A 50633-nucleotide genomic window follows, 5' to 3' on the forward strand; every position below is an offset into this window, starting at 1 on the left:
CCTTTCCCCTTTCCCCTTTCCCCTTTCCCCCGCCAAGTGAACTTGGCCAACGACTAGTCGGTTCTTCTCCCGTACAAGATACTATAGCTACCTCAATCGAGATGGAAATATGGAATCCCTAACCTCTCGTATGCAGGCGATACAATCGCCGATTATTCCGGTGGTTGGGGAACTCATTAAAAATTCTCCGGGAACTATTTCTTTAGGTCAAGGTGTTGTTTATTACAGCCCTCCCCCTGAAGCAATAGAATTTTTGCCAAAATTCCTCGCCGAAGAGAATAATCATTTATACAAATCAGTGGAAGGAATTCCGCCATTGGTAAGGGCACTTGCAGGAAAATTGCAAGCCTTTAATGGGATTGAAATCAATGGGGAAAATTGCATCGTTGTCACAGCGGGAAGCAACATGGGATTTATGAATGCCATTCTTGCTATTACCAATCCAGGCGACGAAATTATTTTAAACACACCATACTATTTCAATCATGAAATGGCGATCGCAATGGCTGGTTGTCATGCGATATTAGTAGCAACGGATGAAAATTATCAATTGCGAACAGAAGCAATATCTCAAGCAATCACACCCAAAACACGTGCTATAGTCACCATTTCACCAAATAATCCCACTGGGGTTGTTTATAGTGAAGCTACATTGCATCAGGTTAATGAAATCTGTAGAATTCATGGCATTTATCACATTAGTGATGAAGCCTATGAATACTTTACCTACGATGGGGTAAAACATTTTTCACCTGGTGCATTTGCTGGTAGTAGCAAATACACCATTTCTCTCTATAGTCTTTCCAAAGCCTATGGTTTTGCAAGTTGGCGTATTGGCTACATGGTGATTCCTCAACATTTACTTGCGGCCGTTAAAAAAGTCCAAGACACAATTTTAATTTGTCCGCCAGTAATTTCTCAATATGCAGCCTTAGGAGCATTACAAGCCAAACAAGAGTATTTGCAGGAAAATATTGCAGCGATTTCTCAAGTACGAAAATTAGTTCTAAAATCCCTAAATCGCCTAGAAAATTTATGTACCATTACACCTGCTAATGGGGCTTTTTATTTTTTCTTGAAGGTTCATACTCCAATGGATGCTTTTGAATTAGTTAAAAGACTCATCCAAGAATATAAAGTAGCAGTAATTCCGGGTACAACCTTTGGGGTAGAGAATCAATGTTATCTACGGGTTGCTTATGGGGCACTGCAACAAGAAACGGCAAAAGAAGGTATAGAAAGATTAGTTGAGGGGTTGCAAAATTTAGTAGCAGAATTTTCACCAAATTAAAGATTTAAAATTAAACAACACATGGCAATTATTAATAAATTCATTGAAATTGCAACAGAACCAAAAATTAATATTCATAACATCACACCACAAATTCAAGAATTGATTGCTTCAACATCCATCAAAAATGGACAAGCCTTAGTATTCTCGCGACACACCACAACAGCTTTAGCCATCAACGAAAATGAAGTCAGATTGCTAGAAGATATAAAAGTGTTCTTGGGAAAATTAGCGCCGGAAACAGACAGCTATTTGCATAATGATTTGCACTTAAGAGATGTACCAGAGGATGAACCAATTAACGCTCACTCTCATTTAATGGCAATGATGCTGACCACTAGTGAGATAATACCTATTGTTGATGGTAAATTAGCTTTGGGAACTTGGCAATCTGTGTTATTTTTTGAGTTGGATGGCCCGCGTCAAAGAACAGTATTTGTGCAAATTTCTGGTGAATAATGCAGCGGAAAATATTAGTCACAATTGAGAATCCAGAATTCAGAATGCAGGTAGTGAGGGATTTAAAACCACCATCTAGAAGCACTGCCAAATTTATAATTTGGTGGCTGGCTTAAAGTTGTTTATACTCTGAGGTCGAAGCAAACTAGATTTACCGATCGGACTCAAATTAAATTCCATAATTGTGACTAATGGCTCCGGTATGATTTGTTGTTAACATTCAAAATGCCGCCAGAATAACCAAAATTTGAGATGTAGTTAGTTATGAAAAATAACGATAACTTTTTCTTGCGTAACATTTGGTATTATGCTTTGCCTAGTAATCATCTCAAGCCTGGTACGATGGTCAGCCGGGTTTTCTTAGGAGAACCGGTGCTGTTGATTCGCGATCGCAATGGCAAAGTGGCTGCAATGCAAGACATTTGCCCCCATCGTGGCGTACCTCTTAGCTGTGGTAGATTTGATGGGCAAGAAGTGGAATGTTGCTACCACGGTTGGCGGTTTAACTCTGGTGGGCGGTGTACTGCGATACCGTCTCTTGTGGAAGAACAACAAATGGATTTAAGTCGCTTTGACGTACAATCTTATACAGTTAGGGAAGCCCAAGGAAATATTTGGATATATATACCCGATAGCCATCGTCCTCAGCCTCCTGATTTTGAGATGCAAATTCCAGTGATTCCAGGATTTGAAGGGCGATCGCCGCAGTTTATAGAGATTATGCGCTTCCCCTGTTTCGTGGATCATGCAGTGGTGGGTCTGATGGATCCCGCCCATTCACCTTATGTCCATCGCGCTTGGTGGTGGCGAAACGAACAATTGCATGAAGAAGTCAAGCAATTTGATGCTTCTCCCCACGGCTTCACAATGCGGCGACATCGATTACCAGCCAATGGCGGCCGATTGTACTGGCTAATTGGTGGCGGCGTACCGGAAACAGAGATTTCTTTTCGTTTACCCGGAGTCAGAGTCGAAGAAACCACAATTGGCAAACATCGAGTTGTGAATTTAACCACAGTTACACCGATTTCCGACACAGAAACCGAGGTAACTTTTTCTCTTTACTGGACACTTCCTTGGGTGGGATTTTTCCAACCGCTACTGCATGTTTTGGCGCGGACTTTCCTTGGTCAAGACCGGAGTGTGGTGGAAAAACAGCAAATTGGACTCAAATATAATCCCGTGCTGCGATTAATTAAAGACTCAGATGTACAGGCCCAATGGTATTACCAATTGAAACGGGAATATGCCCGGTCAATTGCAGAAGAAAGACAATTTGTCAACCCTGTTAAAGGTCAAATACTTCGTTGGCGTGCTTGATGATTGAAGGCAAGGGGCAAGGGGCAAAGAAAGTCTATTGTTCTTGGAATTTTACGATCTGGTAAAAAATTAATCCGGGGTAAATTCTGCAAATTCTGTGGGCTTAAATAACATATTTCGGTCTACAGCTGACAAGATTTTATTATGAGCGCGTTGGCTATTTAAACAGCGACAAACTAACTGGGCTACATCTTGGCGATTGATACTACCAATAATTTGGCGATCTTCAGTTAAAACACCATTGCCGGTTGCTGGTTCGGACTTCAGTCCACCAGGACGAATGATGGTGTAGGTGAGTCCGCTAGCAATTAAGTGTTGTTCAGCTTTGTTTTTCTCAGTTAAAACTGTCCCCAATGCTGCTAAAACTTGTGGGGATAAAGCACCAACACTATCGCCGACACCAATGGAAGTCACAAGAATAAAATTTTTGACTCCAGCTTTCACTGCTGCATCAATGAGATTTTTATTACCAGGGTAGTCTGGTCTTTCTGCGTCTCCTGGTGAACCACCAATTGTACTGATAACAGTATCAATCGGTTCATCTGCGATGATTGCACGTTCTACGTCGCTAATATTAAGCGCATCTCCTTGAACTATTTCAATGCCGATTTTTTCCAATTCACTGGCAACTGTTAGTGTTCTCAGGAGTGCTTTTACTTTTAGTTCTTGTGTCCTCAAGTATTGGGCAATTTCTCGGCCGACACCGCGACTCGCCCCAGCGAGGAAAATGTAAGATGCACTAGTCATAGTTAGTTTAGCTATTTATTTCCACAGGATTCTAGCAAAAGATTGGCATTGATTAATAATTGCTTGGGTATTACTCCCCATTTCAGCACTAAAGTGCTTACTACAAACTTTTTTTAACTTCAGTCGATCGGACTTGCTAGACTACTAGAACTGTTTCCCCAGAGACAGTATCTTGTTTTCCTTGTCCGTTAGAATTAATTGATATCATCTAAATTCTATGTAGCTCGGCTACATCTGTTCATAAAATATCTAGGTGCTATACAGATGCTTATGCTTGTGTTCTATTAGACTAATAAAATTACTGAATTTTTAATTAACTAAAGATTATAAACTTGAGTAATTCCATTGGTATGGCTTACCTTAGGTATGCAATAGTGCGCCCTTCTAATGCAGATGGATTGGATTAGCTTACTCAAAGCTCAACAAACTGACTTCCTCCAACGTGTGAAAAAACCCAAAACTTACGATTTGTCTTTGCTCGAAAGTCAAGTCAAAGGTTGCCACACAGAGATTATGGCATTTTGGGGCGAAGCATTGGCAAAACTCCAAGAGCTTTCCCGCGAACAAGCAGAAGTTCTCGCCAAAAATCCGCCGCCTATGCCCCCTGAATATCCGGAACCACCGGATTGGACGATACCTTTTCCTACATATTTTCAGCAACAAGCCCAAGATTATCTTTTACGGGAAAAAATTGTCGATCGCATAATTAGCGAACGTCTAGGCAAATTACTCAAGAAAACCCCCCAAGACACCCTAGAAAACATCTCTTTAGATGATGAGGGAAATTTATCTAGTCAAAGCAAATTTATTTATGTAGTCAAAGATAATCCCCAACTCAGTGTGCAAGTTTACGTCGCTGATGGTGAAAGTTTTAATGGTATTAAGAAAGACAAAATCAAATGGACGGTGACTCAAGAAGATTTGAAAAGTCACCAAGTCTTGATTTTTTTGTGTTTATTTTATCCCTATACAGGTAAACTAGGTTACGAAAAGCAAAGCATAATCACAGGGTTTTTACCGGCAAGTCAACTAGAATTTTCGGAACCAAAACTACAAGTTACTCCGAGCAATTTGTTATATGCTGGAGGATTAAGTTGGTATTTAGAATCACTCATTGGCAAAAAAGAGACATTGCCAATAATTCCTGAAAAGACGATAGAAACAATCCAAACTGTACCATCAGAGCATTCCCTGAAAAAGGTAGTAGGGGACTGGGAATGCTGGCAAACTTTACAAGGGCATACCAGAGGAATTAATTGCTTGGCTTTTAGTTCTGGGTGTAATAATGGTAACTCCTTACCCATATTGGCAAGTGGTAGCCGTGGCGAGACGAAGCTATGGGATTTAAGCAAAGGCGAATTAATAGATACATTGTCAGAGTATCCTTGGGTGATATCTGGGCTAGTGGATGAAGTGAATTCCCTGGCTTTTAGTTCTGACGGGCAAACTTTAGTCAGTTGTGGTGGAGACTCCACAATTAAAATTTGGCACGTGGGCGCTCTAGACTTAATAGATATCCTGCACAAACATCATGGAGTAGTGCGTTGTGCGGCTTTCACTCCAGATGGCAGAATGTTAGCCACTGGCGGAGATGACAGAAAAATTCTGTTTTGGGATTTAATTCACCGTCAAGTAGCGATCGCTCTTTCTTTAGATGATACAGCTGCTCATTCTCTGGTTTTGAGTCCCGACGGGCAAACTGTGGTTACAGGTAGCTATCGCAAAATCAAGGTGTGGCGCATTTCACCCCAGTCTGGCATTAAAAGTTTAAAAGACACACAACCACTGCACACCCTCATGGGTCATTCTCACATTGTTTGTTCCCTAGCAATCAGTCAAGATGGTAAACTACTCGTCAGTGGTAGCTGGGATCAAACGATTAAAATTTGGCATTTGGAGACTGGAGAATTACTGCATACCCTCAAAGGACATAGAGATAGAGTGTATGCCATTGCTTTGAGTCCCGATGAACAAATCATCGCCAGTGGTAGTGCAGATCAAACCATCAAATTATGGCACGTCCAAACCGGGGAATTGTTGGGTACATTTACAGGTCATGGAAATATAGTTACAGCATTAGCCTTCACAGCTTCCGGTGAAATGTTAGTCAGTGGAAGTTTAGATAAAACAATTAAAATTTGGCAACGCAGTTAGGAGTTATTATTAGGGCGCACAGCTAGCTGCGCCCCTACTATGGAATTATTTTTTTAATTGGAAGTCTTTAGCTGACACCTGCACTATAAATATCAACTGCTGCGGCTGAAAAATACAGCTGCTAAAACAATCAAACTCAAAAGTACTAAAGGAACCCAGAGATTAGGGACATCTGACAAACTCATATTTAATTACGAATGACGAACTTGTACTGAGCGCAGCCGAAGTATTACGAATTATTGTAAGCCTATGCCTCCTTGGGCGAAATCTTCAACAGTTTTTTGTGATAATTCATGAGTAGCGATCGCTTGCAACATTGCTAAAGGTAAAGTTAAATGATGTGCCCCGGCTTGCAATGATGCAGCTGCTTCTTGGGGAGATTTGATACTAGCTGCTAATATTTCTACGTCGCTACCTTGAAGTACGCTAGCCATTTCCCGGACTAAGGCAATACCATCACCTAATAACCGAGTTGCACGATTTACATAAGCAATGGCAATTTTCGCCCCCGCTTCCCGTGCTACTGCTGCTTGTGCTGCACTATAAATTGCTGTCACCGAACAAGTAATTTCTGAAGACAAATCTGCTACTACTTCAAACCCTAAAGGTGTAGCGGGAATCTTCAAAATTGTTGGCGAACCAATAATCTCGAAAGCTTTTCTACCTTCAGCCAACATACCCGCTTTATCAGCTGCCACAAGTTGATAGTATAACGGGCCATTTGTCAAGGTAACTAATTTTTTCAGCGTGGTTGCTGGTGGAGTGTCACTTTGAGCTAAAAGCGTGGGATTAGTAGTAATACCCTTTACCCAACCCCAATGCTTTACGATTTCAGCTTCAGATGCGATCGCCGAGTCTAGATATAATGCCATAATTTCTCTGAATCATTGTCAAAATTAATTCACCAGATGTGCAATTGAGACTTTCCAATATCACAAAATATTCTGCACTATTTCCTAGTCCTTGGCATACCATTGATTCAGGACTGCCATCCTCAGGGAGTTCAGGTTTGGGATATTTTCCGAATCTATATCCTGAAGATATTCCTAATTATATTAGACGCAATCAGCTTTTCTTTGATGGCAATAAGTGGAGATATCAAACACTTCACAAAAAAATATTTACACCTAATGGTGAGTACAACTTTGTAGTACAGGGAGGCCAAATATATATAGCAAGGCAAAAATTTGCCTTGGGAAGTCATATTGATATTGCCAGAGGTAACAACGTTGACTTTGCAGGTCAAATTCGCTTTGGACACAATAAAAATAATAAAGGTCAAATTAAATACTGGAATAATCTTTCTGGCCACTACAAACCATCAGCTAATTTTGCAAGTAACGCAGGTTTGCCATTATATCTTTTCAGAGCGTATCATTTTTGACAAGAAATAAAATTATGAATGATAATATCCAACAGTTAATAAAGGCTAGCATTTATAAATCTTTACCTTCTCATGAAGAAAAGATAATTTTAGAATATTTGAAATCAATACCTGAAATTGAAGCATACGAAATTCTCAAGTTAATGGTCGATGAAAAAAGCCAAATTACTATTGCAATGGCAAAGAAGGTTTTACATACAAGAAATTATGTAACGCAGTTATTTAATTATGGAATTGTAAAATCTAATGCTCAATCTATTAAACTTTGGTTAGAATTTGCAATTCCAAAGTTGGGATTTAAATCGGTAGTAAGATTGATTGAAGATTTGAATGACGATACAAATAGGTTAATAGAAAAAGCAGTATACTGGCTTCCATTGTTTGTCTCCAAGAATGAAACAAGGTCTTGGAATTTACTGGAGAAGTTAAAAGAAAAGCCAAACTGTAAGCCAATCTAAACTATTTTCACGATTGAGAATTGAGAATTTTGAATTCTTGACCAGCTTTCAAGGGATAATTCCTTTGATACGGCAACCTGCACGGAGAACCGGATATGACATCTCCAGAAACGGTTACATGGTTACAAGAGCGCACCACTTTAGGAATTCTCCCACCTGAAGTGTTAAATGCGATCGCCCAAGTTATTGAAGAACAAGTCGTACCAGCACAAGTAAACCTTGTGGAGGAAGGTACTACCCCAGAAGCACTTTACATTCTCAAAGATGGTCAACTGGAATGTGACAATACCAATCATAAGAACTCAGCTTTAGTTCGGGGATTTCTTCCTGGAGCAGTCATTCACCTCCAGGAGTTGGTATTAGAGGAATTAGCGACATTCACAATTGTCACTGTTACAGAATGTCGTTTGTGGGTTGTAGCTGCTGCTAAATTTAGGGAATTAGTCAACCAATACCCAGAAATTGCTCAGGCTTTTTCCCGCCAATTGGCTCAAGAATTAGCTCAAGTTACCTCTGCACTTAGCTACGAACAAGAACGTTCCATCGCTTTGCGACCTTATTTAGTTACCAAAGCACAACGCGGAATTATCGGTACGAGTCGCTATGCTGTGCGTCTGCGGGAGCAAATTCGAGAAGCTGCTAATGACCGCGAGTCAGTTGATATTTTCGGTGAACCAGGGTTAGAAAAAGACAACATCGCAGCTTTAATTCACTTTGGTTCTCCCAAAAGACGAGAACCAATTATTAAAGTGAATTGTGGAATTCTCCAAACCAGCGGTGCAGATTTATTTGGTCGCGTTGGCGGGAAACCAGGACTGTTGGAATGGCTAGGAGAAGGTACGCTAGTTCTCAACAATATCCAAGAATTACCTTCTGAGTTATTACCTGCTGTGACGCAGTTGCTCAAAACAGGTACGTATACCCCTGTGGCTCGTTCGGAAGAAACAGAAGCCGAACCTCGTCCTAGTAAAGCGCGTATTCTCATTGTTTCCGAAAAAACTCTGCCAACAATCGATCGCTCCGTAGGTCATATTATTAAAGTACCACCGCTACGAGTGCGGAAAGCTGATATTCAAGCGCAAGTGGAATATTATGTCAGTCTCTACGTTCGTGCTAGAGGTGTTGCGAAACCGCACATTACCCCAGAAGCTGTGCGCCGCTTACAGTCTTACGATTTTCCTGGAAATCTCAAAGAATTAAAAAATCTGGTAGAAAGAGCAATCGTTCAAGCGGAAAATGCTAGTGAATTAACAGAAGAAATCTTTTGGCCAGCCGAAACAAAGAAAAAGCGATTTCGAGTCAATCTTTTAAATGTTTATCCAGATTTACGCAAATTCTTGCGGAGTTCGTGGTGGCCGGATCGAATTAATTATGGTTTTACTGCAACTGCCTTTGCAATTCTTGTTGCGGTATTATTTATTGGGCCGCAAACCCGCGATCGCAATTTTGTTTTAAATCTCTTTTGGGCTTGGTGGTGGCCTTTTTTCTTATTTTTGTTTCCGTTTTTAGGACGTATTTGGTGTTCCATTTGTCCCTTCATGATTTACGGAGAAATCACCCAAAAACTATCTTTGTGGTTGTGGCCGCGAAAACTCAAGCGCTGGCCGCGAGAGGAAGCTGAAAAATGGGGCGGATGGTTTCTCTTTGGTTTATTTACTCTGATTTTTTTATGGGAAGAACTCTGGCATTTAGAAAACACAGCCTACCTTAGTGCTTGTTTATTATTATTAATTACCGCCGGAGCTATGATTTTTTCGGCTATTTTTGAACGGCGATTTTGGTGTCGATATCTCTGTCCCATCGGTGGTATGAATGGTTTATTTGCCAAATTATCAATGACAGAACTACGGGCACAACAAGGCATTTGTTCTGCAAGTTGTACCACTTATCAATGCTACAAAGGAGGGCCGCAAAAAGGTGAGGGAATGGAAACAAATGGCTGTCCTTTGTATTCTCACCCAGCGCAATTAGAAGATAATAGAGATTGCGTATTGTGTATGACTTGTCTCAAAGCCTGCCCCCATCGTTCTGTAGAATTCAACTTGCGTCCCCCCGGTATTGAATTATGGACAAGCCATGCACCCCGCACTTATGAAGTAGCATTGCTGTTTTTGTTATTAGGAGGAGTATATCTACACCGCTTACCAGAATTCCAATCTTGGTTGGGTTTACAGCTGGATTTAACTGTATTTTGGCAACACTTGGGATTGTCACTGCTAGTGTTAATTGTTCCAGTGGCTTTTGTGTTTGCAGCTTATGGTTTGCTCAAACTATTCAACTTTAACCGGAAACCAAAATCATTTGTAGAGCTTGCCTATGGATATTTACCATTAGTTTTGGGGGGAAACTTGGCTCATTATCTACGTTTGGGCTTGAGTGAAGGCGGACGAATTTTACCTGTGAGTTTTGCTACCCTTGGTTTGAATGGCGAACAGCTGCCAATGTTAGTTGCTCATCCTGCTGTGATTAGTTTTTTGCAAGGTACAACTTTAATATTTTCGGTGTTGTTGACGATATTATTAACGCAAAAAATTGCCAAACAATCTTTGAGTGCGCTTTTTTGCCAACATTTAGCTGCGATCGCTTTGGGTGTTAGTATGTGGGCAATTATTGTGTTGTAACAACAATCAAATAATACTTGATTTATACTTGGTTTAATGATATAGAGTTGTACTACTCTAATGTATTAAACCAGGTTTCTAAATCAGCGATCGCCTGAAAATCTAACAAAGCTTCCCCCAGATTTTCTAATTGTTCTAACGACAGACTTTGAATTCGCTCTATTACTTCTTGAGGTAATTCTCCCACGCGCCGAGTTAGTTGACGGAGAATTAGCATTCGTTCTCTTTGTTCTCCTCTTTGTTCTCCTCGTTGTTCGCCTTCAGCGAGAATTTCTTGATAAATTACTGACTCGCGCATCATACCCTCCCGAAACAGTTGTCTAATCAAGTCTTTTTTGTATTTTAACCCCGCTAAGATTTGGGTGTAGGTGGAAATTTCTGGTCGTTGTGTTGGTTCAATTTGATTCACTTTCGCCACAACTTGTTGCAGCAAAGCTTGGGGTTGGGTGGTTGCGGTCAGTGGTGCTAATGGTAACAAAGCCTGGTCATTGAGGAATAGTTCGGGATTTTCCTCCCACATACAAATCACGCGATATTCGTGACGAGTAGTTTCAAACTCAAAGGCAGTTTCAATTATCGTGTCTGGTGCAGGGGGAAGTAATAACACCACAACTTGGGTTATTGGTAGGCGATACAAACGATATAACCGCACCCAATAATCTAGCATCCGCAATGGTAGTGGCGGTGTAGACTCTAGTTTAGTTTGAAATTCTAGGTGAAGTATGCGTCCTTGTAGTTGTAAAAATGTGACATAATCAGCGCGAATTGGTTCAATGCTCAATTCGGTTTTCAGGACTTTGGCATCAGTTTGTGCTGTACCTAAAACCCAACTAGCAAAACGTTCTGGATATTTTTCTGACAGCAGTTTGCACAGGTTATCAAAGGACATTGACCATTGCCAACAATTGAATTAGGTATAATCATTAGTCATTAGTGTTTTTAAGCACAAATGACAAAGAACAACTCTCACTAGTTAATGTACAATTTCAATGCGTAATAGGTTAATTAAGCTACATAATTTAATCCATTCAAATATTTTGTGTGCTAAATATTTGAATGTCAAATAATTTAAAAAGCAAATTATTTGATAATCTATATGTTATGCTGACATTAAACAAGCTAAAAATAGCAGAAGCATTAACAGGTCTGTCTTCTGAAACACAATATGTGAGAGGAGTTAGCTGTTTGACCTGAAAGTGCTAATCGTTCAGTGACAATTTTTTGTCATTCATTAAGACAAAAAGCCAAAACTATTCATATCAGCCTGCACATCTTAACTGTAAGTTTCACTTTAGGAAGTGGGGAGTGTGGAACAGAGGCGGGAAAGAATTTTTCCCCATCCTCCCACACCTTTCAATGCCCCATGCCCAACTCTGCGTTATCTCTGCACTTTTATAGTCTGATATCAAGTTCGGGTAATCACTTACGATTCAAAATTCTCCGTGTCAGAGCATCTCACAGTCTTTGCGTCATTCTTATCGTAATACCAATTTGAAAAAAGAATGCAACACATAGACAAGACCCCTCCCCTTGCTAAGGGGGGGTGCCGTCAGGCGGGTGGGGTATCTGTCGCAAACATTTTTTGAATCGGTATAAGTATTTAGGCGAACCTGATATGACAGGTCATTTTGTATTTATCTCCAGCGCGAGGAAAGACATGAAAAACAATCAAGTAACAATCAACGAGACAGCCTGCAAACATAACCAAAAAAAATCCCACCACAAGAAAAAACTATCTTGCACAAACTTGCCGCAACCAGGCGCAACCCAAGGAAATTGTCCTTTTGATGGGGCGATGGTTTCTGTGGGAGCCATTACTGATGCTGTTCATTTAGTACATGGCGCTGTTGCCTGCACTCATAATCCTTGGGCAACTCATGGTAGTCTTTCATCAGGTTCTCAACTCTACCAAACTGCTTTTACTACTGACTTTGGTGAAAGTAATGTGGTTTTTGGTGGTGAAAAGAAACTGTACAAAGCAATTCTTGAAATTGCTCAAAGGTATAATCCTCCTGCTATTTTTGTCTACGCCACTTGTGTCACTGCTTTGATTGGTGATGATATTTATAGTGTCTGTAAACTGGCATCAGATAAAATTGGTATTCCAATTATTTATGTTGATTCACCTGGATTTCTTGGTAGTAAAAATTTAGGTAACCGCATAGGTAATGAAACCTTATTGAACTATGTCATAGGTACGGCGGAACCAGAATTTACCACACCATTTGATATTAATCTTGTTGGAGACTATAACGTTGCAGGTGAAACCTGGAATGTTTTACCACTGTTCCAAAAATTAGGAATTCGCGTTCTTTCTAAAATCACAGGTGATGCTCGCTATCAAGAAGTTTGCTATGCTCATCGTGCCAAATTAAATGTAGTGCTTTGCTCAAACGTAGCAATCCAAATGGCACAAACAATGCAAGAAAGTTATGGAATTCCCTATATAGAAGAATCTTTCTATGGTGTAGAAAACTTGAATCGTTGCTTGCGAAATATTGCAGCTCAATTAGGTGAATTGGTTGAAGATAGTTTCACAGCCCGCAAACTTCAAGAACGTGCAGAACAGTTGATAGCAGAAGAAATCGCAACCCTAAATATTGCCTTAGCTCCCTATCGTTCTCAATTGAAAGGTAAGCGGATTGTTCTTTCTACTGGTGGTGTAAAAACTTGGTCACTTATTTTAGCAGCCAAAGACTTAGGAATGGAAGTTATTGCTACCACTGAAGGAAAGACTTCAGAAGAAGAAAAAGCCAAAATTAGGCAATTCATCGGTCAAGATGGCATTGTTTTGTCCCAAGGAACTCCGCAAGTATTGTTAAAAGTACTCAAAGATACAAAAGCTGATGTATTGATTGCTGGGGCTGGTAATCAATACACTGCATTAAAAGCACAAATTCCTTTTTTGGATATTAACCACGAACGTCATCATGCCTATGCTGGTTATACAGGACTGGTGGAACTGGCACAGGAATTGCATGAAGCCTTGTATAGTCCTGTTTGGGAACAAATTAGAAAACCTGCACCTTGGGACGACACCAATTTTGGATTTTAGATTTTGGATTTTGGATTAAATTTCCTCTCCCATTTTCCCTGTCTCTTCCAAGAAGGAATAAACGATCCTTTGTGCCCTTAAAATGAGCGAACGGATACTTATTACCGATTTGCTCTTGGAACTATGGCAAATTTTATCCAACCACCAAGGTTACGTATTGGTGAAGAGACTGAAGAAGAACGACACGCCACTTGGCTAGAACTTTTTTATGATTTGGTGTTTGTAGTTGCAGTTTCTCAACTCGCCCATAATCTCAAAGAGGATATCTCACTTTTCGGATTATTTGAGTTTGTTGTTTTATTTATACCTGTTTGGTGGTCGTGGATTGGCACTACATTTTATGCGAACCGCTTTGATAGTGATGATGTTGCACATCGCCTGTTGATTGGGATACAAATGCTAACGGCCGCTGCAATGGCTGTGAATATACACCACGGTTTAAGCGAAAGTTCTCCTGGCTTTGCCCTTTCCTATGCTCTCGGTCGGGCTGTGCTGGTGATAGAATACGTCCGTGCAGGAATACACATCCCTTCTGCACGACCTTTGACGACTCGCTACGCAATTGGTTTTGCGATCGCTGCTTTGCTTTGGTTAATTTCAGCATTTATACCCGTCCCTTGGCGATTTGCATTCTGGACATTGGGAATCATTATTGACTTTGCCACACCTTTAACAGCACGCAAGTTTCAACTAAGACTACTCCCCCATGCTTCGCATTTACCAGAACGTTTCGGACTGTTTACGATTATTGTTTTGGGTGAAGCAATAATCGCGGTGGTCAATGGTGTTTCTCAGCAGGAATGGGATGTTTCAACCGTAATTTCCGCCGTATTTGGTTTAATTATTGCTTTTAGCTGGTGGTGGGTTTATTTTGATAATCTGGGCGGTAAACCGATTGAGATTGCACGAACGCATGGAAAAGTTGCAGTTGTCAATCTCTGGCTGTACGCCCATTTACCCCTAGTAATTGGGATTGCGGCGGCGGGAGTGGGAGTAGAAGAAATTCTGTTGAGCAAGACTACTCTGGCCTTACCAGATTCTCATCGATGGCTGATCTGCGGTTCAGTAGCATTATGCTCGCTATCTGTCGCTATTCTCCATCTATTTGGAGTGATTCGTTATTGCCAAATCCGTTCTAAGTATCGATTTGCAGGTGCAGTTGTGTTGACGGCGATCGCCATTTTTGGCAAAGGATTGTTACCCATCACAGTCATTGCCCTCGTAGCTGTAGTTTCTGTTGTCCAAGTCCTTCAGGATTTGTATCAAAGTCGTCCCAGTACCCGCTTAGTCGATCCAGAAATCTAATACCATTTTGGATTTTAGATTTTGGATTGTGAAACAGTTAGTAGTAATCGCTTTTGGCTATACATCTGTCGCAATCATTTTTCAAATTGGTACAATACCAATTCTCCAAAGCGACACATGGATAACAGGGGAATAGGGAACAGTAGGAAAATTTTTTAGGGGATTTGGGCGGGGTTTGAATCAGAGTTCATAATCCCCCCAGTCCCCAGTCCAAGATTGTGTAATCTCAGCACCCTGATACTGTAAAGCTTTTAACTTAGGGAACTCCAAAAAATAAATTGTTCCGATTTAGGTCGTTGACTGTTCACTGTTGACCCTTCTCCTATGGTCACCGCTACGCGTAGCTTGCTTCCACGTAGTGGTACGACTTCGCTCAGGGTCAAACTGCTGACTGTCAAAGGTCAACGGTCAACAGCCTTCTGTGGAATATTTTTTTACCTGGAAGTCCCTTAACTCATTACCGTCTGTCTGAGGTGACAGAACCAAAGAAAGAATGTCAAGATTCCTCGATGTATCTCTGGGTAGTGAAGTCAAGTAGCTGAAATATTTATTAATATTGTTTATAGGTGGGTCTAAATTCAGCCTTAAGAATCACACAAAGTTTCTCAAGGCATGTATTCTCACTAATCCCCAGATTTTTCACCAAGGGAGCAAGATCGTGAAAAACCAAAAACCATCACAGTCTCAGGAATTTGTAGGAAATCTCAAGAATGGGATTTGGCTGTTTGGCTTGTCATCTTGGGTATTTGGTATTACCGATCGCAGTATTGCTTCATTTGCAGATGGCTATCTATCAGCCTTGGATTTGACGCAACTATTCACAGCCGCGACGTTCTTTGTAGCATGGCTATTTTTAAAGCCCACATCTAAAGCTTAAAATCAGCGATGCTTGAGTTTGTATACTGGCGTTACTCTCAAACAGAATATTTTTACTCTTTAGAATGCATTATTTTTCATGAAAATTTCATGTATTTGTATGCATTTAATGGAATTCACGTTTTAACATCAAGACATGGTAAAGGTATCTAGAAAAATTTTGTAATTTTCCGGAATCCCAGAGCGCGGGTTAGTAGTCTCTATCAGATAAACAATTTATACTGAAACTCTATAACTAAACCTCTGGGGTATATAACCCCATATTAAAAGCTCGGTGTTCATCACCGGGCTTTTGATGTAGTAATTTGCAACAAAACAAAAGACGCTAACTGTGTAATATTAATCTCCTCAAAAAATTTGGCTAATGGTACATTAACTTGAAAATCGGCCTCAATTTGATTCTTGATTTCAACTGTGATTAAAGAATCAAGCAATTCTGGAAGAAATTGCCCAGAACTCAGTTTAGTTTTGGGAAGTTGTAGTGAATATGCTAGTTGTTCAAGAAGATAATTTTCTAGAATTGCTTGCTGCTGTTTTTATTTGAGGATTTGGGCTTGAACTTTAGTGTCTTCTGATGTTTCGGTATCTGCAACATAAAGCATTTCTTCATCAAGTCCTTCACCAAGAAAGTATTCCGCTAAAGCGTTGATTGTGGGATATTCAAAGGTCAAGTTTGAAGGGAGGATTTGTCCCAGGTTGACTTGGAGACAATTCCTCAGTTCAAGGCTCATGAGGGAGTCCATACCCATTTCAAAGAAACCAAGCTGTGGATCGGGTAGTTGAGTAATGTCACGCCCCAAAATTTGAGCTACATCTTTTTGGATATGGGAAACTAATGTTGCCTGCCTTCTGCGGGGAGGTGTGGCTTGCAATTGTTCTAAGAGAATATGCTGTGGTTGAATTGCTGTGAGATGGCGATAGCCTAAATCCTTTTCCAACTCTCTCAAGAATGGAGATATCATCCCCGCAGAATACTGGGGAAAAAAGTAGAAGCGTACCTAGTTTTTTTCAAAAATCAAATAAGAATCCTATATGTATCATTCTTTATAAAAATTTAATGTATTTCTATGGATTTAATCAAATTAATGCTTTAACATCAAAACATTAGTAAAGGTAAATAAAAAATTTTGTAAATTTCCGGAATCCCCAACCGTGGATTGGTAGTCTCTATCAGATAAACAATTTATACTGAAACTCTATAACTAAACCTCCGGGGTATATAACCCCACGTAAAAAGCTCGGTGTTAACCACCGGGCTTTTTATGTGGGGGAGATGGGGAGATGGGGGAGACAAGAAAGAAAGATTGCTACCCAATACTGCTCGGTTAAGGACTTTAAACTGGAATTTGGTTTGGGGAAAAGGTTAAAGGTTTTTTCTTTCCCTTTCCCCCAAAACCCGACAAGTATTGGATTGCTACCTTGTTCCCCTTTAAGTAGAGAAAAGAAATTTATACAAATAAGTAAATGTGATATTGGGATTCTTCGCAGCGATGGATTTATTCACTTATACAAAGAGTGAAGCGGCCATTATGAACAAAACTAACTTCCTCCACCTTTGGGAAAACGTTCCACCATTCCCCCAGAATACAGTGGTGAAGTAGATAAAGTAAGTCTCAAAGTCGGAAATAATGGCTGTTTGAATTCTGTCCTACTTTGGCTGATGTTCTAGGAAGCTTGAATTTACTAATTGTGCTGGATGTTATTGTTTCCATAACAAACTGTTAACCCAGGTTATCAATTCAATTAAATCTGTCTGTAGTTATCCTGTAGCTTGAAAAGTTCCTTTGATGATTAGCTATCACTCCAGTTAATCTTTTTCAAGAAATGATTGCTATCGTTCGTTCTTTGAGCAAAAACTTCTCCAGTCACGCCATTATGTATTGAGTAACCACACTTATGTTACAAAATGTAATTTCGATTACATCGGTTAATAATTATCAATAAAAAATTTACAAAACTACTATCTAGATTTTGCAAAATGTATTATTATGACATCGTGGCTTATGGATTATTTACAACTACATCGTTCTGTAACAGAGGAACCTAGCGTCAAGCAATGGGTTTCTATGTATCTTGAGTGCGAAAATTTGTAGTTGAAGTTAATTTGTATTCTTTTCCTGGTGGTGTTTTCTGTTAGTTTCATATATGTTTGAGTTGTTCCAGACTGTATTAAAGTACTAGTCTGTATAAACTTGCCATATAGTTCACTTTTTTCCTCATTCTAGTTTTCATTTATCTGTATACCTTTCTTCAAGGATTGGTAATAAGCTTAATTGGTAATAAGCTCTAACAGTTTGGTACTAATTGGGTAAATAAGTTAGAAGTTTCGTAGATAGTCCGGTTGAATATATACATAAGTCCAACATCATTCTTGCTAGAAGCTAAATTAAACTAAATGACATACAAAGATTTAGAAGAGATTATAGACGCGAAGATACAAAAAGCTATACGGAGGCACGAGATTATAGTTGCTTTCATTAGTAGTATTATTGGTTTGATTTTTATAGTAGGCTTGTTCCACGCAATTTGGCTAAACCACGTTGAAATTCGACAAATTTGGTTGAGTTGATTGATTATCGTGGATTAACAAGCGCTCTCTGATATCGAAAAAACTAATTAAAGTTATAGATATTTTTATCAAAGTGAATTGCACCTATGGAGAATAAAAATAATGGCAAAGCGATATTTGTCTTATTTTTGACTGTATTTATAGATTTACTTGGCTTTGGTATTATCCTACCAATACTGCCTTTGTATGCTCAAGAATTTGGCGCAAATCCAAATGAGGCTACTCTTTTGGTAGCTATTTATTCTTTAATGCAATTTTTATTTGCACCATTATGGGGCAGTTTTAGCGATCGCTACGGTCGGCGTCCAATTTTATTACTAACTTTATCAGGTTCTGTAATTGCATACATAGGCTTAGGCATTGCCAACTCATTATGGATTTTGTTTCTTGCTCGTGGTTTTGCCGGGATCATGGCAGGGAATATTGCCACTGCTCAGGCATACATAGCAGATATTACCACTCCAGCAAATCGAGCTCGTGGTATGGGCATAATGGGAGCAGCTTTTGGTCTTGGCTTTATCCTCGGCCCAGCAATTGGAGGTATTCTCACAGGGCCCGATCCCAACAATGCGAACTTCCATCTGCCGTCCTTATTCGCAGCTGGATTATCTTTATTAGCATGGCTTTGTGCTTTGATATTACTTCCAGAATCCCTAAATTCTCACATCGAAGCTAAAATCCAAGCCGAACGACAGCATCGGCCAAAGTTGAACTGGCTACAACTATCCAAGCGTCCACAATTGTGTATCTTGATTGGCATCTACTTTTTAGTAACTTTTGCCGTTGCAGCTATGGATTCTACATTGGCTTTATGGTCTAGACAAGAATTAAATTGGGGGCCCCAACAAACTAGCTATCTTTTTGCCTTTATGGGGATTGTAAGTACAATCATTCAAGGAGGACTCATCGGATTTCTCAAAAAATATTTTGGTGAAATCAAATTACTGTTTTTAGGGATATTTGGATTAGGTTTGGGATTACTAATCATAGGATTTTCACAAAGCTTAATTTTATTGTTAACAGCCACCACACTGGTGGCGTGGGGTATTAGTATCAGCCAACCAATATTAAACAGCTTAATTTCTCAGATTACAGCCCCAGAAGAACAAGGACAAATATTAGGAATTGCCAGTTCCTCCTCTGCATTAGCCCGTATTTTCGGGCCAACTTGGGCAGGAGCTAGCTTTATGAAATTTGGCAGTTCCGCTCCGTTTTTGAGTGGAGCGTTAGTAATTTTGTTAGCTTTAATTTTGAATTTGCAAGTCACTAAAAGTGCGCCTCAATCAAAAGTAGAACGTGTTGCTAGATAAAATTCACAATGTTTTATCACCAAGTTCAATAGTTATTAGCAACAGTTTTTTAATCCCAAATCTACACTTTAAAATCCAAAATCCAAAATACAAAATCAGTATGACTGGTCGCCGAGTCTTATTTATAGGCATATTTGTCAGCATCCTCCTTACCTATGGAATTTGGTTGGGTGGAAGCATTCCTGCAAGTATAACCAAACTTCCTGACCAAGGATTAAACTGGTACTACTGGAAGCTTCCCAATCCAACTTTTTGGAGCCGATTCACAGCTTGGGGTATGTATCTTGGGCATCAATTGAGCATCTGGGGATGTATTTTGTGGGCACAGCAAACGCAGCTGAAATACAAATCAGCCTTGCACCCAATTAATTATTTGATGCTTGGTATTAATCTGACGTTTACAGCTTTGCACTTTCTCCAGACATATATTTGGTATGATGCTTTGGCTCAAGATACTTCAATTTGGGCTTCTCAAGGTGCGGTGGTACTTTTACTAGTTTTCGTACTAATTTTAGAAACGCCTCGACGAGGTTTGTTTTTTGGCAATCCCGTCCCATTTCATCAACAGTTTTTGCAAATTATCAAGCTGTACCACGGTTACTTTTTTTCCTTCGCCGCCATCTACACCTTTTGGTACCATCCAATGGAAGCGACTTCGGGGCACTTAATTGGTTTTCTCTATATGTTTTTGTTGCTGCTGCAATCATCATTAATTTTTAATCGCGCCCATGTCAATCTTTGGTGGACATTTACTTTAGAAATTATGGTGCTTTTACATAGTGTAATTGTGTCTTGGATGCTGGGACAAACGAAATGGCCGACTTTTCTTTTTGGTTTTCTTGGCATTCTCATTATTACCCAACTCCACGGTTTGCCTGTGGGTATGTGGACTAAACGCACTATCTACGCAGGTTTTTTAGTGAGTGTATTAGCGGTTTATACATTAACTGAACGTGGTTTAGGCAGAATTTACGAAATAACTTATATTCCTTTGATTGAGTTTGGGCTAGTTGGTGTCATTTATTTTATATTCGTGCTGTTTTTATGGACAATTTCTCGTTTACCTGCCAAGACGTAATCAGTAGGGTAGGGCGAAGGTAACTTGAATTATTGACGGTGGGTTACTACTGAATCAATACTTGTCGGGTTTTGGGGGAAAGGGAAAGGGGAAAAGGGAAAGAAAAAACCTTTACCCCTTACCCTTTAACCCCTTCGGGGTTCGCCAGTCGCTCATGGGGGAAACCCCCAAGACCGCGCTGGCTCACCTTTTCCCCAAACCAAATTCCAGTTTAAAATCCAAAACCTGAGCAGTATTGTAAAACTTCACTGATTTTCTAGTCAAATATGGTCAAGAATAGTCACCTATTTATTATTAGCCTCATGATAAAATTAAGCAATAGGGAGAGAATTTGATCATGAGGCAAGTTGAGAAGCATATTATAAAAAAGGGTCATGAGTGGTTTGATTACTGCACTGAAATAACCACAACATCCCGCAAGCTTTACAATAGATCTCAATTTACTCAACGCCAAGCTTTCTTCTACGGGTGGCAAACACAATCTCAAGGTCAGCTAGACTCAGTATTTAAACAAGACGAGAATTACAAAGCACTTCCTGCGAAGGTAGCGCAACTCGTATTAAAACAGAATGCCGATGCTTGGACTGCTTACTACAAAGCATTGAAAGAATATAAATTAGAGTCAACTAAATTCACGGGTAAACCAAAACCACCAGGGTATGTTGATGAAAAGAACTTAGTCAAATTTAATAATCAAGCAGTAGGGAAGGGCCAGTTCAACAAAGGTTGGGTTGTACCTTCAATGTCGCCAATTAGGATTCCGGTGAAACCAGGGCTATTATTTAATGATTTGTGCGAGGTTCGCATTATCCCAAAAACTGGATGCTATGTGATTGAGGTGGTTTATGAAATTGTCGAAAATAGTCAGTTTTTCTGTAGCCTGAATCCGCAACTAGCAGCCTCTTTCGATATTGGGTTAGATAACTTAGCGACAATTGTATTTAATGACCCAACAATTCAACCAATTGCCATAAATGGTAAACCTTTGAAATCAATCAACCAGTTCTACAACAAACAAGTTGCTAAGTATAGAGGGTTGATTAAAGTTGGTACATCACAGCGAATCCAAAATATTGTTCGCAACCGGAATAACTTTGTAGATTCATACCTCCATCAATCTACAAAAATGATTGTGGATGAATGTCTGCGCCTGGGTGTAACTCACGTATCTATAGGAAAAAACGAGCAATGGAAAACACATCTTAATTTGGGTAAGCGTACAAACCAGAACTTTACCCAGATACCCCATGCTCGGTTTATCGAGATGCTGACTTATAAATTACATAGAGTCGGCATCACCGTTGTGGTGAACGAAGAATCCTACACTAGTCGCGCTTCGTTTATTGATTGGGATAATATCCCAACTTATCAACCCAACACTCACCTGAAACACACATTCTCTGGCAAGCGTGTGGCGAGGGCATGGTATGTCAGCAAGCACGGTTTGAAAATTCATGCCGACGTGAACGCTGCGTTTAACATCGGCAGAAAATGTAATCCCAAAGGGTTTGACTCTCTTGTGTCTATTCTAAGGGATAGGGGGTGTCTGGTAGTACATCCAAGGCGCATAACTCCACTGTTCTGGCGTGTTTGCGCTAAAAGTGCTGTTGCTTAAAGCCAAATTTCCTACGTCTGTCTATGTTTGACTATGGATTTTGGAACTATGTAGATTTGATTATAATTACTGAAAACATCCATCTTTTAGCCATTCGGGCGTGAATCATAATTTAAGTCAATTAGCAACACCCAAAGGTTAAATTCCGCGAATAGTTATCGTAAGAATTCAGCACCCATGAGTCAGAAGTCAGAATATATAAGGAATTCAGCATGAGCAGTAAATTTTCAGATCGAGTTTTTTCCTGATTCTTTAAGTATTCTGGCTCCTGAATGGTGACCAAAGGCTAAGCTTTCCTTGCTTTGCTGCTGAAATTCTTAACAGTTATCAGGCATACGGTGGGGGATTGAGATTGGTTACCAGTTTCCAGTGTTCAACGATCGCTAATAACTGGTAACTATATAGTAGTAGGGGCTTAAACCCAGCGACGAAACTAACAACGAATAACTCATAACTATTAAAGGGGTTGCTTTGATTGTCAGTCAAGTTGAGAATAAATAGGCGAAGCACACGGGGAAACTAACGTGAGTCAAGAATTTGATTACGATTTAGTCATTATCGGCGCTGGTGTGGGCGGACATGGCGCAGCCCTACACGCCGTAAGTTGTGGTTTAAAAACAGCGATTATTGAAGCTGGTGATATGGGAGGAACCTGTGTTAATCGCGGTTGTATTCCTTCTAAAGCATTGCTAGCAGCATCTGGACGTGTGCGGGAGTTACGGAATGCCCACCACCTCAAGTCGTTGGGAATTCAAGTCGGTAGCGTGGAATTCGATCGCCAAGCGATCGCCAATCATGCTAACAATCTCGTCTCGAAGATTCAAGGCGACTTAACAAACAGTCTCAAACGTCTGGGAGTCGATATTATCAAAGGCTGGGGAAAAATTGCCGGGACACAAAAAATCTCCATCACCGCAGACGGCGGTGAAAAAACCATCACAGCCAAAGATATTATCCTTTCCCCTGGTTCAATTCCTTTTGTTCCTCCAGGAATTGAAGTAGACGGCAAAACTGTGTTTACCAGCGACCAAGGTGTGAAGTTAGAGTCACTCCCAAATTGGGTAGCAATTATTGGCAGTGGTTACATCGGCTTGGAATTCTCTGATATTTACTCGGCCTTGGGTTGTGAAATCACCTTGATTGAAGCCCTAGACCAATTAATGCCAGGATTTGACCGCGACATTGCCAAACTTGCCGAACGGGTGTTGATTACTCCCCGCGACATTGAAACCAAAGTGGGGATATACGCCAAAAAAGTCATCCCTGGTTCGCCTGTGGTGATTGAGTTAGCAGATTTCAAAACCAAAGAAGATGTGGATGTCATCGAAGTAGATGCTTGCTTAGTAGCTACAGGACGCATCCCAGCAACGCAAAATCTCGGTTTAGAGTCTGTAGGTGTGGAACTCGATCGCCGAAACTTTATCCCAGTTGACGATGGCATGGCAGTATTGTCAGCCGGCGAAGTAGTGCCCCATCTGTGGGCAATTGGTGACGCCAATGGCAAAATGATGTTAGCACATGCGGCTTCTGCTCAAGGCATCGTCGCGGTGGAAAACATAGTTGGTAGGCAGAAGAAAGTAGACTATCGCAGCATCCCAGCAGCGGCGTTTACCCACCCAGAAGTTAGCTATGTGGGCTTAACAGAAACAGCAGCTAAGGAATTAGGACAAACCGAAGGATTTGAAATCGCCACCAGTAGAAGTTACTACAAGGGAAATTCCAAAGCCTTGGCAGAAAATGAAGCCGACGGTATTGCCAAAGTGATTTATCGCAAAGACACAGGCGAAGTCTTGGGCGTCCATATTTTCGGACTCCACGCTTCAGACTTAATTCACGAAGCATCAGCCGCCATCGCTAACCGTCAAACTGTACAAAGCTTGGCGCATCTAGTCCACGCCCATCCAACACTTTCAGAAGTCCTCGACGAAGCTTATAAACGAGCGATCGCGATTTAAAAGTTAGGAGTGAGGAGTGAGGAGTGAGGAGTGAGAAGTGAGGAGTGAGAAGTGAGGAGTGAGGAGTGAGAAGTGAGGAGTGAGGAGTGAGGAGTGAGAAGCTAATAATTCTTAACTCACTAACTCATAACTCCTAACTCATAACTCATAACTCATAACTCATAACTCATAACTCACTAACTCACTAACTCCTAACTCACTAACTCCTAACTCCTAACTCCTAACTCCTAACTCCTAACTCTTAACTCCTACTCAGCACTGATTATGCAAATCCGTCGCCGTTCACCTAATCCAGCTATTGCCGTATCTACGTTACGTTATCAAGCTGCTGTGCCTAATTCAGAGCCAAACAATATTTTGGAAGAAATTGTTTGGCATAAAGAACAAGAAGTTGACCAAATGCGGGAAAGGTTACCTTTACGGGAATTGCAACATCAAGTACTTTCCGCAGCACCAACCCGTGATTTTGTAGCAGCTTTGCGTCAAGGAAAAACAAAGCCAGCGGTAATTGCGGAAGTGAAAAAAGCTTCTCCTAGTAAAGGGGTTTTACGAGCAGATTTCGATCCAGTAGCCATCGCCCAATCCTATCAACAAGGTGGTGCTAGCTGTCTTTCTGTGTTGACAGATGCCAAATTTTTTCAAGGCGGCTTTGAGAATTTAGCAAAGGTTCGCGCTACTGTAGATTTGCCCTTACTGTGCAAAGATTTCATCATCTATCCGTATCAGATGTACTGGGCACGAATTCAAGGTGCAGATGCCATTTTGTTGATTGCGGCTATCCTTACCGATCAATATTTACAATACTTCCTCAAAATTGCCAACAACTTGAAAATGGCAGCCTTGATTGAAGTCCATAGTTTGGCAGAACTGGATCGTGTGTTAGCTTTAGATGGAGTCTCCTTAGTAGGAATTAATAATCGCAATTTAGAAGATTTTTCTGTTGACCTTGAAACTACTTGCCAACTTTTGGCTGCAAGAGGTAGTCAATTACAACAAAAAAACATCCTAGTTGTCAGCGAGTCAGGACTGCACAAACCAGATGACTTGAGTTTAGTAGTTAAGGCAGGTGCATCCGCTGTACTCATTGGAGAATCTTTGGTGAAACAACCAGATCCCGGCGGTGCGATCGCTCCTTTATTACCCAGGAATTTCTAACAACAAACACCCTGCTCCTTGCAGGGCAACTGTGCATAATAGTTTAACAATTGGGCATACTATAGGTAGATATACAGCATTTTGCTGCCTAATAAGAGCAATATCTTTGCTAAATCTTTATCGCTAAGCAAATCAAAAACCTAAACAATTAGTTAATTATTGTGTAACAATTTCTTAATAAGAGAACAGTTTGATGTTCAGTTTCTAGTTATCTGAGCATCAAAGACAAACTCTGACTCATCAAAAATCCCAAATTTGAAATGAAACTCTAACTACATGGAGCAAATTCCCCTACCTTCGCCTATCCACTACGAACTTATACTTCAACTTTTAGAAAGACAAACAATGTCAGCCGTAAATGATAATCCAGATTTACGCTATCAAGTTAATCAGCTAATTATTACACTGCGGAAAGCTGCTGTGCAACAAAAACGACTAGAAGAAAATTGCCAGTTTTCCTCTCTTGGTGTCGATCACCGTTGGTCAATCAACCATCATAACGGTAACAAAGTTATTGCCCCTGATTGAAACTGATACCGTTTTGAATTGTGTATTTTGGATTGCCAATTCTTGGTGCATCTCGGTTTAGTGAATCCATCAGTTGCAATCATTTTTGCAATAAGTATTAAATGTTTTAAGTTCAAATTTTTGTTAGTTGTTAGGTTAGCTTACCACTAAACGGTCTCTGCCCTGCAAAATATCTAGACATCCTATAGCAATCATATTTTGTTTCTGAAAATTATCAAATTAAGATACCCGGCTGATATAAAAAGTCGGGTATCTTATTGACTGCATAGTATTTGCAGCATAGTTGAGGAGAGAGTAAACCTCTTGCAAAAAGTACTTTTGCAAGAGATGAAAAAAGGGGTACATCTTTATTGGGGAAAAGAAAAACACAAAACCTTTCCCCTTACCCTTTTCCCGACTTCTGCAAGAAGTCTAGTGATGGACAGCTAAAATTTTTCTAAAAAACCAAATAAAAAAATCAGCCATCAGTCAAAATTAAATTGTGTATTCTAGAGAATTAAGTCTAAACTCTGCGTCCTGAATTCTGAAGTGTTCTGCAAAATTCTCTCTCAGATTTGATGAAAGAATGAAATATAACAGCATTAATCAACTCTTCAAAAATAATCAGGCGTGGGTTGCTGAAAAACTGGCTCTCAACCCGAATTACTTTGAAGAATTATCTAGCGGACAAACACCACCATTTCTGTATATTGGTTGTTCTGATAGTCGTTTACCGTTAACAAATTTTACCCGTACAGAGCCAGGAGAATTATTTGTACATCGTAATATTGCAAATCAGGTTTCTCTCACAGACATGAATTTTTTAGCCGTTTTAGAATACGCAATTCTACATCTGGAAGTGAAACACATTATCGTTTGCGGCCATTATGATTGCGGAGGAATTAAAGCGGCTTTAGAATGGAAAACCATCGGAATTATTGATAACTGGGTAAATCCGATTCGTGAATTGTATTTACAAAAAAAAGCAGAAATTGACGCCTTACCAACCAGAGAAGAACGCCTGAACTATTTAGCGGAAATGAACGTTGCAGCCCAAGTAAAGAATCTCTACCAAACTTCAATCATGCGTCAGGTACTTTATACCTCAAAAGCGCCCATAGTTCATGGCTGGGTACTAAATATCAGTACTGGATTAATCAAAGATTTGAATGTTTCAACCTTGGAATGGCAATTGCGTAACTGTCCCTTGCTTTTGGAATGGAATATGTATAGGAATCCGATTTGATAACTGAACATACTTGTGTGCTGCGCGGAGGCGCAGCGCAAGCACCATAGGAAGAGAACAGGGAAAAGAGAGTAGAAATGTACCTAGTTTTTTTTCAAAAATCAAATATGAGTCCTATAAATTAGTCCTCTGTCCCATTATTTTTGTAGGAAAAAATGTTCGTAGTAAGGACTTTAGTCCTTGATTTTTCAGCACTAAAGTGCTTACTACGAACTTTTCATCTATTAGTGGTGTGTCAACTGAAAAATGATTAATCAAGGTAGCGAGTAGGGACTAAAAGTCTACACTTGATTTTGTGGGTAGGTGTGAGTAGTTTACTTTTTAGTCAGCTTAATCCAAAAACCCTTGTCAGGCATAATCGTACCAGAAAAATATGTTGTATCGAAGTTAGTACCAGGCTCAAGTTCCAGCGAGTATTGCGACAGTATATTAATTAACATCACCTTGGTACAAAGTAAGGTAAATGCCATACCAATGCACTGTCGAGGGCCAGCACCAAAGGGGAAATAGTGGAAAGAAGGAGGTACATTAGTAAAACGTTCTGGGACAAAGTCATCAGGGTTTTGCCAATGTTTAGGATTACGGTGGAATGACCAACTACTGATAAAAACTTGGGTTCTTTCTGGAATTCTGTAGCTTCCTAAGGTCACTGTTCGTCCTGGAAGAACTTCCCGAATAAATAAAGGTACAGCAGGATATAACCTCAAAGCTTCCTTAACTACCAAATCAAGATATTTGAGTAAATTGACATCAGCTTGCTGAAATTCGTTGTTGTGTTCTTCCAGAAAAGTAGTGATTTCTGATTCTAGTTTTTGCATTGCTGCTGGGTTTTTAGCACATAAAAACAAGACTGCTGCTACTGCTTCCGCCACATTTCTTGTGCCTGCGGTAAAGGTTGTAGACAACTCGTCTCGCAATTGTGTTGTTGATAGGGCTGTGTCCTGAATCACAAAAGACAACAAATCTATTCCTTTTGGAGAGGAATGCTGTTGACTTTGAGAAATTTGCTTTTCAATAAAGTTATTCCATTGCTGGCGCTGCAACCAAAATTTGGGATTTAGCGATAGGGGATAGGGTAAAAATTGCTGTCCTCCCCGATTGTTCATTTCTTGCATCAATGTATTAAAAGCCTCGAAATAGTCGCTATTCATTGCTGAACCCAAGATTGTCAGCCCGAAGATGCGAAAAGACAATTTCACCAGTTCGCCAAAGAACTCTACAGATTTAGGTGTGGAACTAGGCTGTAAGTTTTCTAGATAACTATTGGTTGTTTCTCGAATAATCGGTAAAATTTGCTCAAAATAGTTATTGATGTGGGTTGCTGAAAAGGGGTGATTGTGGCGTTTAAATTCCCAATCTCGACCATTGCTTAAGAAAAGACTGTCTCCCATCACTGGTTCTGCTGCTTTTCGGGGAGAATTTTTATAATAGGAATCGCGATCGCTCACTAAGACTTGCTCAATTAAGGCTGGATCATTAATCAAAATACTGGCTTGATTGAATAACCAAAAGCGCATAATATCGCCATAAGCCAAGGCATATTCATACAATCTGATATGAGAGGGCGTACCCACAAAATCTAAAGCATTACCAATTAAAAATTGAGGAGCAGGCCCAGGAATGTGATTAATATCATTGGTCATTTTTTATTTACCATTTTCCAATTCTTGCTTGCAAAAAAATACCTAATACAAATTCAAATTTTGAATTTGTAGACATATTGTCTATTCCTTTTTTTTGGCTTTGTAAATTCGACTTTCAAAACAAGAATTCAGATTAACTATTCTGCATTGAAGTTGCACATTGACTCGATTAGATTGTTGACTGTTGACAGTTAAGGGTTAACAGTCAACAACCACGCTAGTGTAGTTAAGTAAGTCGGTGAAATAAAACCAAACTATGTAAAGAAAAGTAAATAAGGCTCAAACTCTTTCTCCCCCTGCTCCCTGCTCCCTGCCCCCTGCCTTATCCCAACAATAATTATTTACATCGGCCTACTTATGCTTTTTTAGCGTCCATTAGTTTATTAGGGCGCGGGACTGCCGTGCCTCTACAAATGGTCTGTATTGTATTCAGTCGAGAACTGCTACCTGAAAATCTTTACTGCTACGAACAAGAAAGAACGAACTACCCATACTGAACTGACATTACAGTGTGGAACTTCTAGCCGTTGACGCTAAATATTTAAGCTATTAGGTACATTGGAGGGTAAAAGAAAGGTATAAGGTTCAAGGCGCGTCTGATTTCGCTGATTAATCACTTGCTCTACTTCTTGTAATTTTGCCTGGAATTGCCGCAAAACATTCTGAGCGCGGACATCGACAAAGTTTTTGTCTGGATAGCCCAAGCGATTTGGTTGGAAAACAGTGAGAGTTCTCATCAACTCTAGTTGCTTTGCCGCCAGCTTTTGTGGGGGGAGAATCTTCAAAATTGTGGCTTCATTAATTTCTCGATCGCGGCTAGGAGGTGGTGCATAAGTAGCTAACGGCATATTGGGTACGAAGGCGAGGTAGTCGTATTGGGGATAGTTCACCGCACCATGCTGAGGCCCACTGATAAAAATTAGTTGGGTGGCGATGGCCACTAACTGTTCCACAGTTTGCAATTGACCATTGGGCACTAATCCTTTGACACCACCCCCCTCTGGAGATATTAACTTTTGCACCCAATTCTGTAGTTCTGTATCCTTAATAATCTGGACTGGAGATGTGTAATAGAGATCTAAATAATTGCTAACGTAAGCCTCAATTGCTTTCCACAATAGTAAACCATCATCCCGATAGGGGTAGTCCGGCAAAAAGTTTTCTCCCTGTCCATCCACATCGGTTTCCCCCACTCCTCGCCTAGTTAATTCCTTGGGCAAGGCAAACTCACTGAAGTTTTCCAGATATTCTTTAATAGCTGCTTTAATAACGGTGATGGAGGCCTCCAGGGTTCCAGCTAGCAGGGTATCTGCGTAGCCACCTGGGCTGATCAATTGTTCCCGTGCCAGTTCATTGATTGCTAGGGTGAATTGAAAATGGGGTTTTAGCAACACTGAAAGAGGATGATTGGGTGCTAGTTCATTGGCAGTTGCTAAGACAAATGGCTCTAATACCAAATGAGTTCGTCCCAGATGGCTGATAGCTTCATGATAGTTGCCATCAGCCATCTGAGCGTAGATTTTTGCCATAAACCAATGCATTCCATCCATTGGTGTATAAATTGGATTGTTTTCTGGATGGGGTTGCTGATTGAGTTGAATGGCAATTGGAGTCAAACTTCCGCGATAATCTCCATAACCTACGGGTTTCCAGCAGTACAACACCAAGGGAGCAGCAATGGTTTTTGTTCCTTGTTCGTAGGTTCCTGGAGTGAGTCCATCAAGCCCCTGATAATTGGTGATGAAAATTCTGCCCTCTGCGATCGCTTCGGCTAACGTCTTTTGAGTTAGCATAATTTTTTGAAAGATGGCATCTGTAACTGCGAAGTTATCGGGTAATTTTCCCACTACCCGCTCAATTACCATCGGGTTAGCACCAGCAATGCGCTGACGAGCAAAAACACCATCATTGCGGAATGTTTGCAATGTCGAAGGTTTGGGCAGCAGTGGAAACATCTGTTGATAGTCTTCTAAACTATCGAAGGGATCGAAAACATTATCAATATTAGTTGCCAAAGTATTGGCGATTAATGATATTAAACTTTTATCTCGCTCCAGTAAATATTTAAATGAAAACATTTCTGACTGTGGCAATTCTTTAATCAAAAGTATTCCCGCTGTTTCGCCATATTGATAATCTTCCCGTTGACGTGCAATCTCTTGCTTTCGCTGTAACTGTTGCTCAGGGCTATCATCTTGGGGCAAACTTGGCTGTGTCATAAAACTAATCCTCAAATTTTCATAGTTGGAAATGACCCCATATTAGAGTTAGGTTTTCATAGAGCTTTGCAGTTAGTCCAATACAGACCTAACCTGGAAATAATTCCCTACAAGGCTATCCTTAAACTTGACCTCTCTCAATATTTGTAAGAGAGATACAGAATTATAAATTTATGGGATAAAAACCCAGTGGTAGTATATTTTTCGCTGATATGGGAAAAGAGTTAGCTGTTGGTAATTACCGTTATCAAAAACAGACTTGTAAAATTTACTGTTTTCCATTTATCAGAGGTAGATTGGGGAATTATGCAAGAGTATTTCAGTTTTTAATTACATTTTCTTAAAAAAGAAGTCAAAATTTGTGAATTGGTGAATCAATTACTCCTCATTACCCCATACCCAAAAACTCCATCTCTAGTAGGTCAACTTTTTCATCGTCTAATTGACATGGGGTAACAAGACACGATACATCATGATCGAGCCATTAAATTTTTTGAAATGAAAAATTTCTCTAATTCCCAACATTACAAGCATCAGGAGGGGTGGAAATGGATGTCAGCTTGATAGTATCCAACATCCTCAATCCCCCAGTGCTGTTTTTCTTTCTAGGTATGACTGCGGTTTTTGTCAAGTCAGATCTAGAAATTCCTCCACCAGTGCCGAAACTGCTTTCGCTTTATCTGCTGTTGGCGATTGGTTTTAAAGGAGGGGTAGAACTGATCAAAAGCGGAATCACTCAGGAAGTAATTCTGACACTGATAGCAGCCATGTTGATGGCTTGTGTAGTACCGGTTTATACGTTTTTTATCCTCAAGCTCAAGTTAGATATTTACGATGCTGCGGCGATCGCTGCAACTTATGGTTCTATCAGTGCTGTGACCTTCATCACCGCTAGTGCCTTTCTCAACGAGCTTGGTATTACTTTTGATGGCTATATGGTAGCAGCTCTGGCCTTGATGGAATCTCCAGCCATCATTGTTGGTCTAATTCTGGTGAATCTGTTCTCCGTGGATGAAAAGCGAGAGTTTGCCTGGGGAGAAGTTTTACAAGAAGCATTTCTTAACAGTTCAGTCTTTCTTTTAGTTGGTAGCCTGATAATAGGCTTCTTAACAGGAGAACGTGGCGGGAAAACTTTAGAACCTTTTACTCAGGGGATATTTTATGGTGTTCTCAGCTTCTTTCTCTTGGATATGGGACTAGTTGCTGCCAAGAGAATTAAAGACTTGCAAAAAACCGGAGTTTTTCTGATTTTATTTGCAATACTAATTCCGATAGTTAATGCGGTTATTGGGTTGGCGATCGCCAAATTTATCGGTATGCCTCAGGGTGATTCCCTTTTATTCGCAGTGTTGTGTGCTAGTGCCTCTTACATTGCTGTGCCGGCTGCCATGCGGATGACTGTTCCAGAAGCAAACCCTAGTCTTTACGTTTCTACAGCTCTAGCAGTGACATTCCCGTTCAATATCATTGTGGGAATTCCGTTATATCTCTACGGAATTAACCTGTTTTGGAGGTAACAACATGCATCTAGTGAAAAAGATAGAGATTATCGCCAACTCTTTTGAGCTTGGCAAAATATTAGATACCCTAGACAAGTCTGGCGTACACGGTCACGCTGTCATCCGAAATGTTGCTGGCAAAGGATTGCGAGGAACAACGGAAGATTTAGACATGACCATGCTTGATAATGTCTACATCATCGCGTTTTGTATGCCAGAACAACTCAAACCTGTTGTTGAAAACATCAGACCACTGCTCAACAAGTTTGGAGGCACTTGTTACGTTTCCGACGTAATGGAAATCCGCTCGATGAAATGTGTTGCATCTTTATAAAAGAAATATAAATCCAATGAAGCATTTCATGGAACGTCGTGACTTTTTAAAGTTAGGGGTCACAGGAGCATTCGGAATGATGCTAACTGCCAGTGATTTCCTCTGGCGAGTTGAACAAGTAAAAGCCGCACAATTGCCTCCTCAAACTCCAAGTCCCGACGCCGCATTGCAAAAGTTAATAGAGGGAAATCAGCGATTTGTTGAGCATAAACCCCAATATCCCGATCAAACTGCGGTTCGATTGCAGGAAGTTGCTCAAGCACAACATCCATTTGCAACTATCCTGAGTTGCGCGGATTCGCGAGTACCCGCAGAAATTATTTTTGACCAGGGTATTGGAGACATCTTTGATGTCCGCCTCGCCGGAAATATTGTCACGCCAGAATCCTTGGGTAGTATCGAATATGCCGTTGCTTTATTAGGTACGCCACTGCTGATGGTGCTTGGTCATGAGCGATGTGGAGCCGTTACCGCAGCTGTGAAAAATGAAGCCTTACTCGGCGATATTGGTAGCTTTGTTGAAGCAATTAAGCCGGTGGTGAAAAATGCCAAACTTCAGCCAGGGGACGCGGTGGAAAATGCTGTGGTTGCCAACGTGCAATATCAAATTGCCAGACTGAAGCGATCGCAACTCTTAAGTGAGCGTTTAGAATCCGGTAAATTAAAAATTGTCGGCGGTCGTTACGATTTGGATACCGGAGGAGTAACTATAATTACCTGATCCATCAACATTGGCAGCGTATTCTCTCAATCAGAGATCCGATAATTACGCTTGAAGATTGAGAGCATCCGCTAATATTTTTCTTCACAAGTACTTTTTTAATGAAAAGCGATCGCCACAATTATAAGTTAAATTCTCACAACTAAGTAGAGCGGTGTAAATAATTAAAGGTTCGTAATAAGGACTTTAGTCCTTATTAAGAACTCAATACAAAACTTTTTGCATTACTTAACATAGTTTAGTTGTTTTAAGTCGTTCTACTTAATTCACTAAGACCAGTTGATTAATTTATCAAGTTTCTATATCTAAACTTTATTAATTCTAAATTCTGAATTCTGAATTCTGAGTTCTGAATTCTGTAGAGGCAATTCATCAATCACCTCTACACAAACTTTCTTCAGCATCTTTAACGCCGAAATTGGTACACTCAACTAACCCTTAAAATCATTATTTCTTCGCAATAATCCACACTGCGTGAATAATCCCAGGAATGTAACCAAACAGCGTTAAAACTATATTAATCCAAAAGTCTATACCAAAACCTACTTGCAAAAAAACTCCCAAAGGCGGTAGGAAAATTGCACACAGAATCCGAACTAAATCCATTTAAACCTCCTGTTAATTTCATGACAAACAGCTTGCTAGGCAAGTTATACATCACCCTTCAAGCATGTTTATATTTACAACACTCCTCAAAGATAACATCGGCCTTGTGAATTTAAATTGGGGTTGATATTCGGTAAACCGCACTGATTTAGACATTAGCCGCCGCTGATTTTGGCTTTGTAGCCTAGCTTGGTCAAAATCTCGACAATTTTCTGTTTGTGGTCGCCTTGAATTTCAATTTCGTTATCTTTAATTGTTCCGCCTGTGCCACACTGAGTTTTCAACTGTTTGAGTAAATCTGCCAAGGTTTCTGGTTTGGTGTGAAAACCGGTAATCACAGTGACGGTTTTACCTTTGCGTCCGGCGCGGGTCGCTTGTACTCTCAAATTTTGTTGTTGTGGAGGCAATTCTGGAATTGGTCTTTCTATGGCGGCGGAGTTATCGTTACCAAATTCGCGGTAGACAAAGTTTTTATCAGAAGATTTGGAATTGGAAGAAGACATAAAATTTTTCTTAATAAAAATTTCAAAGCAGTGGAAAATTTATCTCAAAGTAATTGAAGAAGAACTCAGAAGTCAGAATTCAGGAGTCAGAATCAATCAGTCGGGGATTCAGACCCGCGACTGATTGTTCGCGTAGCGTCTCCCCTTGGGAGAAGACCACCAAATTTTAAATTTGGAGGGGGTCTTAAACCCACTTATTCATTTACCAGTCAGACTCCAATTCGATTCTGAATTCTGACTCCTGACTCCTGAATTCTTTTTTGATAAAAATTAATTATAGCAGGCAAGTCCTCACGGTTTAACTCGCTCTACAGTCTAGGTGCTTTAATTTTTCTAGATTCCTGCGGCGATCGCTAAATATTTCTTCTGAGAGATTAATCCTCACTAACGACATAAATTTACCTTTGACAATTGTGAGAATGTATTTCTTGCCGCATTGATAAAACTCGCCGTAAGTCAGATCTGGAGATTTGGTTTGAAGTTCTAAAGTGATTTACAGGGCTTTAACCACAGTTAAATTTTGTCACACTCCTGCAATCCACATATAGGCCTAGACTTTCTTATAATAATTAAGTTATTTCCCTCATCAAAATTAGCCTGTGACTACTACTCCCCTGTCTACAAATTCAACTACTCAAGTTCCCGATGCGCTAGGCCGCTTTGGACGCTTTGGCGGTAAGTATGTACCTGAGACGCTAATGCCTGCTCTTACTGAGTTAGAAACAGCTTATCAGCAGTACCGCAACGATCCTGGGTTTCAAGCAGAACTACAGCAGTTGTTAAGGGACTATGTAGGACGTGCCACACCATTGTATTTCGCGGAACGCCTAAGCGCTCATTATGCCCGTCCCGATGGCACAGGGCCACAAATTTACTTAAAACGTGAAGATTTAAATCATACTGGCGCTCACAAAATTAACAATGCCCTTGGTCAGGTATTGTTAGCAAAGCGTATGGGCAAAAAGCGAATTATTGCCGAAACTGGTGCTGGACAACACGGAGTAGCCACAGCTACGGTTTGCGCTCGTTTTGGACTCGAATGCGTAATTTATATGGGCGTTCATGATATGGAACGCCAAGCGCTGAATGTCTTTAGAATGCGCTTGATGGGCGCACAAGTGCGTCCGGTGGAAGCAGGAACCGGAACCCTCAAGGATGCCACTTCCGAAGCAATTCGGGATTGGGTGACGAATGTGGAAACTACTCATTACATCTTGGGTTCAGTGGCAGGGCCTCATCCTTACCCAATGATGGTACGTGATTTCCATGCAGTCATCGGTGAAGAAACCCGCGCCCAAGCAGTCCAAAAATGGGGTGGATTGCCTGATATCCTCATGGCCTGTGTGGGTGGCGGTTCCAATGCTATGGGACTATTTTATGAGTTTCTCAATGAACCTAATATACGCTTAATTGGAGTTGAGGCAGCTGGAGAAGGCGTCAACACCGAAAAACACGCAGCTACCTTGACAAAAGGGCGAGTTGGTGTATTACACGGAGCCATGAGCTATTTGCTGCAAGATGAAGATGGACAAATTATTGAGGCACACTCGATTAGTGCGGGGTTAGATTATCCCGGCGTGGGGCCAGAACATAGCTATTTAAAAGATATTGGTCGGGCGGAATACTATAGCGTCACGGATGCAGAGGCTTTAGCAGCCTTCCAGAGATTATCGCAATTAGAAGGAATTATTCCCGCATTGGAAACAGCCCATGCGATCGCCTACTTGGAAACTCTGTGTCCCCAACTCACCGACAGTCCTCGAATTATCATCAACTGCTCTGGACGCGGTGATAAAGATGTGCAAACAGTAGCCAAATTTTTAAATCCAGCATAAGTAAATATACGTTGAATCTAGGGGAGAAATTAACAATGGATCAACAACTCCAACACCCTATGCTACCGAAAACCACTCAAGACGAGTTGGCACGCCAAGAGTTTGTCCAAAGTTTAAAATTACACATTTTTCGCAATCTCTCTCCTGGCAATAAAGTAATCTATGAAAAAGTAGCCAAGCCAAAGTTTGAGCGAGAACACCAGCGTCCTCCCCAAAACCGTTATGAAATTCGGCAAGCAATGGAGGAGGAACCCTACTATCGTTGGACTGGTGTCCTGAAACGAATCAGCCAAGAAATGTTATGGGATGCTGTAAATACTAGCGTTGATAGGCAACTGCCAGAGTTAATTGAACGTGCCAAAGACAAAGGTGGCGAACTAGGTACTTTAACTATCGACCCAAATTTTTCAACACCTACTTATCAAAAGGCTGTGGATATTCATTGTATGCCTGGGGGATATCACAGCGAATTTATTGCTGATGATGTCACCGCCGGTGCAGTTTACGATCGCGGTGCCTATGTTTATGGTGTGGGTTGGTTGGGGCCACTCAACGATGATATGGGGCTATCTCTAGTCCAAAACTATCTCTTACCAGAGTTTCCCGACTTTCGACCGAGAAAAATTCTCGATATGGGATGTTCTGTAGGTCACAGTACATTGCCCTATGTAGATGCTTACCCAGATGCAGAAGTCCACGCCATAGACATTGGCGCTTCTATGCTGCGTTATGGTCATGCAAGAGCCGAATCTTTGGGCAAACGCGTACACTTTTCTCAACAAAATGCCGAACACACCAACTTTGCAGATGAATCCTTTGACTTAGTGGTTTCTCACATTTTGCTACATGAAATTCCCCCCCCAGCCGTGCGTAAGGTGATGCAAGAATGTTATCGTCTACTGGCTCCTGGTGGAATGATGCTCCATGTAGAAGCACCCTTGTATCGTCACATGGATGCCTACATGCAATTTGTTTTTGATTGGGAAACTGCTAACAACAACGAACCCTTCTGGAGTGCTGTACGCGATTTGGATTTGGTCACCATAGCCACTGAGGCGGGTTTTTCAGCAGATAAGACATTTGAGAAATTTGTTCCTAATGGTGCATGGAAAGCTCAAGGCGATAAGTCCAAGAGTTTTGGTACTTGGTTTGTAGTTGCTGCAACTAAGTGAATTAGGAGGGAACAGGGAATAGGCAAACTTGTAAATTCCCTAATTTGAATTAAGGGAATTTACAAGTTTGTGTTTTGATTTCTTTATTGAAGAAGAATTCAGAATACAGAATGGGCTAAACGCCCCGCTACCGCTAACAGAATTCAGCAATCTTTCAGTGGGGGATTCAGACCCGCCACTGATAGCGTAGCTTCTTCGAGTCGCACAAAATACCTTTCCTGTATTTTGACGACTGACGTATGTATTCTGTTTGATAAATAAACCCATACCAATTGAAAAAAAACGCGACAGATACATACTTGTTCTGTCTGATTTTCTTGATGCGTGAATTTTGAATTGGTATTACTTTCCCTGTTATCCAATACCACAGTAGGTTTCTAAATCTATTCCCTGCCCAAAAGGCATTTTATTTTTTAAAGAATTGGAGTTAAGATGGCAAAAACAGCCAAGGGTAAACGACCAGTTTACTTAGAGAATCCGCAAATTGATAAATTATTGGCGATGGTTATGGCTTTAACTGGTGAAGTATCTGTACTACGCGATCGCCTCGATACCATTGAACGATTGCTAGAAGCTAAAGGTATTTTATCCACTAGTGAAATTGAAGGTTATCAACCGGAGGCCAAAGTAATTAATCAGCGAGAAAAGTTGCGTGCAGAATACATTGCACGGGTGTTGCGCGTAGTCGAAGAAGAGTTACAAACTCTCAACCAAGACTCATAATTAGGACTTACGCAAAACCCAACTTCGTTATGAACGAAATAAAAACATTTATTTCAATACCCAGAGAGTGAAGAAATAAGACGTTCATTATAAATCCCCTAAATTTATTTATGGGGATTATCTTTTTATGGCGTTGCTTGTTTCAAGTCATACCATTTTGGATTTTAGATTTTAGATTTTGGATTGTGAAACAGTTAGTAGTAATCGCTTTTGGCTATACATCTGTCGCAATCATTTTTGAAATTGGTATCACTTCTTGCAATCAATTGCTTTTTGCACTCTTGTGGTCAAAGGAATGCATCTTTATTGGGGAAAGGGAAAATACCAAACATGCACCCCCTTTCCCCTTTCCCTTTTCCCAACTTCTCTTAGAAGTCTAAGCTACAAGGGTACTGCCTCCTGTATCTTAAAAATAGTTAGATGTTAAGGTATATGGATAGTAAAGACTTAGCACAATATATTGAAGCAACAAATAGCATCAGTAAACCTTGGCTATTGGTTCAACTGCGTCTCAAAAAATTGCAAGAACGTCGAGCTACGTTAACAGACGATGCTTACAACAAAGAATTAGAAGATATTTTCCAAGATTTAATGAATTTAGGGGAATGGTGGCGCGGTATTGAAGATGAAGTATTTTAAATAGGATTTACGCAACGCTGATATTGTCATTAGACTTCTTGCAAAAGTCCTTTTGTTCACTCTTTTCTTTGCGTCTACCCTGCGGGAACGCCTTTGGCGGTATGCGTGAGACAAAAAATTTTTTATGCAAGAGACTCCATGAACACAATTCACAACGAAGGAAGTTTTAGGAGCAGTTTATGTCCTAAGCTATGCTTTGACTGCTATAATTTTTCACTTCTAACTGAAATAAATCGGGGTGTACTCAGCAATGGATTATCGCGATGCTGGAGTTGATGTTGAGGCTGGTCGGGGTTTTGTAAATCAAATTCGTAATTTGGTTCACAGTACTTTCAGACCGGAGGTCATTGGTGGATTGGGTGGCTTCGGTGGCTGCTTTCAACTACCAGGAGGTTTTCAGGAACCAGTTTTAGTTTCGGGAACAGATGGAGTGGGAACAAAGCTGAAAATTGCTCACATTCTCAATCGCCATGATACTGTTGGCATTGATTTGGTGGCGATGTGTGTGAATGATGTGCTGACATCTGGTGCTGAACCGCTGTTTTTTCTAGATTATGTAGCAACCGGGAAGTTGGATAAAGAGCAATTAACTGATGTGGTTGCGGGTATTACATCTGGATGTAAGCAAGCTGGTTGCGCTTTATTGGGGGGAGAAACGGCAGAAATGCCTGGTTTCTACCAAGTAGGTGAGTACGATTTGGCTGGGTTTTGTGTGGGAATTGTGGAAAAAAGCCAGATGTTGGATGGTTCTCAGGTAAAAGTAGGAGATGTAGCGATCGCCCTCGCTAGTACGGGCGTACACAGTAATGGTTTTAGTTTAGTACGAAAGATTGTCAGCGATGGTAACTTTTCTTGGAGCGATACTCCAGAATTGTTAGGCGGTGAAACTATCGGCGAAACTTTCCTCAAACCCACGCGCATTTATGTCAAGCCGGTTCTAGCAGCGCTAAAAGCAGGTTTATCAATTCATGGTATGGCTCACATCACAGGTGGTGGTTTGCCAGAAAATTTGCCTAGATGTTTGGGAGAAGGTCAAGCAATAAAAATTCACAGCAGCAGTTGGAAAATTCCTCCTGTATTTCAGTGGATAGCTGAAGCAGGAGAAGTTAGTCCCCAAGCTATGTACAACACATTCAACATGGGAATTGCATTTGTATTGCTGGTGTCACCTGATGAAGTCGAGCAGGCAATTAGCCATTTTCAATCCCATGAAATTCCAGCTTTTGCCATCGGTGAAGTCATTACTGGTGCAGGAGAATTAGTAGGATTACCATTGTGATAGATATTTTTTACACAAAAAAGCAAATTTATTTTTAGCTTAGTAGAGTTATACCGATTCAAAAAATGTTTGCTACAGATACCCTAATATGGTTCGGGGAAAGGGGAAAGGGGAAAAGGGAAGGCAACAGGCAAGAGGCAATAGGGAAAGAAAGTCTCTTGGTGTCTGGGTGTTACTGTAAATTTATGTCTTCAACTATGCTTCGACTGCTATATTTTCTCTGCTAATAAATTAGTGTCTAAGGTTAATGAGACACACAATTTTTATATGCAATATTTGTCACCACTGAATTTATGAGGTAATTCAAACAAACCATGACTACTGACGTTGAGATTTGCTAACGTAGTCTTAACATATCGAAAAATTGGCTAATAAAGCTGAGAAATTAGCTGTCAGGACTAATTTATAGTTCTGAGTATTTCTCATCTGTATGTGTGGCGTTTTAGTGTGTTAGGAATATATATTTTTGTTTAGAGAGGGTTATGGTTGTAAATTTGGCCCGCACTACTGCTTCTACAGAAATGTTGAGGCAAGTATTTCAGAACATTGATGCACATAGTTGTCCTACGTTATTCAACTTTCACATGCACACTGTCCATTCAGATGGCAGGTTGCAGCCAAGTAAATTGATGGAACAGGCGATCGCTATTGGCTTAAGGGGGTTTGCGATTACCGATCATCACACTGTTGGTGGCTATCAAGCTGCACAAGCTTGGTTAGAGGATTGGAAGTGGAATAATCCTGGTGCAAGCACTCCTCTATTGTGGAGTGGTGTTGAAATCAATGCCAACCTTTTAGAAACAGAAGTTCACATTTTGGCTTATGCTTTTGAGCTAGACCACCCCAGTATCAAACCCTATCTACAAAGAAGACCGACTACAGGCAAAGAATATCAAGCAAATAATGTGATTGCTGCCATTCATGAAGCCGGCGGATTGGCAGTTTTAGCTCATCCTGCACGTTACAGGCGATCGCATTTTGACTTGATTCCAGCTGCGGCCGAAAAAGGTATCGATGGTGTAGAAGCTTTCTATGCCTACAATAACCCCAACCCCTGGAAACCCAGCGGTTTGGAATCAGAACAAGTGCAAAAGCTGGCTGATGAATACGTTCTTTTCAATACCTGTGGTACTGATACCCACGGTTTGAATTTGCTACAACGATTGTAAAGATGATTTATGATTGTGAATTGCCCACGTTGACCTGATGGTAAAGTGTGGGCTTCCAATTTTACTTCATCTGCTATTTTAAACCGGGTCTACTTTGAAACTTAATTCTCGCCCAAAACTACATGATTCTTGAAGCTGCGATCCTGAATGTCAAACCAGGTTTGGAATCCGATTTTGAAATGAATTTCAAACAAGCTTCTCAAATTATTGCATCAATGAATGGATATTTATCCCATGAATTGCATAGATGCATAGAAGTAGAACGAAAATATTTATTACTTGTAAAATGGGAAACCTTAGAATCTCATACTGTGGGATTTCGAGGTTCTATTGAGTATCAACAATGGAAGAAACTTCTACATCATTTTTACGAGCCATTTCCCACAGTTGAACATTTTCAAAACATTGAAATTTAAATATTAATGACTTCAGTCCTGTAACTATTTGGTCAACTCCATAATTTTCTCAAACTCGAAATTATGAGCTAAATTACCGATGGAGTCTCGCAGGGCAGCATTTTCTAGTGGAATTTCCTCAATCAACTGTAAAATTAAGTCATCACTACATTGAGCAGCAGCATTGTAGATTTGTTTCACCCATTGAGGTGACATTGCAGATATCATGGCAGCTAAATCTGTCAGGGTTAACATTGATTCTGCTTTCTCTTGGTCTGGTACAATCTGATAGCTTTGTTCTTGATAAATATATTGAACTTGTAAATATTCTTGCAATTTTTCTAGTAATTCTGCTTCACGGAAAGGCTTGTTAATAAAATCATCACAACCCGCTTTAATCATTGCCTCTCGTTGTTCTTCAAAGGCATGAGCAGTTAAGGCAATAATTATAGTGTGACTATGGACAGTGGGGAAATGAAAAATTTGTTGTTTCGATTCAATTTCTTTAGTTTTAATAATTTTTGTCGCTTCGTAGCCGTCCATAATCGGCATCCGCATATCCATTAAAATCAGGTGTGGTTGCCATTGCTCCCAAAGTGCGATCGCTTCTTGACCATTTGCAGCTTCTTCCACAACAAAACCGATGCTTCTAAGAATTTTTATTAATACTAAACGGCTATCTGTAGAGTCATCAACTACTAAAATACGGTATTGATTTTGACCAGGTGCTAAACTGACAACTCGCCGTCTAGTCTGTTTGACGTGTACTTCACTAGCTGCGGCTAAACTAATTTGAATATCAAAGCTAAATTTACTTCCCTTCCCAACAGTGCTAGTGAGACTAATATCTCCCCCCATAAGTTGCACATATTTACGGCTAATTGCTAAACCCAATCCTGTGCCCTGTTGGGATTTCCTGCCGGTTTCAGTTTGCCCAAAAACTTGAAATAACAAGTTAATTTCTTCTGGAGCAATACCGCAACCAGTATCTTCAATCTCGAAGTAAAGATGGGCATTGGGCATTGGGCATTGGGTATTGGGAGAGGCAGAAGGATGGTTCTTGATTTTGAATTGTGTTAGCGCAGTTAAGCCCTGTCCGTAAGCATCATTTTGAATTTTGAATTGTTTGTCTCCCTCATCTCCAATGCCCCCTGCCCCGTGCCCCATGCCCACCTTCAACATCACCCTGCCAGTATCGGTAAATTTAATTGCATTTCCCAGGAGGTTGAGCAAGACTTGACGCAGTTTACTTTCGTCGGCTTGGACAATGTGGGGCAAGTCAGATGTATATTCAAATACCAACTCTAATCCTTTGGAAGTGGCGCGGAAACGCAACATTTCTTCAAGATTTTGCAAAAGGTGAATTAAGTCAAAACTGCTGAGATTCAATGTCATTCTCCCAGCTTCGATTTTTGACATTTCCAAAATGTCGTTGATTAAGTTGAGAAGATGTTCGCCTGCACGGTTGATGATTGTTAGATTTTGTTGATGTTCGCTAGACAAAGCATCATCATGGCTCATGAGTTGAGTAAAACCAAGGATGGCATTGAGTGGGGTACGTAGTTCGTGGCTCATGTTGGCCAGGAATTCACTTTTGGCGCGGTTAGCAGCATCAGCAACGATGGCGGCTTCTTGCAGCGCTTGTGATTGCCTTTGCATTTGTGCCAATAATTGCGCTTGCTGCAAAGCAACCGCCAACTGATTACTAATTTGAACCACCATGTTGACTTCTTCTGGTTTCCATTGGCGGGGTTCGGAATTTTGATAACTTGCTAGCAAGCCCCAAAGCTGATTGCCAGATAAAATGGGAACAATAATATAAGCCTTTGCTTGAAACCGTTCCAAGAGTTTGATGTACATAGAATGAAGCTCAGCGTTGTAAATATCTGGGATGCAGCTAAAACTCGCACCTTGGGCGTACAAATCTTGGAGGAAAGTATTTTTTGCTTGCTCATCTGACCGATGTAAAATTTTCATCAGGCAACGACCATTTTCTATCATTCCTTGTGTCAGATCGGGGTCATTTTTCAGTTCTTCCATTAAAGAAATCCAACCGTCTGCTACTGACTCAGAAATAAATTTGCCGCTCCAGTTGGCATTGAAACGATACACAGCAACTCGATCGCAGTTTAGTACTTGCCGTAATTCTTGGGTTGTGGCTGCAAATATACTCTCTAAATCCAGTGTTTGACGCATCCTTTGAATCACTTGGGCGATGGCTCTTTCCCGTTCTGCACTCTCACGCAAGGCTTCTTCTGCCAATTTTCTTTCGGTAATATCAGTAATCATCCCGATATAACCTTTAATTTCTCCATCCTCTGTAAATTCCGGCAAAGCCTGACAAATAACCCAGACAATTGAGTTGTTCTGATGACATAAGCGATGTTCGTGTTTATACTTTGTACCAGATGTTGTTGCTTGATGCCATGCGGTTAACAGTTGCTCTAAATCATCTGGATGTACAGCATTTATCCAACCTTTGCCCAAAGATTCTTCAACGGTGCAACCAGTAATTTCACTCCAACGCTGATTAAAATATAAGATGTTGCTATCAAGATCGGTATAAAATATACAAGCCGGGGAAGCTTCGGCTAAAAGTTGATATCGTTGTCTACCTTCTTGGACAGCGAACTCTGCTAGTTTGCGATCGCTAATATCTGCCCAGTAACCAACGCATTCTATCGGCTCCCCAGCTTCGTCACGAATTAACCTCATCTTTTCGTAGAACCAGTGATAAGTTCCATCAGCGTGTAACCAGCGATACTCATAAGATTTGTATTCTTGCTCAACCAGTTGGCTAAATTTTCTAGACACCAGTTCTACATCTTCTGGGTGGATGCGATCGAGCCAAAAATAGGGATTTTCAAGAAATTCGGCTGCTTCGTAGCCAACCATTGCTCTCACATTCTTACTAATAAAAGTAGTGCTAAAGTCCCCCGATGTTTTGCTGCTATAAATCACCACAGGACTAGAAGTGAGCAAATATTGGAGGCGTTCGTTTGCTAAACCCAATTCTTGTTCAACGCGTTTGCGTTTAATTAATCCACCCAATTGAGCAGCAACAGCACTCACCAATAACAGCAAACGCCGATCTACTAATACTGAACTGCGTTTAAAAAACACTAAAACAGCTAATACTTGGTTTCCAGCCAGTATGGGAACGCCAAAACCAGCTTTTAATCCTACTTTTGCAGCTTGTAGCGATCGCAAAAAAATCGGCTCTGTTACTTGGGAAACATCTTCTATCCATTCTGGCTCCTGGTTCTGCCAAACTCGCCCTGGTAATCCAGATCCGAAAACAAATGTAATAGTTTTACTTTGATAACAGAATTCTTCTAAGCTGTCTTCCTCTCCATACCAGCCCAAACTGTGTTCTAAAACAGTGTTATCTTCATTGGGTATCCACGCCTCGCCAAAATCCCAGCCGATGGTTTGACAAATTAAACGCAAAACCACTCTTAAGGCGTTGTTGACATCACTGGCGCGGGCGATGGCTTGGGTTGTCAACAGCAACAAACGACTTTCATTTTCTGCTTGTTTGCGTTCAGTGATATCTTTGGCAGTACCTAGTACATACCATTGTCCGTCGATGTCCATCATTTCCGCACTAAATAAAGTCGTTTTAATTTCTCCCGAACAAGTGCGAAAATCAACTTCGTGGTTGCGAATGGCTTGAGTGTGTTGCAGGGTGTAGGTAACCAGATTATATTCTTTTGGATTCACCCAAATATTCAATTCTTCATCAGTGCGATCGATCACTTGAGAGTGAGAATAACCAAAAAACCGACAAAAGCTATCGTTAACTTCGATATAGCGTTTGTCAGGAACAGTAATTAAAGCAATAGGATCGGGAGATGCTCGAAAAGCCGATGCTAGTTTTTTTTCAGAAGCGCGTCGCGCCGCTTCTGCACGTTGGCGACAGCGTACTTCCAGTACTAAAGAAACTAAATTACCCAAAGAACGAGCAAAATTTTGGTCTTCTAATGTCCAAGAATGAACACCACCCACCGCTTCCAGACATAAAACTCCTACTGTTTTTCCCTCCAGCCTAATTGGTGTATCGAGTACAGAAGTAATGTTTAATCTTGAGTAAGAAGCTGAAAATTCTTTGGTTCTAGAATCAATGTGAGCATTATCAGTGGCGATTATTTGGTCTTGTTGCAAAGCTGCAAAATAAGCTGGATAGTCGGCTGCGGATAATGAAACTCCTTGGCTGTGTTGATTCAGACTCGCTTGGAATAAGTCAATACATTGGATTTTCGTCCTTTTGTCGTCATATAGCCAAACACTGGCTCGTTCTACTCCGATATTTTGGGTAGCTGTTTCTGTAATTGCACTCAAAGCTGCTTTTAAATCACCTTGATAAAGGGTTGGATTTTGCGCTAATCGTGTTAATACTAAGTTGTGAGTGCGGAGCTTAATCGCACTATCTTCCAGAATTTTAAAATTTGTTGTTAAATCTTTGTTAACGCTAATTTCTGGGAGAATATCCTGTGTTTGCCTGTTGCGAATATTTAATTCAATTGTCAAGCGTTGACGTTCTTGAATTTCTTGTTTTAACTGTGTTTTTAACTTTTTGATAGTCAGTTGATTTTGTACGCGAAACAAAACTTCTTGAATGTTAAATGGTTGAGTAATACAATCAATATCGTGAAAGTCAAAAATCTTGTCTTTGGTAAATAATTCATCGCCACTACCAAAAAAAATGAGCGCTATGTCTTGAGTTTTTTGGTGATTTTTCAATTGATGGTAAACTTGATAAACATCTATATCTGGCAAAATAACATTGCATAAAATCAAATCTGGAGGATAAGAAAATGCCCTATCAATTGTTAATTTTCCAGAAAATAGACTCTGAACTTGATAGCCTTGATTTTGCAGGATATCTGATAAAAAATTTAAATTTTCTAAATTTTTATCAACTAACAAAATTCTGATTTTTTGAGCATCCATATCAGGAATTAAATTAATTTAAAATTCAAAATAATTTTGTGAATCAAACTGAATAAAAAATCAGAAATTAATGATTAGAGAAAAATATACTACAGAGAAAATAAACAAAATCAATGTTAATGTTGACTGCTGACTGTTGACTGTTAACTGTCAATATTAGCAATGGAATATTTTTTTGCCTAAAATTCTGTTAAATGTCAACTGTCAAAAGTATGAGTAACTATGCAATTTCAAAGCGTAATAGCTGATATAACTCTGGTTAAATAGTTATCATTGCGTTGGCGGTTCAGTAAAGCCGTTCCCGTAAAAAAGCCACCTTTGAGTGACATATCACAAGTAATTTGGCGGACATGATTATCATTCCCCTACATATACAATTAATCGTGTCAATAACAACTCCCTGTTTTGAATATCAAAAAATTAACAATTCTTAACAAAATCACGATAATCACAGGAACATCTTTCAGTCTTACCCACAGTGATTAATGTATCATTTCAATTTAAGCATTAATGTCATAAAAAACACAACAATAGCTTAAATCTTACTTTTCCAGTCCCCAGTTCCCAGTTTCTACTTTTAAACTAGATGCTGATGTGATAAATAGCACAATCATGACTGAAAAATATTTTTCCCAGTTCTCAGTCAACAGTCAACAATCATCAGTAAACTTTTTCGTCAAAATTAATTTCAATTTTGATTGAATTTTAAAAATTCACCTATATTCATCAATTTGGGAGCATCTTTACTGACAATTAACGGTAGCTTTCCATCCCATTTTTGTATTGCTTGCCTTTGTAGTATTTGTGGAGTTAGTCCATTATGTAATAATCGATGTACCTCAGCTTCTCCTTTTGCCAAATTAACTTGTGCCTCAGCTTCTTTTGTTGCTTTTAAAGCAATAAATTCTGCTCGTTTGGCTTCTTGCTCGGCAATTTGCTTGGCCTCCACCGCCTCACTAAATCTTTCGGAGAAATGGACGTGGACGAGAGAAATATCATCAACTGCAACGTGGTAACTATTCAGGCGTGTAGTTAATGCAGCATCTACTTCAGCTTTGACTTCTCCTCTTTTAGTAATAATTTCTTCAGCAGTATACTTTGCCATAACAGCTTTTAATACTTCTTCCACTGCTGGATTAATGATTCTGTCAATAACACTTTTTTCGTCTCCAATTTCTTGAAAAATGGCATTTACTTCCTGAGGAATAATATGCCAATTTAAAGCTACATCTGTGAAAACGTTTTGTAAATCTTTAGAAGAAGCTTCCGCAGAGATTTCTTGTTTTTGGACTCTAACACTCAATTTTTTTACAGTATTGTATACAGGGATAATGAAGTGAATTCCCTCTGCTAATATTTGGTTTTGGACTTCGCCAAATTTCATTAAGACGCCGCGTTCTCCTGCATTGACAATTACACAAGGTGTGAGCAAGAGAGTTATCAAGAACAAAAGAGCAGTCAGTTTTCCAGCACGGTTAAAATTCGTATTTTTTCTCATTTGCCTGAAACATTTATGCATCTTGCATACAGACACATATTTCACAGTTGTATGCTTCTTGTCGTTATCCTGTTATAAGTTTTGTTTGAAGTCAATTTTTATTTGACTTTAGTAAATGTCTGGATAGGGTTTCATGCGTTCGATAAAATAAAATTTATCTCCGTGTTGTCCGTGTGTGGTAAAACTAAGATAATTTTTTACCACAGAGGCACAGAGAACGCAGAGATTTTATAGCCTGAAATCAGATTTTATCAGTTACTTTAACAGGACTAGGTAGCTTTAGTCTATCTGAAATACTGTAATATTATCGAAAAGCCGTAGTATTGAAAAAGTTAAATTTACCGTCTGGGATCGCGTTTAAAGGCTGTAACAAAACTTTCGGCTAAAACTTCCGGCGTCCACGGTGCTTGAGCAACAATGACTTCAGCAATGGCAATGCTCATCTGGGTATCGTCGGTGTAGCTGCCAGAAATGAGTCGAAAACGCGGGTGTTGCACGTATCGACTCAAATCGTTGTTAACGAGCATTTCGTCAGCATATTCAAAGCCTGCACCGTAGGCATCTGCAATCGCTAACTCTAGCAGCATATTGGTACTACACTAAAAATGGACGCGCCAGGAAAAAGCTAGAAATTGATTTAGCGTCTATCGGTTCGCCGTCGAGAATTGCTTTTTCTAATTGTTCTGGAGTAAAGAATACAGTTTCGATATCCTCGTCTCCATCTTGGGGTGGTGGGGTTTCCAGCTTTTGTAAATCTTGAGCCAGAAAAGCATAAATAATTTCGTCAGAATAGCCAGGCGCTAGGAAAAATTCTCCTAATTTGTGCCATTTTTCAGCACTATAGCCAGTTTCTTCTTGAATTTCACGTTTTACTGTTTCTAAGGGGTCTTCATTATATTCTAGAGTCCCCGCAGGGAATTCTAATATCCGTCCTTGAACTGCAAAACGATACTGGCGCACGAGTACAAGTTTACCTTCTGGCGTCACCGGCACAGCCAAAGCGCCGCCGGGATGACGAATACACTCCCATTCTCCTTCTGATTTATTGGGTAAGCGCAAGCGATTAACTTCAAAATCAAACTTGCGTCCTTTATGAAACAAGCGTTGTTTCAACAGTTGTGGCAATTCTCTACCTAATGGCATAGTAACAAATTTGAATTATGTGTAAATAGTTGAAAATTATATGGACGAATATCCAATTTCATTAGTTTAGAAGTTTTAGTTTCATGCTTGAAAAACACAACTTCTATCCAATTTCCAGAATGCACTCAGAACTACTTTTGTTAACAAATTCCTGATTTGATTACCTCGCTATTTTTGACTAGAGGTCAATGAAGGAAGAAGCTACAGAACTCGTACTTTTGGCAAACTAGATTAAGACTTTCACCTTCTGAAAATTAAGTGATTACCTGTGGGAATATATCTATATTTTACAACTTCTGGCAATATAATCCGCAAAGTTTTGCAATAAACAGGTAAAATTAGCATTCCTGTAAGCTGTCAATAGCATTGAAAGGGATACATTTTTTTGTGTTGGTTGTTGACTGTTAACGGTTAACTGTCAACCGTCAGCCCATAAATGTACATCTGAACAGTCTACCTCTTTGAGCAGCTCTTTAATAACACGCCCGGAAACTGGTTCTACCCAATCTGAGGCGATTTCCGCAAGTGGTACTAGTACAAAAGCGCGATCCCGCATTCCAGGATGGGGTATTTGGAGATTTGGTGTATCGACAATAAAGTCATCATATAATAACAAATCCAAGTCCAGGGTTCGCGGCCCCCACCGTTCTTGACGCACGCGCCCAAATTGTCGCTCGATTTTGAGTAAATTTTCTAATAATTCGTGGGGTAGCATTTCTACTTGCAATGCGACGCAGCCGTTTAAGTAGTCTGGCTGTGGTGGCCCCACGGCTTTGGTTTTATACCAATTGGATCTTGCTTCTAAAAAAATTCCTGGGGTTTGGACTAAAGTTGCGATCGCTGCTTCTAAAATTGCCTGGGAATCTCCCATATTACTACCAAGGGCAAGGGCGGTTTTAACACGCTTTAGTGCCTTTTGACTGTTTTGAGATTGTTGTTGCGGATTGTTCCCCACATCTGTTTCGCTAACTTTCAATAGTCTTGATATTCTGAATACTGTTGAATCTTGCAGTATTTTGACAAAAACCGAATTCATTAAATCGAAAGAACATTATTTTTCAACAATAATTCATATACCATCAGCATTCAGAGATTGCTAAGTCTTCCTTTCTTTGCGTCTGTTTGTGAAGACGTAGTTTTGAATCCAATGATTCAATATCACCATCTCCCTTACCCCACCCCGGTTTTGTCTAAAGC

41 protein-coding genes are annotated in these 50633 nt (G+C 40.2%); 27 read left to right on the forward strand and 14 right to left on the reverse strand.

Annotation, left to right across the window (positions count from 1 at the left end; all coding sequences use genetic code 11):
- Window positions 1-109 precede the first annotated feature (109 nt).
- From GNE10_RS02995 to GNE10_RS03005, 3 genes are all read left to right on the forward strand, one after another.
- Window positions 110-1291: a pyridoxal phosphate-dependent aminotransferase gene (locus GNE10_RS02995; RefSeq protein ID WP_185563588.1), complete on the forward strand. Its 1182-nt coding sequence runs from the start codon at window positions 110-112 to the stop codon at window positions 1289-1291.
- A 21-nt stretch (window positions 1292-1312) separates the two neighbouring features.
- Complete coding sequence (locus tag GNE10_RS03000; protein ID WP_185563589.1) at window positions 1313-1750, forward strand: secondary thiamine-phosphate synthase enzyme YjbQ; 438 nt, start codon at window positions 1313-1315, stop codon at window positions 1748-1750.
- A gap of 264 nt (window positions 1751-2014) precedes the next feature.
- The gene (locus tag GNE10_RS03005; RefSeq protein ID WP_099072479.1) at window positions 2015-3070 is read left to right on the forward strand and encodes an aromatic ring-hydroxylating dioxygenase subunit alpha; all 1056 of its coding nucleotides are present in this window, start codon (window positions 2015-2017) and stop codon (window positions 3068-3070) included.
- A gap of 69 nt (window positions 3071-3139) precedes the next feature.
- Here GNE10_RS03005 and GNE10_RS03010 read toward each other — a convergent pair whose 3' ends face one another.
- Entirely contained in the window at window positions 3140-3817 is a 678-nt protein-coding gene (locus GNE10_RS03010; RefSeq protein ID WP_099072478.1) for an SDR family oxidoreductase, read from the reverse strand.
- 387 nt (window positions 3818-4204) lie between these two features.
- Here GNE10_RS03010 and GNE10_RS03015 point away from each other — a divergent pair, with 387 nt between their 5' ends.
- On the forward strand, window positions 4205-5971 hold the full coding sequence (locus tag GNE10_RS03015; RefSeq protein ID WP_185563590.1) for a WD40 repeat domain-containing protein: 1767 nt from the start codon (window positions 4205-4207) through the stop codon (window positions 5969-5971).
- 236 nt (window positions 5972-6207) lie between these two features.
- Here GNE10_RS03015 and GNE10_RS03020 read toward each other — a convergent pair whose 3' ends face one another.
- Window positions 6208-6843 (reverse strand): transaldolase family protein, encoded by a 636-nt coding sequence (locus tag GNE10_RS03020; protein WP_185563591.1) that lies wholly within the window; start codon window positions 6841-6843, stop codon window positions 6208-6210.
- A gap of 137 nt (window positions 6844-6980) precedes the next feature.
- Here GNE10_RS03020 and GNE10_RS03025 point away from each other — a divergent pair, with 137 nt between their 5' ends.
- The 3 genes from GNE10_RS03025 (at window position 6981) to GNE10_RS03035 (ending at window position 10434) form a co-directional block, all read left to right on the forward strand.
- Window positions 6981-7355 (forward strand): hypothetical protein, encoded by a 375-nt coding sequence (locus tag GNE10_RS03025; protein WP_143874638.1) that lies wholly within the window; start codon window positions 6981-6983, stop codon window positions 7353-7355.
- 14 nt (window positions 7356-7369) lie between these two features.
- Window positions 7370-7813, forward strand: a complete 444-nt coding sequence (locus tag GNE10_RS03030) for a hypothetical protein (RefSeq protein ID WP_185563592.1) — start codon at window positions 7370-7372, stop codon at window positions 7811-7813.
- Window positions 7814-7908: 95 nt separating this feature from the next.
- Window positions 7909-10434 carry a sigma 54-interacting transcriptional regulator gene (locus GNE10_RS03035; protein ID WP_185563593.1) on the forward strand — a complete coding sequence of 842 codons (2526 nt, stop codon included), beginning with the start codon at window positions 7909-7911 and terminating at the stop codon, window positions 10432-10434.
- A gap of 52 nt (window positions 10435-10486) precedes the next feature.
- Here GNE10_RS03035 and GNE10_RS03040 read toward each other — a convergent pair whose 3' ends face one another.
- Window positions 10487-11323, reverse strand: coding sequence for a DUF4351 domain-containing protein (locus tag GNE10_RS03040; protein ID WP_185563594.1), 837 nt, complete (start codon window positions 11321-11323; stop codon window positions 10487-10489).
- Between the two features lie 768 nt (window positions 11324-12091).
- On the opposite strand from GNE10_RS03040, the gene nifE reads away from it, so the two are divergent.
- From nifE to GNE10_RS03055, 3 genes are all read left to right on the forward strand, one after another.
- Window positions 12092-13489, forward strand: a complete 1398-nt coding sequence (nifE, locus tag GNE10_RS03045; protein WP_185563595.1) for a nitrogenase iron-molybdenum cofactor biosynthesis protein NifE — start codon at window positions 12092-12094, stop codon at window positions 13487-13489.
- 123 nt (window positions 13490-13612) lie between these two features.
- Window positions 13613-14794 carry a low temperature requirement protein A gene (locus GNE10_RS03050; protein ID WP_185563596.1) on the forward strand — a complete coding sequence of 394 codons (1182 nt, stop codon included), beginning with the start codon at window positions 13613-13615 and terminating at the stop codon, window positions 14792-14794.
- A 658-nt stretch (window positions 14795-15452) separates the two neighbouring features.
- A complete protein-coding gene (locus GNE10_RS03055; protein ID WP_099072671.1) occupies window positions 15453-15671 on the forward strand; it encodes a hypothetical protein in 219 nt (72 codons plus the stop codon).
- 280 nt (window positions 15672-15951) lie between these two features.
- Here the strand turns inward: GNE10_RS03055 and GNE10_RS35730 are convergent, their stop codons facing one another.
- A complete protein-coding gene (locus GNE10_RS35730; RefSeq protein WP_260446751.1) occupies window positions 15952-16104 on the reverse strand; it encodes an acyl carrier protein in 153 nt (50 codons plus the stop codon).
- A 102-nt stretch (window positions 16105-16206) separates the two neighbouring features.
- Complete coding sequence (locus GNE10_RS03065) at window positions 16207-16632, reverse strand: acyl carrier protein (RefSeq protein WP_185563597.1); 426 nt, start codon at window positions 16630-16632, stop codon at window positions 16207-16209.
- A 1693-nt stretch (window positions 16633-18325) separates the two neighbouring features.
- Here GNE10_RS03065 and GNE10_RS03070 point away from each other — a divergent pair.
- The 7 genes from GNE10_RS03070 (at window position 18326) to GNE10_RS03100 (ending at window position 27105) form a co-directional block, all read left to right on the forward strand.
- Window positions 18326-19549: an MFS transporter gene (locus GNE10_RS03070; protein WP_185563598.1), complete on the forward strand. Its 1224-nt coding sequence runs from the start codon at window positions 18326-18328 to the stop codon at window positions 19547-19549.
- Between the two features lie 100 nt (window positions 19550-19649).
- Window positions 19650-20627, forward strand: coding sequence for a hypothetical protein (locus GNE10_RS03075; protein ID WP_185563599.1), 978 nt, complete (start codon window positions 19650-19652; stop codon window positions 20625-20627).
- A 337-nt stretch (window positions 20628-20964) separates the two neighbouring features.
- A complete protein-coding gene (locus tag GNE10_RS03080) occupies window positions 20965-22242 on the forward strand; it encodes an RNA-guided endonuclease TnpB family protein (RefSeq protein WP_185563600.1) in 1278 nt (425 codons plus the stop codon).
- 524 nt (window positions 22243-22766) lie between these two features.
- Window positions 22767-24197: a dihydrolipoyl dehydrogenase gene (lpdA, locus tag GNE10_RS03085; protein ID WP_185563601.1), complete on the forward strand. Its 1431-nt coding sequence runs from the start codon at window positions 22767-22769 to the stop codon at window positions 24195-24197.
- Window positions 24198-24461: 264 nt separating this feature from the next.
- Window positions 24462-25352 (forward strand): indole-3-glycerol phosphate synthase TrpC, encoded by an 891-nt coding sequence (trpC, locus tag GNE10_RS03090; protein WP_185563602.1) that lies wholly within the window; start codon window positions 24462-24464, stop codon window positions 25350-25352.
- 276 nt (window positions 25353-25628) lie between these two features.
- On the forward strand, window positions 25629-25880 hold the full coding sequence (locus GNE10_RS03095) for a DUF5340 domain-containing protein (RefSeq protein ID WP_185563603.1): 252 nt from the start codon (window positions 25629-25631) through the stop codon (window positions 25878-25880).
- Between the two features lie 565 nt (window positions 25881-26445).
- Complete coding sequence (locus GNE10_RS03100) at window positions 26446-27105, forward strand: carbonic anhydrase (RefSeq protein WP_185563604.1); 660 nt, start codon at window positions 26446-26448, stop codon at window positions 27103-27105.
- A gap of 314 nt (window positions 27106-27419) precedes the next feature.
- Here the strand turns inward: GNE10_RS03100 and GNE10_RS03105 are convergent, their stop codons facing one another.
- A complete protein-coding gene (locus tag GNE10_RS03105; RefSeq protein ID WP_185563605.1) occupies window positions 27420-28748 on the reverse strand; it encodes a cytochrome P450 in 1329 nt (442 codons plus the stop codon).
- A gap of 533 nt (window positions 28749-29281) precedes the next feature.
- A complete protein-coding gene (locus tag GNE10_RS03110; protein ID WP_185563606.1) occupies window positions 29282-30967 on the reverse strand; it encodes a lipoxygenase family protein in 1686 nt (561 codons plus the stop codon).
- Between the two features lie 548 nt (window positions 30968-31515).
- On the opposite strand from GNE10_RS03110, the gene GNE10_RS03115 reads away from it, so the two are divergent.
- From GNE10_RS03115 to GNE10_RS03125, 3 genes are read left to right on the forward strand one after another with little or no spacing between them, the layout of a single operon-like run.
- Window positions 31516-32484: a sodium-dependent bicarbonate transport family permease gene (locus tag GNE10_RS03115; RefSeq protein WP_185563607.1), complete on the forward strand. Its 969-nt coding sequence runs from the start codon at window positions 31516-31518 to the stop codon at window positions 32482-32484.
- Window positions 32485-32488: 4 nt separating this feature from the next.
- Window positions 32489-32800, forward strand: coding sequence for a P-II family nitrogen regulator (locus GNE10_RS03120; RefSeq protein WP_096539644.1), 312 nt, complete (start codon window positions 32489-32491; stop codon window positions 32798-32800).
- 28 nt (window positions 32801-32828) lie between these two features.
- Window positions 32829-33521 carry a carbonic anhydrase gene (locus GNE10_RS03125; protein ID WP_185563615.1) on the forward strand — a complete coding sequence of 231 codons (693 nt, stop codon included), beginning with the start codon at window positions 32829-32831 and terminating at the stop codon, window positions 33519-33521.
- A gap of 447 nt (window positions 33522-33968) precedes the next feature.
- On the opposite strand, the gene GNE10_RS03130 is transcribed toward GNE10_RS03125, so the two are convergent.
- Both GNE10_RS03130 and GNE10_RS03135 read right to left on the reverse strand, forming a co-directional pair.
- On the reverse strand, window positions 33969-34127 hold the full coding sequence (locus GNE10_RS03130; protein ID WP_099065790.1) for a YqaE/Pmp3 family membrane protein: 159 nt from the start codon (window positions 34125-34127) through the stop codon (window positions 33969-33971).
- Window positions 34128-34282: 155 nt separating this feature from the next.
- On the reverse strand, window positions 34283-34630 hold the full coding sequence (locus GNE10_RS03135) for a translation initiation factor (protein ID WP_099065789.1): 348 nt from the start codon (window positions 34628-34630) through the stop codon (window positions 34283-34285).
- Window positions 34631-35229: 599 nt separating this feature from the next.
- On the opposite strand from GNE10_RS03135, the gene trpB reads away from it, so the two are divergent.
- From trpB to GNE10_RS03170, 7 genes are all read left to right on the forward strand, one after another.
- Window positions 35230-36465, forward strand: coding sequence for a tryptophan synthase subunit beta (trpB, locus tag GNE10_RS03140; RefSeq protein WP_099065788.1), 1236 nt, complete (start codon window positions 35230-35232; stop codon window positions 36463-36465).
- A 35-nt stretch (window positions 36466-36500) separates the two neighbouring features.
- Entirely contained in the window at window positions 36501-37637 is a 1137-nt protein-coding gene (locus GNE10_RS03145; protein ID WP_185563608.1) for a class I SAM-dependent methyltransferase, read from the forward strand.
- A gap of 432 nt (window positions 37638-38069) precedes the next feature.
- On the forward strand, window positions 38070-38360 hold the full coding sequence (locus GNE10_RS03150; protein WP_099065786.1) for a hypothetical protein: 291 nt from the start codon (window positions 38070-38072) through the stop codon (window positions 38358-38360).
- Between the two features lie 432 nt (window positions 38361-38792).
- Window positions 38793-38999 carry a hypothetical protein gene (locus GNE10_RS03155; protein WP_185563609.1) on the forward strand — a complete coding sequence of 69 codons (207 nt, stop codon included), beginning with the start codon at window positions 38793-38795 and terminating at the stop codon, window positions 38997-38999.
- A gap of 250 nt (window positions 39000-39249) precedes the next feature.
- A complete protein-coding gene (purM, locus tag GNE10_RS03160; protein WP_185563610.1) occupies window positions 39250-40278 on the forward strand; it encodes a phosphoribosylformylglycinamidine cyclo-ligase in 1029 nt (342 codons plus the stop codon).
- Between the two features lie 482 nt (window positions 40279-40760).
- Entirely contained in the window at window positions 40761-41447 is a 687-nt protein-coding gene (locus GNE10_RS03165; RefSeq protein ID WP_099065783.1) for a PHP domain-containing protein, read from the forward strand.
- 122 nt (window positions 41448-41569) lie between these two features.
- Complete coding sequence (locus GNE10_RS03170; protein ID WP_099065782.1) at window positions 41570-41863, forward strand: antibiotic biosynthesis monooxygenase; 294 nt, start codon at window positions 41570-41572, stop codon at window positions 41861-41863.
- A gap of 24 nt (window positions 41864-41887) precedes the next feature.
- Here the strand turns inward: GNE10_RS03170 and GNE10_RS03175 are convergent, their stop codons facing one another.
- From GNE10_RS03175 to folK, 5 genes are all read right to left on the reverse strand, one after another.
- Window positions 41888-46795 (reverse strand): PAS domain S-box protein, encoded by a 4908-nt coding sequence (locus GNE10_RS03175; RefSeq protein ID WP_185563611.1) that lies wholly within the window; start codon window positions 46793-46795, stop codon window positions 41888-41890.
- Window positions 46796-47483: 688 nt separating this feature from the next.
- Window positions 47484-48293: a prohibitin family protein gene (locus GNE10_RS03180; protein ID WP_185563612.1), complete on the reverse strand. Its 810-nt coding sequence runs from the start codon at window positions 48291-48293 to the stop codon at window positions 47484-47486.
- Between the two features lie 338 nt (window positions 48294-48631).
- The gene (locus GNE10_RS03185) at window positions 48632-48880 is read right to left on the reverse strand and encodes an ADP-ribosylglycohydrolase family protein (RefSeq protein ID WP_260446759.1); all 249 of its coding nucleotides are present in this window, start codon (window positions 48878-48880) and stop codon (window positions 48632-48634) included.
- 7 nt (window positions 48881-48887) lie between these two features.
- Window positions 48888-49436, reverse strand: coding sequence for an NUDIX hydrolase (locus tag GNE10_RS03190; protein ID WP_185563613.1), 549 nt, complete (start codon window positions 49434-49436; stop codon window positions 48888-48890).
- A 418-nt stretch (window positions 49437-49854) separates the two neighbouring features.
- Window positions 49855-50391 (reverse strand): 2-amino-4-hydroxy-6-hydroxymethyldihydropteridine diphosphokinase, encoded by a 537-nt coding sequence (folK, locus tag GNE10_RS03195; protein WP_244917928.1) that lies wholly within the window; start codon window positions 50389-50391, stop codon window positions 49855-49857.
- Window positions 50392-50633: the final 242 nt, after the last annotated feature.

The organism is Nostoc sp. 2RC, assembly GCF_014222165.1.
Lineage (GTDB): Bacteria > Cyanobacteriota > Cyanobacteriia > Cyanobacteriales > Nostocaceae > Nostoc > Nostoc linckia.

Bases quoted from the DNA above. Each gene is read 5' to 3' on its own strand.
- GNE10_RS02995 (WP_185563588.1), top strand. From the start codon at position 110: ATGGAATCCCTAACCTCTCGTATGCAGGCGATACAATCGCCGATTATT.
- GNE10_RS03005 (WP_099072479.1), top strand. From the start codon at position 2,015: ATGAAAAATAACGATAACTTTTTCTTGCGTAACATTTGGTATTATGCT.
- GNE10_RS03035 (WP_185563593.1), top strand. From the start codon at position 7,909: ATGACATCTCCAGAAACGGTTACATGGTTACAAGAGCGCACCACTTTA.
- GNE10_RS03150 (WP_099065786.1), top strand. From the start codon at position 38,070: ATGGCAAAAACAGCCAAGGGTAAACGACCAGTTTACTTAGAGAATCCG.
- GNE10_RS03030 (WP_185563592.1), top strand. From the start codon at position 7,370: ATGAATGATAATATCCAACAGTTAATAAAGGCTAGCATTTATAAATCT.
- GNE10_RS03190 (WP_185563613.1), bottom strand. From the start codon at position 49,436: ATGCCATTAGGTAGAGAATTGCCACAACTGTTGAAACAACGCTTGTTT.
- GNE10_RS03130 (WP_099065790.1), bottom strand. From the start codon at position 34,127: ATGGATTTAGTTCGGATTCTGTGTGCAATTTTCCTACCGCCTTTGGGA.
- trpC (WP_185563602.1), top strand. From the start codon at position 24,462: ATGCAAATCCGTCGCCGTTCACCTAATCCAGCTATTGCCGTATCTACG.
- GNE10_RS03110 (WP_185563606.1), bottom strand. From the start codon at position 30,967: ATGACACAGCCAAGTTTGCCCCAAGATGATAGCCCTGAGCAACAGTTA.
- GNE10_RS03155 (WP_185563609.1), top strand. From the start codon at position 38,793: ATGGATAGTAAAGACTTAGCACAATATATTGAAGCAACAAATAGCATC.
- GNE10_RS03050 (WP_185563596.1), top strand. From the start codon at position 13,613: ATGGCAAATTTTATCCAACCACCAAGGTTACGTATTGGTGAAGAGACT.
- GNE10_RS03125 (WP_185563615.1), top strand. From the start codon at position 32,829: ATGGAACGTCGTGACTTTTTAAAGTTAGGGGTCACAGGAGCATTCGGA.
- GNE10_RS03135 (WP_099065789.1), bottom strand. From the start codon at position 34,630: ATGTCTTCTTCCAATTCCAAATCTTCTGATAAAAACTTTGTCTACCGC.
- GNE10_RS03115 (WP_185563607.1), top strand. From the start codon at position 31,516: ATGGATGTCAGCTTGATAGTATCCAACATCCTCAATCCCCCAGTGCTG.
- GNE10_RS03180 (WP_185563612.1), bottom strand. From the start codon at position 48,293: ATGAGAAAAAATACGAATTTTAACCGTGCTGGAAAACTGACTGCTCTT.
- GNE10_RS03000 (WP_185563589.1), top strand. From the start codon at position 1,313: ATGGCAATTATTAATAAATTCATTGAAATTGCAACAGAACCAAAAATT.
- GNE10_RS03165 (WP_099065783.1), top strand. From the start codon at position 40,761: ATGGTTGTAAATTTGGCCCGCACTACTGCTTCTACAGAAATGTTGAGG.
- GNE10_RS03080 (WP_185563600.1), top strand. From the start codon at position 20,965: ATGAGGCAAGTTGAGAAGCATATTATAAAAAAGGGTCATGAGTGGTTT.
- GNE10_RS03145 (WP_185563608.1), top strand. From the start codon at position 36,501: ATGGATCAACAACTCCAACACCCTATGCTACCGAAAACCACTCAAGAC.
- GNE10_RS03040 (WP_185563594.1), bottom strand. From the start codon at position 11,323: ATGTCCTTTGATAACCTGTGCAAACTGCTGTCAGAAAAATATCCAGAA.
- purM (WP_185563610.1), top strand. From the start codon at position 39,250: ATGGATTATCGCGATGCTGGAGTTGATGTTGAGGCTGGTCGGGGTTTT.
- GNE10_RS03065 (WP_185563597.1), bottom strand. From the start codon at position 16,632: ATGATATCTCCATTCTTGAGAGAGTTGGAAAAGGATTTAGGCTATCGC.
- GNE10_RS03120 (WP_096539644.1), top strand. From the start codon at position 32,489: ATGCATCTAGTGAAAAAGATAGAGATTATCGCCAACTCTTTTGAGCTT.
- GNE10_RS03185 (WP_260446759.1), bottom strand. From the start codon at position 48,880: ATGCTGCTAGAGTTAGCGATTGCAGATGCCTACGGTGCAGGCTTTGAA.
- GNE10_RS03010 (WP_099072478.1), bottom strand. From the start codon at position 3,817: ATGACTAGTGCATCTTACATTTTCCTCGCTGGGGCGAGTCGCGGTGTC.
- GNE10_RS03170 (WP_099065782.1), top strand. From the start codon at position 41,570: ATGATTCTTGAAGCTGCGATCCTGAATGTCAAACCAGGTTTGGAATCC.
- nifE (WP_185563595.1), top strand. From the start codon at position 12,092: ATGAAAAACAATCAAGTAACAATCAACGAGACAGCCTGCAAACATAAC.
- GNE10_RS03070 (WP_185563598.1), top strand. From the start codon at position 18,326: ATGGAGAATAAAAATAATGGCAAAGCGATATTTGTCTTATTTTTGACT.
- GNE10_RS03105 (WP_185563605.1), bottom strand. From the start codon at position 28,748: ATGACCAATGATATTAATCACATTCCTGGGCCTGCTCCTCAATTTTTA.
- GNE10_RS03075 (WP_185563599.1), top strand. From the start codon at position 19,650: ATGACTGGTCGCCGAGTCTTATTTATAGGCATATTTGTCAGCATCCTC.
- GNE10_RS03095 (WP_185563603.1), top strand. From the start codon at position 25,629: ATGGAGCAAATTCCCCTACCTTCGCCTATCCACTACGAACTTATACTT.
- GNE10_RS03175 (WP_185563611.1), bottom strand. From the start codon at position 46,795: ATGGATGCTCAAAAAATCAGAATTTTGTTAGTTGATAAAAATTTAGAA.
- GNE10_RS03100 (WP_185563604.1), top strand. From the start codon at position 26,446: ATGAAATATAACAGCATTAATCAACTCTTCAAAAATAATCAGGCGTGG.
- GNE10_RS03015 (WP_185563590.1), top strand. From the start codon at position 4,205: ATGCAGATGGATTGGATTAGCTTACTCAAAGCTCAACAAACTGACTTC.
- GNE10_RS03020 (WP_185563591.1), bottom strand. From the start codon at position 6,843: ATGGCATTATATCTAGACTCGGCGATCGCATCTGAAGCTGAAATCGTA.